47 protein-coding genes and 1 pseudogene (1 of these 48 cut by a window edge) are annotated in these 49111 nt (G+C 68.5%); 28 read left to right on the top strand and 20 right to left on the bottom strand.

Annotated features, from left to right (window positions below; all coding sequences use genetic code 11):
- Nucleotides 1–260 (top strand): HNH endonuclease (locus AC1DB1_RS11365; protein WP_477200844.1); only part of this gene is annotated, 260 nt, incomplete at its 5' end.
- A 262-nt stretch (nucleotides 261–522) separates the two neighbouring features.
- Here the strand turns inward: AC1DB1_RS11365 and AC1DB1_RS11360 are convergent.
- The gene (locus tag AC1DB1_RS11360; RefSeq protein WP_477200843.1) at nucleotides 523–1500 is read right to left on the bottom strand and encodes a sugar-binding transcriptional regulator; all 978 of its coding nucleotides are present in this window, start codon (nucleotides 1498–1500) and stop codon (nucleotides 523–525) included.
- A 247-nt stretch (nucleotides 1501–1747) separates the two neighbouring features.
- Here AC1DB1_RS11360 and AC1DB1_RS11355 point away from each other — a divergent pair, with 247 nt between their 5' ends.
- The 3 genes from AC1DB1_RS11355 to glpK all read left to right on the top strand — a co-directional run bounded on the left by AC1DB1_RS11355 (nucleotide 1748) and on the right by glpK (nucleotide 5998).
- Nucleotides 1748–3493, top strand: a complete 1746-nt coding sequence (locus AC1DB1_RS11355) for a glycerol-3-phosphate dehydrogenase/oxidase (RefSeq protein ID WP_477200842.1) — start codon at nucleotides 1748–1750, stop codon at nucleotides 3491–3493.
- Between the two features lie 180 nt (nucleotides 3494–3673).
- A complete protein-coding gene (locus AC1DB1_RS11350) occupies nucleotides 3674–4402 on the top strand; it encodes an MIP/aquaporin family protein (RefSeq protein ID WP_373877115.1) in 729 nt (242 codons plus the stop codon).
- 75 nt (nucleotides 4403–4477) lie between these two features.
- On the top strand, nucleotides 4478–5998 hold the full coding sequence (glpK, locus tag AC1DB1_RS11345; RefSeq protein WP_271176187.1) for a glycerol kinase GlpK: 1521 nt from the start codon (nucleotides 4478–4480) through the stop codon (nucleotides 5996–5998).
- 153 nt (nucleotides 5999–6151) lie between these two features.
- Here glpK and AC1DB1_RS11340 read toward each other — a convergent pair whose 3' ends face one another.
- From AC1DB1_RS11340 to AC1DB1_RS11295, 10 genes are all read right to left on the bottom strand, one after another.
- Nucleotides 6152–6883: an HAD family hydrolase gene (locus tag AC1DB1_RS11340; protein WP_477200841.1), complete on the bottom strand. Its 732-nt coding sequence runs from the start codon at nucleotides 6881–6883 to the stop codon at nucleotides 6152–6154.
- On the bottom strand, nucleotides 6880–7476 hold the full coding sequence (locus tag AC1DB1_RS11335) for a GNAT family N-acetyltransferase (protein ID WP_477200840.1): 597 nt from the start codon (nucleotides 7474–7476) through the stop codon (nucleotides 6880–6882). The genes AC1DB1_RS11340 and AC1DB1_RS11335 overlap by 4 nt, the downstream gene beginning before the upstream one ends.
- Nucleotides 7477–7502: 26 nt before the next feature.
- Nucleotides 7503–8513, bottom strand: coding sequence for a tryptophan--tRNA ligase (gene trpS, locus AC1DB1_RS11330; protein ID WP_477200839.1), 1011 nt, complete (start codon nucleotides 8511–8513; stop codon nucleotides 7503–7505).
- 30 nt (nucleotides 8514–8543) lie between these two features.
- Nucleotides 8544–9380, bottom strand: a complete 837-nt coding sequence (locus tag AC1DB1_RS11325; RefSeq protein WP_477200838.1) for an exodeoxyribonuclease III — start codon at nucleotides 9378–9380, stop codon at nucleotides 8544–8546.
- Between the two features lie 9 nt (nucleotides 9381–9389).
- Nucleotides 9390–10631 carry a YihY/virulence factor BrkB family protein gene (locus tag AC1DB1_RS11320; RefSeq protein ID WP_477200837.1) on the bottom strand — a complete coding sequence of 414 codons (1242 nt, stop codon included), beginning with the start codon at nucleotides 10629–10631 and terminating at the stop codon, nucleotides 9390–9392.
- A gap of 73 nt (nucleotides 10632–10704) precedes the next feature.
- Nucleotides 10705–11466: a succinate dehydrogenase iron-sulfur subunit gene (locus tag AC1DB1_RS11315; protein ID WP_271176193.1), complete on the bottom strand. Its 762-nt coding sequence runs from the start codon at nucleotides 11464–11466 to the stop codon at nucleotides 10705–10707.
- Nucleotides 11466–13265 (bottom strand): succinate dehydrogenase flavoprotein subunit, encoded by a 1800-nt coding sequence (sdhA, locus tag AC1DB1_RS11310; RefSeq protein WP_373877114.1) that lies wholly within the window; start codon nucleotides 13263–13265, stop codon nucleotides 11466–11468. The genes AC1DB1_RS11315 and sdhA overlap by 1 nt, the downstream gene beginning before the upstream one ends.
- Nucleotides 13266–13301: 36 nt before the next feature.
- A complete protein-coding gene (locus AC1DB1_RS11305; protein ID WP_271176195.1) occupies nucleotides 13302–13748 on the bottom strand; it encodes a succinate dehydrogenase hydrophobic membrane anchor subunit in 447 nt (148 codons plus the stop codon).
- 2 nt (nucleotides 13749–13750) lie between these two features.
- On the bottom strand, nucleotides 13751–14089 hold the full coding sequence (gene sdhC / locus AC1DB1_RS11300; RefSeq protein ID WP_373877116.1) for a succinate dehydrogenase, cytochrome b556 subunit: 339 nt from the start codon (nucleotides 14087–14089) through the stop codon (nucleotides 13751–13753).
- 126 nt (nucleotides 14090–14215) lie between these two features.
- Entirely contained in the window at nucleotides 14216–15580 is a 1365-nt protein-coding gene (locus AC1DB1_RS11295) for an alpha/beta hydrolase (RefSeq protein ID WP_477200836.1), read from the bottom strand.
- A 133-nt stretch (nucleotides 15581–15713) separates the two neighbouring features.
- On the opposite strand from AC1DB1_RS11295, the gene AC1DB1_RS11290 reads away from it, so the two are divergent.
- Nucleotides 15714–15938: a hypothetical protein gene (locus AC1DB1_RS11290; protein WP_477200835.1), complete on the top strand. Its 225-nt coding sequence runs from the start codon at nucleotides 15714–15716 to the stop codon at nucleotides 15936–15938.
- Nucleotides 15939–15962: 24 nt separating this feature from the next.
- Here AC1DB1_RS11290 and AC1DB1_RS11285 read toward each other — a convergent pair whose 3' ends face one another.
- Nucleotides 15963–17087, bottom strand: coding sequence for a mannose-1-phosphate guanylyltransferase (locus tag AC1DB1_RS11285; protein ID WP_477200834.1), 1125 nt, complete (start codon nucleotides 17085–17087; stop codon nucleotides 15963–15965).
- 74 nt (nucleotides 17088–17161) lie between these two features.
- Here AC1DB1_RS11285 and AC1DB1_RS11280 point away from each other — a divergent pair, with 74 nt between their 5' ends.
- The 11 genes and pseudogenes from AC1DB1_RS11280 (at nucleotide 17162) to AC1DB1_RS11230 (ending at nucleotide 28803) form a co-directional block, all read left to right on the top strand.
- Nucleotides 17162–18316 carry a glycosyltransferase family 4 protein gene (locus tag AC1DB1_RS11280; protein ID WP_477200833.1) on the top strand — a complete coding sequence of 385 codons (1155 nt, stop codon included), beginning with the start codon at nucleotides 17162–17164 and terminating at the stop codon, nucleotides 18314–18316.
- A gap of 48 nt (nucleotides 18317–18364) precedes the next feature.
- A complete protein-coding gene (locus AC1DB1_RS11275; RefSeq protein WP_477200832.1) occupies nucleotides 18365–19504 on the top strand; it encodes a magnesium and cobalt transport protein CorA in 1140 nt (379 codons plus the stop codon).
- A gap of 172 nt (nucleotides 19505–19676) precedes the next feature.
- Nucleotides 19677–20759, top strand: coding sequence for a BMP family lipoprotein (locus AC1DB1_RS11270; protein ID WP_477200831.1), 1083 nt, complete (start codon nucleotides 19677–19679; stop codon nucleotides 20757–20759).
- A 210-nt stretch (nucleotides 20760–20969) separates the two neighbouring features.
- Nucleotides 20970–22490, top strand: a complete 1521-nt coding sequence (locus tag AC1DB1_RS11265; RefSeq protein WP_477200830.1) for an ABC transporter ATP-binding protein — start codon at nucleotides 20970–20972, stop codon at nucleotides 22488–22490.
- Entirely contained in the window at nucleotides 22487–23752 is a 1266-nt protein-coding gene (locus AC1DB1_RS11260; protein WP_271176204.1) for an ABC transporter permease, read from the top strand. The genes AC1DB1_RS11265 and AC1DB1_RS11260 overlap by 4 nt, the downstream gene beginning before the upstream one ends.
- Nucleotides 23749–25038, top strand: coding sequence for an ABC transporter permease (locus AC1DB1_RS11255; protein ID WP_477200829.1), 1290 nt, complete (start codon nucleotides 23749–23751; stop codon nucleotides 25036–25038). Before AC1DB1_RS11260 ends, AC1DB1_RS11255 begins: the two co-directional genes overlap by 4 nt.
- Nucleotides 25039–25046: 8 nt before the next feature.
- Nucleotides 25047–25469: pseudogene (locus AC1DB1_RS11250) on the top strand (cytidine deaminase); the annotation flags it as partial.
- A 97-nt stretch (nucleotides 25470–25566) separates the two neighbouring features.
- A complete protein-coding gene (locus AC1DB1_RS11245; RefSeq protein ID WP_271176207.1) occupies nucleotides 25567–26877 on the top strand; it encodes a thymidine phosphorylase in 1311 nt (436 codons plus the stop codon).
- 52 nt (nucleotides 26878–26929) lie between these two features.
- Complete coding sequence (locus AC1DB1_RS11240) at nucleotides 26930–28048, top strand: adenosine deaminase (RefSeq protein ID WP_477200828.1); 1119 nt, start codon at nucleotides 26930–26932, stop codon at nucleotides 28046–28048.
- A 24-nt stretch (nucleotides 28049–28072) separates the two neighbouring features.
- Nucleotides 28073–28534, top strand: a complete 462-nt coding sequence (locus AC1DB1_RS11235) for a PTS sugar transporter subunit IIA (RefSeq protein WP_271176209.1) — start codon at nucleotides 28073–28075, stop codon at nucleotides 28532–28534.
- Nucleotides 28531–28803 (top strand): PTS sugar transporter subunit IIB, encoded by a 273-nt coding sequence (locus AC1DB1_RS11230; protein ID WP_477200827.1) that lies wholly within the window; start codon nucleotides 28531–28533, stop codon nucleotides 28801–28803. The genes AC1DB1_RS11235 and AC1DB1_RS11230 overlap by 4 nt, the downstream gene beginning before the upstream one ends.
- Before the next feature lie 280 nt (nucleotides 28804–29083).
- Here AC1DB1_RS11230 and AC1DB1_RS11225 read toward each other — a convergent pair whose 3' ends face one another.
- Nucleotides 29084–29407 (bottom strand): ArsR/SmtB family transcription factor, encoded by a 324-nt coding sequence (locus tag AC1DB1_RS11225; RefSeq protein ID WP_477200826.1) that lies wholly within the window; start codon nucleotides 29405–29407, stop codon nucleotides 29084–29086.
- Nucleotides 29408–29483: 76 nt separating this feature from the next.
- Here AC1DB1_RS11225 and AC1DB1_RS11220 point away from each other — a divergent pair, with 76 nt between their 5' ends.
- Complete coding sequence (locus AC1DB1_RS11220) at nucleotides 29484–30740, top strand: MFS transporter (RefSeq protein ID WP_477200825.1); 1257 nt, start codon at nucleotides 29484–29486, stop codon at nucleotides 30738–30740.
- Here AC1DB1_RS11220 and AC1DB1_RS11215 read toward each other — a convergent pair.
- The gene (locus AC1DB1_RS11215) at nucleotides 30635–32359 is read right to left on the bottom strand and encodes a phospho-sugar mutase (RefSeq protein WP_477200824.1); all 1725 of its coding nucleotides are present in this window, start codon (nucleotides 32357–32359) and stop codon (nucleotides 30635–30637) included. The two genes, AC1DB1_RS11220 and AC1DB1_RS11215, sit on opposite strands and share 106 nt — an antisense overlap.
- A complete protein-coding gene (locus tag AC1DB1_RS11210; protein ID WP_477200823.1) occupies nucleotides 32356–33189 on the bottom strand; it encodes a purine-nucleoside phosphorylase in 834 nt (277 codons plus the stop codon). Before AC1DB1_RS11210 ends, AC1DB1_RS11215 begins: the two co-directional genes overlap by 4 nt.
- A gap of 94 nt (nucleotides 33190–33283) precedes the next feature.
- On the opposite strand from AC1DB1_RS11210, the gene AC1DB1_RS11205 reads away from it, so the two are divergent.
- Together AC1DB1_RS11205 and AC1DB1_RS11200 are read left to right on the top strand one after the other, a co-directional pair.
- Complete coding sequence (locus tag AC1DB1_RS11205; protein WP_271176215.1) at nucleotides 33284–34720, top strand: NAD(P)H-quinone dehydrogenase; 1437 nt, start codon at nucleotides 33284–33286, stop codon at nucleotides 34718–34720.
- Between the two features lie 673 nt (nucleotides 34721–35393).
- Nucleotides 35394–36059 (top strand): endonuclease domain-containing protein, encoded by a 666-nt coding sequence (locus AC1DB1_RS11200; protein WP_477200822.1) that lies wholly within the window; start codon nucleotides 35394–35396, stop codon nucleotides 36057–36059.
- Here the strand turns inward: AC1DB1_RS11200 and AC1DB1_RS11195 are convergent.
- Both AC1DB1_RS11195 and AC1DB1_RS11190 read right to left on the bottom strand, forming a co-directional pair.
- The gene (locus tag AC1DB1_RS11195; protein ID WP_477200821.1) at nucleotides 36035–37801 is read right to left on the bottom strand and encodes an acetyl/propionyl/methylcrotonyl-CoA carboxylase subunit alpha; all 1767 of its coding nucleotides are present in this window, start codon (nucleotides 37799–37801) and stop codon (nucleotides 36035–36037) included. The two genes, AC1DB1_RS11200 and AC1DB1_RS11195, sit on opposite strands and share 25 nt — an antisense overlap.
- 79 nt (nucleotides 37802–37880) lie before the next feature.
- Nucleotides 37881–38519 carry a Maf family protein gene (locus AC1DB1_RS11190; RefSeq protein WP_477200820.1) on the bottom strand — a complete coding sequence of 213 codons (639 nt, stop codon included), beginning with the start codon at nucleotides 38517–38519 and terminating at the stop codon, nucleotides 37881–37883.
- 24 nt (nucleotides 38520–38543) lie between these two features.
- Between AC1DB1_RS11190 and AC1DB1_RS11185 the strand changes: the two genes are divergently transcribed.
- From AC1DB1_RS11185 to AC1DB1_RS11170, 4 genes are read left to right on the top strand one after another with little or no spacing between them, the layout of a single operon-like run.
- Entirely contained in the window at nucleotides 38544–39803 is a 1260-nt protein-coding gene (locus tag AC1DB1_RS11185; protein ID WP_477200819.1) for a class I SAM-dependent RNA methyltransferase, read from the top strand.
- A 38-nt stretch (nucleotides 39804–39841) separates the two neighbouring features.
- Complete coding sequence (locus AC1DB1_RS11180; RefSeq protein ID WP_477200818.1) at nucleotides 39842–40501, top strand: response regulator transcription factor; 660 nt, start codon at nucleotides 39842–39844, stop codon at nucleotides 40499–40501.
- Nucleotides 40488–41735 (top strand): sensor histidine kinase, encoded by a 1248-nt coding sequence (locus tag AC1DB1_RS11175; RefSeq protein ID WP_271176221.1) that lies wholly within the window; start codon nucleotides 40488–40490, stop codon nucleotides 41733–41735. Before AC1DB1_RS11180 ends, AC1DB1_RS11175 begins: the two co-directional genes overlap by 14 nt.
- On the top strand, nucleotides 41732–42760 hold the full coding sequence (locus AC1DB1_RS11170) for a hypothetical protein (protein WP_271176222.1): 1029 nt from the start codon (nucleotides 41732–41734) through the stop codon (nucleotides 42758–42760). Before AC1DB1_RS11175 ends, AC1DB1_RS11170 begins: the two co-directional genes overlap by 4 nt.
- 542 nt (nucleotides 42761–43302) lie before the next feature.
- On the opposite strand, the gene AC1DB1_RS11165 is transcribed toward AC1DB1_RS11170, so the two are convergent.
- Together AC1DB1_RS11165 and AC1DB1_RS11160 are read right to left on the bottom strand one after the other, a co-directional pair.
- Nucleotides 43303–43533, bottom strand: a complete 231-nt coding sequence (locus tag AC1DB1_RS11165) for an acyl-CoA carboxylase epsilon subunit (RefSeq protein ID WP_477200817.1) — start codon at nucleotides 43531–43533, stop codon at nucleotides 43303–43305.
- Complete coding sequence (locus tag AC1DB1_RS11160; RefSeq protein WP_477200816.1) at nucleotides 43530–45143, bottom strand: acyl-CoA carboxylase subunit beta; 1614 nt, start codon at nucleotides 45141–45143, stop codon at nucleotides 43530–43532. Before AC1DB1_RS11160 ends, AC1DB1_RS11165 begins: the two co-directional genes overlap by 4 nt.
- A 76-nt stretch (nucleotides 45144–45219) precedes the next feature.
- Between AC1DB1_RS11160 and AC1DB1_RS11155 the strand changes: the two genes are divergently transcribed.
- Nucleotides 45220–45984 (top strand): biotin--[acetyl-CoA-carboxylase] ligase, encoded by a 765-nt coding sequence (locus AC1DB1_RS11155; protein ID WP_477200815.1) that lies wholly within the window; start codon nucleotides 45220–45222, stop codon nucleotides 45982–45984.
- Between the two features lie 6 nt (nucleotides 45985–45990).
- Nucleotides 45991–46539, top strand: a complete 549-nt coding sequence (locus AC1DB1_RS11150; RefSeq protein WP_271176226.1) for a PH domain-containing protein — start codon at nucleotides 45991–45993, stop codon at nucleotides 46537–46539.
- Here the strand turns inward: AC1DB1_RS11150 and AC1DB1_RS11145 are convergent.
- Nucleotides 46501–47106, bottom strand: a complete 606-nt coding sequence (locus AC1DB1_RS11145) for a GtrA family protein (protein WP_477200814.1) — start codon at nucleotides 47104–47106, stop codon at nucleotides 46501–46503. The two genes, AC1DB1_RS11150 and AC1DB1_RS11145, sit on opposite strands and share 39 nt — an antisense overlap.
- A 122-nt stretch (nucleotides 47107–47228) precedes the next feature.
- Between AC1DB1_RS11145 and AC1DB1_RS11140 the strand changes: the two genes are divergently transcribed.
- The 3 genes in view from AC1DB1_RS11140 to AC1DB1_RS11130 are tightly spaced (at most 60 nt apart) and all read left to right on the top strand, a layout consistent with a single transcriptional unit that may run on beyond the window.
- Nucleotides 47229–48368, top strand: a complete 1140-nt coding sequence (locus tag AC1DB1_RS11140) for a 5-(carboxyamino)imidazole ribonucleotide synthase (RefSeq protein ID WP_477200813.1) — start codon at nucleotides 47229–47231, stop codon at nucleotides 48366–48368.
- Between the two features lie 60 nt (nucleotides 48369–48428).
- Nucleotides 48429–48935: a 5-(carboxyamino)imidazole ribonucleotide mutase gene (purE, locus tag AC1DB1_RS11135; RefSeq protein ID WP_271176229.1), complete on the top strand. Its 507-nt coding sequence runs from the start codon at nucleotides 48429–48431 to the stop codon at nucleotides 48933–48935.
- On the top strand, nucleotides 48932–49111 hold the beginning of the coding sequence (locus AC1DB1_RS11130; RefSeq protein ID WP_477200812.1) for an LCP family protein. The gene runs 1179 nt beyond the window's last position; the window shows 180 of its 1359 coding nt (coding positions 1–180); the start codon lies at nucleotides 48932–48934; the stop codon falls past the right edge of the window. Before purE ends, AC1DB1_RS11130 begins: the two co-directional genes overlap by 4 nt.

The following is a 49111-nucleotide window of genomic DNA, read 5'->3' as shown; positions in this document are numbered from 1 at the left end:
CACCCTCCTACACCGAAGCCCACCACATCCGCTGGTGGAACGCCCACCACGGCACCACCGACCTCGACAACGGCATCCTGCTCTGCACCAGCCACCACCACCGCGTCCACGACGACGGCTGGGACATCGACATCCGCGACCACGTCCCCCACTTCATCCCGCCACCACACATCGACCCCCACCGCCGACCCCGCCCCGGCGGACGCCCCACCACCGGCACCACCAGCACGCTCACCGACCCCAGCGAACGCGCCGCATGACGCCCCGTTTGCCGCGCGACCCCGCGGCGCCGCCCGACCCCGCAGCGCCACCCGACCCCGCAGCGCCGTTCGACCCGCAGCGCCGTTCGATGTGGCAGCGCCGTTCAATAGCTGGCAGCCTTGGGCAACGCGCAACGCGCAACGCGCAACGCGCAACGCGCAACGCGCAACGCGCAGCGCCAGCGTCATTCACGTCTCGCAACGCAGGACAGGGCCGTGCGCCGTTCACCGCCGCACAGCATCGTTCAATGCCGGGCGGGACTCATTCGGCCAGGGCGACGAGCGCCCGAGCGGTCCCTTCGTCGACGATGAGGTCGGTGATCAGATTCGCCGCGAGTGCACCGCGCAGGCTGTGCACCTTCGACGGCCCGGAGACGACGCACACGCGCCGCGGAACCCTCTTGATGAGGTCGATGTCCGGTCCGCTGGCGCGCTCGTTCAGTGGGATGCCGTGATGGCTGCCGTCCTCGCGGAAGAAGACGGTGGCGACGTCGCCCACGACGCCGGACTCGTCCAGCGAGGCGTAGTCCGCCTGGTCGAGGTATCCGCCGGCGTACACGTGCGAACGGACCTCGGAGAACGGCGACCCGAGTCCGAAGATCGCGGCGTCCATCCGCTCCTGGATGTCGAGGATGCGCCGGGTGCTCCGCTCGTGCCACATGGCGGCCTTGGTCTGCGGGTCGTCGAACAGGGCGGGCACGGGGAACTCCTGGATGGTGCCCGAGAAGGTGTCCCCGAAGCGGCGCAGGATCTCGCTCGCATAGAGCACACCGGTCGTATAGGTGTTGCCGGCGCCGTTGAGCTGGACGAACTCGACGTTGTGCAGATCTTTGGGGATGAGGTGTCGGCTGAGAGCGCTCATGGTAGAACCCCAGGCGAGCCCGACGGTCATGTTCGAGTCGATGAAACGGTCGAGAATTCGTGCAGCGGAGATGGCGACGCGCTCCAGGCGATCGACGTCGCTGATGGCGCTCGGCATGGGCACGATGTGGGCGGCGATGCCGTAGCGCTCGTGGATGTCCTGCTGGATGCGCGACGCGCCTTCATGCGGCGTGGCGATCTGGATGGTCACCAGTCCGGAGGCGCGCGCATAGCTCAACAAGCGGGAGACGCTGGAGCGCGAGGTGTGCATCTCGTGCGCGATGGCCTCCATGGTGAGGTCCTGCATGTAATAGAGGTGACCCGCCTTGAGGGCGTCGCGGGTCTTCTCGGGGAGGTTCTCGGTGTCGGGCTGAACCACGGGGTCTCCTTGCACGTATGTGCATACGGCTTGAACAAAAGGTCGGTACATCGAAAACTATAGCTGCACGAGAACGACACCAACAGAACGACCCGCAGACGCGCAGGCGCGAGCACGCGTAGCTACACGCAGAACACACGCAGCCGCCCTGCTTTGCAGGCAACGCCAGCATCAGCATCGGAACCTGCCGGCACCTGCACCAGCACAGCCGGAATCATCACAGAACGACAGAAACAGAGGAACTACCGTGACGACGAAGTCGAACGCCGCCGAGACTCGCAGCGAGGTCGCACGCCTGCAGGAACGTCCGAACGCTCAGGTGCTCATCATCGGCGGTGGCATCAACGGCCTCGGCACCTTCCGTGATCTCGCCCTCCAGGGCGTGGACGTGGTGCTCGTCGAGCGCAACGACTTCATCTCGGGCGCGTCGGCCGCATCGAGCCACATGATCCACGGCGGCGTCCGCTACCTCGAGAACGGCGAGTTCCGTCTTGTGAAGGAGTCGGTGACCGAGCGCAACGGTCTGCTCAAGGTCGCGCCGCACTACGTCAAGCCGTTGCAGACGACCATCCCGATCTTCTCGACGTTCTCGGGCATCCTGTCGGCCCCGCTCCGCTTCCTCACGCACAAGCAGGGCAAGCCGAAGGAGCGCGGCGCGTTCCTGATCAAGACCGGCCTCACCATCTACGACTCGTTCTCGCGCGACGGCGGCAGCGTCCCCCGCCACCAGTTCCACGGCCGCACGAAGTCGCTGAAGACCCAGCCCGAGCTGAACCCGGGCATCAAGTACACCGCGACGTACTTCGACGCGTCGGTGCACGACCCCGAGCGCCTCGCGCTCGACGTGCTCGCCGACGCTCTGGCAGCCGGCCCGCACGCCCGCGCCGTGAACTACGTCGAAGCAGTGGGCACGGCGGATGGCGGGGTGCTGGTGCGCGACCGCGAGACAGGTGTGCAGTTCCCGATCGTCGCCGATGTGGTGGTCAACGCATCCGGGCCGTGGACGGACCTCACCAACGAGGCTCTCGGGCGCGAGACGCAGTACATGGGCGGCACGAAGGGCTCGCACATCGTGCTCGACAACCCGGCGTTGCTGGAGGCGTGCATGGGCCGCGAGATGTTCTTCGAGAACAACGACGGCCGCATCGTGCTCATCTACCCGCTCAAGGGCCGCGTGATGGTCGGCACCACGGACCTCGAGGCGGACATGTCCGAGCGGGCGGTCATCACGGAAGACGAGATCGACTACTTCATCGAGCTGGTATCGCACGTATTCCCAGACATCCCGGTCACCCGTGCACAGATCGTCTACAGCTTCTCGGGAGTTCGGCCCCTTCCGCACCACGACGACACACAGCCCGGCTTCGTGTCCCGCGACTACCGCATCGTGCCGGGAACGATCGACGGCCTGGGCACGACGACGGTGCTGAGCCTGGTCGGCGGCAAGTGGACGACGTTCCGCGCGCTCAGCGAGCACCTCGCGAACGAGACGCTCCAGGCACTCGGGATGCAGCGCTCGGTGTCGACGGCGGGTCTGGCGATCGGCGGCGGTGCAGGATTCCCCACGACGTCACGTGCCGAACGCGACTGGGTCGCCCGCTACGGCGCCGACGTGGGGACGGAGCGCGCCGCCGCACTCCTTCACCGCTACGGCACGAAGGCGGCGTTCGTGATCGACGCGATCACCGGCGCGGATGCGGACCGACCTCTCGAGGCCGCGCCGGGATACTCCCGCTCGGAGGTCGAGTACCTGGTGCGCACGGAGCACGTGGTGCACCTCTCCGACATCTTCCTGCGCCGCACGAGCCTGGCCTTCACCGGCGGTATCTCGGGGTCGCTGGTGCGTGAGATCGGCGAAATCGCAGCCACGGCACTCGGATGGTCGCCAAATCGGCGGTCGGAGGAGGAAGATGCATTCATAGCGGAACTCGCCGACGCCCACCGGGTGCACCTCGAATCGGAGGACGGCAGCGAAGCCGCAGCGCTCCGATAATGCACAGACGTGCATAGCACGGTCCTTGTCCCGGTGGGCCGGACGCTAATAGCGTTCAATTGCCCACCCTGACGAGAACCATCGATAAACGCACAACAGGGTGCGGATCAACTGAACAACTGGAAGGTCAACGTGGACAATATCGGTGTAGATTTCCTGTCGGAGTTGGTGGGCACGGCATTGCTCGTCCTCCTCGGTACCGGCGTCGTGGCTAACGTCGCACTCATCAAAACCAAGGGCTTCAACGGCGGGTTCCTGATGGTGAACTTCGGCTGGGGCATCGCGGTCTTCTCGGGTGTGGTGGTCGCCTACAACTCGGGCGCGCACCTGAACCCGGCCGTGACGCTCGGCCTGGTCGCGAACGGGGCTCCAGCGTTCGGTTCGGCTGCCGCGCACACCCTGGTACCGGTGAACTTCGTCACGGTGCTGCTGTACATCCTCGCTCAGTTGATCGGTGCCTTCATCGGTGCCGTCTTCACCTGGCTCGCGTACAGGCAGCACTTCGACGAGGAGCCGGAGCCGGCCAACAAGCTCGGTGTGTTCTCGACCGGCCCTGCGATCCGCAGCTACGGCTGGAACCTGGTCACGGAGGTCATCGGCACGTTCGTGCTGGTGTTCGTCGTCATCGCGTTCGGCCACCAGCCCGGCCAGGCGGCCGGCCTCGCGGCACTCGGCGCGCTTCCCGTAGCGCTCCTGGTGACCGGCATCGGTGCCAGCCTCGGTGGTCCTACCGGGTACGCCATCAACCCTGCACGTGACCTCGGTCCGCGCATCGCGCACGCTGTCCTGCCCATCAAGGGCAAGGGCTCGAGCGACTGGTCGTACTCGTGGGTCCCCGTCGTCGGACCGATCATCGGTGGACTCATCGCCGGATGGCTCGCGCTCGTCCTGCTTCCCCTCATCAAGTAACACCCTGTACTGCGCGCCGGTCCCGATCGGCGGGACCGGCGCGCACAGCCCCACCCCAAAACAAAGGAGTTACCTATGGCCGACTACGTTGTCGCCATCGACCAGGGCACCACGAGTACCCGCGCGATCATCTTCGACAAGTCCGGATCGATCGTCTCCTCCGGCCAACTCGAGCACGAGCAGATCTTCCCGAAGGCGGGCTGGGTCGAGCACGACCCGATCGAGATCTGGAACAACACCCGCGAGGTGATCGGACAGGCGCTGTCGAAGGCAGACCTCACTCGCCACGACATCGCTGCCGTCGGCATCACCAACCAGCGTGAGACGGCCGTCGTCTGGGACAAGAACACCGGTCAGCCGGTGTACAACGCCATCGTCTGGCAGGACACCCGCACGCAGCCGATCGTCGACCGGCTGGCGGCCGACGGAGGTGTCGAGCGGTTCAAGCAGATCGTGGGTCTGCCCCTCGCGACGTACTTCTCCGGCACCAAGATCGTCTGGATCCTGGAGAACGTCGAGGGCGCGCGCGAGAAGGCGGAAGCGGGCGACCTGCTGTTCGGCACGACCGACTCCTGGGTCCTGTGGAACCTCACGGGTGGTCCGGACGGCGGCGTGCACGCGACGGATGTCACCAACGCATCGCGCACCCTGTTCATGGATCTCGAGACGCTGAGCTGGCGTGACGACATCCTGGAGGTCTTCGGGGTTCCGAAGTCGATGCTCCCCGAGATCAAGAGCTCGTCCGAGGTCTACGGTCAGGTGGAGGCGTCCAGCCTGCTGCGCGAGGTGCCGGTCGCCGGCATCCTCGGCGACCAGCAGGCCGCGACGTTCGGTCAGGCCGCGTTCGACACCGGCGAGTCCAAGAACACGTACGGCACCGGCAACTTCCTCATCTTCAACACGGGTGAGGAGATCGTCCACTCCAAGAACGGTCTGCTGACGACTCTGGGCTACAAGCTCGGCGACGCCGCCCCGCACTACGCGCTCGAGGGTTCGATCGCCGTCACCGGCTCGCTCGTGCAGTGGCTGCGTGACAACCTGGGCATCATCAAGAGCGCTCCGGAGATCGAGGACCTGGCCAAGACGGTCGACGACAACGGCGGCGCCTACTTCGTGCCGGCGTTCTCGGGTCTGTTCGCTCCGTACTGGCGGTCCGATGCGCGTGGTGCTCTCGTAGGCCTCACCCGCTACGTCAACAAGGGCCACATCGCCCGCGCGGTTCTGGAGGCCACGGCCTTCCAGACCCGTGAGGTGCTCGAGGCCGTCAACGCGGACTCGGGCGTCGACCTGACCGAACTCAAGGTGGACGGCGGCATGATCGCCAACAACACCCTGATGCAGTTCCAGGCCGACATCCTCGGTGTCCCCGTCGTTCGCCCGGTCGTCGCGGAGACGACCGCGCTGGGCGCCGCGTACGCCGCGGGTCTTGCGACGGGCTTCTGGGAGAACCTGGACGACCTGCGCAAGAACTGGCAGGAGGACAGCCGCTGGACCCCGCAGATGGACGAGGAGGAGCGCGACCGTCAGATCCGTCTCTGGAAGAAGGCCGTGACTCGGACCTTCGACTGGGTGGACGACGACGTGCGCAACGCCTGACCCCGATGCTCTGACGCATCACCACGAAGCGCCGCCCGGTTCGCCGGGCGGCGCTTCCACGTGCCGACGGAAACGCGCCGACCAACCGAGCAGCGCCGACGGACCGAGCAGCGTCGACGGACCGACCAGCGCCGACCAGCCGAGCAGCGCCGACTAGCCGAGCAGCGCCGCGAGTTCCTCGAGCGACGCGATCTCGAGCACACCCGCAGCACCCGCGTCCGCGGCGTCGTCGTCTGACGCGATTGCGCCCGTGCGGTTCAGCCAGATCCCGGTCAGCCCGGCCTGAGCGGCGCCGATCGCGTCGGTGCGGAGACGATCGCCGACGTACGCGGCCGCGCGGGGCTCCACACCGAACACGTCGCATGCATGGCGGAAGATCCGCGCATCCGGCTTGACGACACCGACCTCGCCCGAGGCGATGACGTGTTCGACGCGGGCGTCGAGGCCGACGGTGGTGATCTTGCGGGTCTGGAAGGCGAGGTCGCCGTTGGTGATCAATCCGAAGCGCACACCGGGGATGCGCCGGGCGAGCGCATCGAGACAGGGGAGCGCATCATCATGCAGCCGCCAGCTCTCGACGTAGCGCTCGAAGTAGGTGGCGAACCAGAGACTGGCCGCGTCGTCGTCGAGGGTCACGCCGTGCCGGGCGGCGAAGTCGCGGGCGCGCGCCTGCCGCTGTCCCTCGAAGTCGAGCCGGCCGGCCAGGTAGGAGTGGTAGTGGTGCTCCTCGAGGTCGTGCCAGAGCGAGACGACGGATGCAGTGTCGAGCGAACCATAGGGCTCACCGAGCGTCGCGACATGCGCCTCGATGCCGCGGGCGACGGCGGCCCGATGGGCGAAAAGGGTGTCGTCGAGGTCGAAGAGCACGACCTGGATGCCGGTCACCGCGGCTCCGGATCGCGCTGCACGAACGTCTCGTCCGGCCACCCCGCCGCCGGAACCCGTTGGTCGTCACGGAGCAGGCCGGCCTGCCAGTCGTCGAGGCGCCGACCGCGCTGGGTCCCGCCCCGGCGTCGCAGCCCCTCGAACCGGAATCCCGCCCGGCGCGCGACCGCCGCCGATGCGGCATTGCCGGTGAACGCGTGCCAGACGACGCGTTCGAGGCCGAGACCGTCCTGTTCAGCGGGGGCGAAGGCGTACTCGAGCACGGCGGCGACCGCCTCCGACATCAGGCCGGTGCCCCGGAGCTCGGGGGCCAGCCAGTAGCCGAGCTCCGCCTCGCCGTCGCGGATGCCGTCGAGCCCGACCATCCCGTTCAGTTCGCCGTCCGGCGAGAGGCGCAGTCCCCACGTGCACGACGTGGCGTTGGCCCATCCCTCCACGACGAGCCCGAGCACGAACGTCTCGGCGTCGGTGCGCGTGTACGGCGAGGGCACGGTGGTCCAGGCCGCCACCGCGTGTCCCTGGCACAATTCGGTGACGCGGTCGAGGTCGGACGCGACCGGAACCGAGAGCACCACGCGTGAGCCCGTCAGCACGACGGGCTCCCGCGGCACGGCCAGCGTCATCGCGCGCGGCGGAGGAAGCCGATGCGGTCGTAGGCCTTCTCCAGGGTCGCCTCGGCCACCTCGCTGGCACGGTCGGCGTTGCGTGCGAGGATGCGGTCGAGTTCGGCCGGGTCGGACAGCAGTTCGAGGGCACGCTCGCGCACGGGCGCGAAGGTCTCGACGACGACCTCGGCGAGACCCTTCTTGAAGTCGCCGTAGCCCTTGCCGTCGTACTCGAGCTCGATCGACTCGATCGAGCGGCCGGTCAGCGACGCGTAGATGGTGAGCAGGTTCGAGATGCCCGGCTTGCCGTCGCGGTCGAACGACACGACGCCGTCCGTGTCGGTCACGGCGCGCATGATCTTCTTGCGCGTCACCGACGGCTCGTCGAGCAGCCACACGACGCCGGCGTGCGACTCGGCCGACTTCGACATCTTCGACGTCGGGCTCTGCAGGTCGTAGACGCGGGCGCTCTCTTTGAGGATCATCGCCTGCGGCACCACGAAGGTGTCGCCGAACCGGCTGTTGAACCGCTCGGCGAGGTCGCGGGTGAGCTCGACGTGCTGCCGCTGGTCGTCGCCGACGGGGACGATCTCGGCGTCGTACAGCAGGATGTCGGCGGCCATCAGCACGGGATAGGCGAACAGGCCGACCGACGTCGCCTCGGTGCCCTGCTTGGCCGACTTGTCTTTGAACTGGGTCATGCGCGCGGCCTCACCGAAGCCGGTGATGGTGTTCAGCACCCAGGCGAGCTCGGCGTGCGCCGGGACGTGCGACTGCACGTAGAGCGTCGACGCGGACGGGTCGATGCCGGCGGCGATGTACTGCGCTGCCGTGCGGCGGGTCTTCTCGCGCAGCTCGTGCGGGTCTTGCGCGACGGTGATGGCGTGCATGTCGACGACGGAGAAGAACGCGTCGTGAGAGGCCTGCAGGTCTTTCCACTGCAGGAGCGCGCCGATGTAGTTGCCGAGCTGCAGCGAGTCGGCGGACGGCTGCATGCCCGAGTACAGGCGGGGGAGTTTCGTCATGGGTCTACCTCGAGGAAGTGTGCGGATGATTCAGACGGCGTAGTCGACGACCACTGGCGTGTGATCGGACCATCGCTCGTCGTAGGCCGAAGCCCGATCGACCGCGACATTCGTGACGGTCGCCGCGAGGGCAGGGGTGGCGAGCTGGTAGTCGATGCGCCAGCCCGTGTCGTTGTCGAAGGCCTGCCCGCGCCAGGACCACCACGTGTACGGCCCGTCGACGTCACCGGCCCACTTACGGCCCACGTCGACCCAGCCCAGGCCGCCGCCGGCGTTGTAGTCGGCGTCGCCTTCGGCACCCACGAACCGGTCGAAGTACGCCCGCTCGTCGGGCAGGAACCCGGCGCGCTTGACGTTGCCCTTCCAGTTACGGATGTCGAGCGTGCGGTGCCCGACGTTGAGGTCGCCCATCACCACGGCGTAGTCGCTGTGCTTCTGCAGTTCGGGCAACCGCGCCTCCACCGCGTCGAGGAACTTGTACTTCTCCACCTGCTTGGGGCTGTCGGCCTCGCCCGAGTGCACGTAGGCGCTGACCACCGTGACGATCGAACCGTTGACCTCGTAGTCGGCCTCGAGCCACCGGCCGGCGCTGTCGAAGTCGTCGGGGCCGAGGACGACCCGGTGGATGGACGCCTTGTCGCGGCTCGCGATGGCGACGCCCGCGCGTCCCTTGGCGGTCGCGGGGTCGTGCAGGATGTCCCACTCGTTGCCGAGCAATTGCTGAACGTCTTCGGTGCTGGCTCGCACCTCCTGGATCGCCAGGATGTCGATGTCACGCTCGTCGAGCCACGCGCCCATGCCTTTTCGATACGCGGCGCGGATGCCGTTGGTGTTGATCGTGGCGATTCGCAAGGGCTTTGCAGGCATGCATCAAGCCTACCGGGAGCGGCCGACGGTCCCCTCGTCGAGCACATCGTTCAACGCGTTCTGCGCGCGCTCCACGGCCCACTGGGCCTGCAGCCGGTTGTACCAGCGGGAGTGCGCCAACTGGCTCTTTGCCTCCTCCAGCTCGGAGCGCGCCACCAGCACGCGGGCGTCGTACTCTGCGGCTGCCTTCTCGGCGGCCGCCTGCTCGGCGGTGACCACGCGCGGCGAGAGCCCGCGGTCGAACATCCCGACCGCGATCCACGAGGCCGAGAGCAGCATCACCCGGGAGACCAGGTTGAACCAGAGCAGCAGACCGATGAAGACCGCGAAGGTGGCCAGCAGCGGGTTGTTGGTCGCGCTGCCCAGGAACAGGCCGGCGAGCGCACTCAGGCCGGCGAGGGCAGCGCTGCCGAGCAGGGCGCCGAAGAACAGGTTGCGCCACGGGATGGCGACGCGCGCGAGCACCCGGAACATCGCTCCGAGCGTCACGATGTTGAGCACGACAGAGACGAAGAGTCCGGAGATCCGGGTGACGACGGTCGTCAGCAGCGTGTCCTCGAGCCCGAACAGCTGCAGGAGGAAGGTGAGGGCCTCAGTGCTGAAGATCGTGAGGATGGCCGAGACCAGGAGGACCACTCCGAAGAGCAGGGCGAGGCCGAGATCGCGCACCTTCTGCAGCACGTAGTTGGTGGTGTCGCGCGTCAGCCCGAACACGGCTCGCACCGCCTGGCGGGTGTAGTACAGCCATCCGATTGCGGTCCAGAGCAGGCCGATGGCCGCGATGATCCCCGTCCAGCCGAACGAGGTCGCGTTCTCGAGCTGAGCGACGTCGATCGCGCCCGGCTCTCCGTCGACGGCGATCAGTCCCGGCACCGCCCGGTTGATGAGCTCGATGAGCGCCTGAAACACCTGGGGGTTGCCCGTCAGCCACAGGCCGGCGACGGAGAACGCGACCCAGAGGGCGGCGAATACGGCGAACAGGCTCTGATAACCCATGCCGGCCGCGCGGAGGTTGCCATCGCTGTAGGAGAAGTTCATGTAGACGCGGTACGGCCGCAGGGCCTTCACCCATTTCGCCCATCCGGTGACGGTGGCGACCGGCTTCTCGAACCGCTCGCGCAACGGCTCGGCGGCGTCGGTGACCCGCTCTTTCAGCGACTCCTTGTCGACGGGCTCCACCGTTCCCCCGGCGCGCTGAAGCGACGGATCAGGACGCACCGCGCGCACATCCTTCGACTTCTTGGCGGCCACGGCCTCAGCCTAGCGAGAGAAGAAATGCCCCCGGTCCTGCGACCGGGGGCATTTCACATCGAGTCGGCTGCGCTCAGCGCTTGCCGCGCATGATCGCCTGCTTGACCTCGGCGATCGCCTGGGTCACCTGGATGCCGCGAGGGCAGGCATCCGTGCAGTTGAAGGTGGTGCGGCAACGCCACACGCCCTCTTTGTCGTTGAGGATGTCGAGGCGCACCTGCGAGTTGTCGTCGCGCGAGTCGAAGATGAAGCGGTGCGCGTTGACGATCGCGGCCGGGCCGAAGTACTGCCCGTCGGTCCAGAACACCGGGCACGAGGAGGTGCAGGCGGCGCACAGGATGCACTTGGTCGTGTCGTCGAAGCGTGCGCGGTCGGCGACGGACTGGATGCGCTCCTTGTCCTTCGGCGGCGTCGAGTTGGCGACGAGGAAGGGCTGCACCTCGCGGTAGGAGGCGAAGAACGGCTCCATGTCGACGATGAGGTCCTTCTCGAGCGGCAGGCCCTTGATCGCCTCGACGTAGATCGGCTTGGTGATGTCGAGGTCTTTGATCAGGGTCTTGCAGGCGAGGCGGTTGCGGCCGTTGATGCGCATGGCGTCGGAGCCGCAGATGCCGTGCGCGCACGACCGGCGGAAGGTCAGCGAGCCGTCCTGCTCCCACTTGATCTTGTGGAGCGCATCGAGGATGCGGTCGGTCGGGAACATCTCCACGTCGAAGTCCTGCCAGCGCGGCTCGGTGTCGACGTCCGGGTCGAACCGGCGGATGATCAGGGTGACCGTGAACGACTGGATCGGCGCCTCAGGGGCGGGGGGAGTCTCGAGGACGGCGTTCGACATCAGTACTTCCTCTCCATCGGCTCGTAGCGGGTCATCACGACCGGCTTCCAGTCGAGACGAATGTGATCGGCCGCGTCGGACGAGTGCGGGTCGCCTGACAGGTAGGCCATGGTGTGCTTCATGTAATTCTCGTCGTCGCGCTTGGGGAAGTCGTCGCGCATGTGGCCGCCGCGGCTCTCCTTGCGATTGCGGGCCGAGAAGACGACGACCTCGGCGAGGTCGAGCAGGAAGCCGAGTTCGACGGCCTCGAGCAGATCGGTGTTGAACCGCTTGCCCTTGTCTTGCACCACGATGTTCTTGTAGCGCTCGCGCAGGCCGTGGATGGTCTCGGTCACCTGGGCGAGGGACTCGTCGGTGCGGAACACCTGGGCGTTCTTGTCCATCTCGTCCTGCAGCTCCTTGCGGATGGCCGCGATGCGCTCGGTGCCCGTACCGGTGCGGAGGTCGTCGATCAGTCCGCGGACGAACGCAGCCGGGTCTTCCGGCAGCGGAACGGCCGTGGCGGTCTTGACGAACTCGACGGCGTTGTTGCCCGCGCGCTTGCCGAACACGTTGATGTCGAGCAGCGAGTTGGTGCCGAGCCGGTTGGAGCCGTGCACCGAGACGCAGGCGCACTCGCCCGCGGCGTAGAGGCCGGGGACGACGGTCGTGTTGTCGCGCAGCACCTCGGCGTTGTTGTTGGTCGGGATGCCGCCCATCGCGTAGTGCGCGGTGGGCATGACCGGCACGGGCTCGACGACCGGGTCGACGCCGAGGTAGGTGCGGGCGAACTCCGTGATGTCGGGCAGCTTGGTCTCGAGCACCTCGGCGCCCAGATGGGTGCAGTCGAGCAGCACGTAGTCCTTGTGCGGCCCGGCGCCGCGACCTTCCGCCACCTCCTGCACCATGCACCTGGCGACGATGTCGCGTGGTGCGAGGTCCTTGATCGTCGGGGCGTAGCGCTCCATGAAGCGCTCACCGCTCGCGTTGCGGAGGATGGCGCCCTCACCGCGAGCGCCCTCGGTGAGCAGGATGCCCAGCCCGGCGAGGCCGGTCGGGTGGAACTGGAAGAACTCCATGTCTTCGAGCGGGAGCTTCTTGCGCCAGATGATGCCGACGCCGTCACCGGTGAGGGTGTGCGCGTTCGAGGTCGTCTTGAAGATCTTGCCGAAACCACCCGTGGCGAAGATGATCGCCTTCGAGTGGAAGACGTGCAGTTCGCCGGTCGCGAGCTCGTAGGCCACGACGCCCGCGGGCTGCTCGACGCCGTCGACCTCGTTCATGATCACGTCGAGCACGTAGAACTCGTTGAAGAAGTTGATGCCGAGCCGGACGCAGTTCTGGAACAGCGTCTGCAGGATCATGTGGCCGGTGCGGTCGGCCGCGTAGCAGGCACGGCGCACGGGCGCCTTGCCGTGATCGCGGGTGTGACCGCCGAACCGGCGCTGGTCGATCTTGCCTTCCGGCGTGCGGTTGAACGGCAGACCCATGTTCTCGAGGTCGATGACCGCGTCGATCGCCTCTTTCGCGAGGATCTCGGCCGCGTCCTGGTCGACGAGGTAGTCGCCGCCCTTGACCGTGTCGAAGGTGTGCCACTCCCAGTTGTCCTCCTCCACGTTGGCGAGCGCGGCGGCCATGCCGCCCTGCGCAGCGCCCGTGTGGGAACGCGTGGGGTAGAGCTTCGAGATGACGGCGGTCTTGGCGTGCGGCCCGGCCTCGATGGCCGCGCGCATGCCGGCGCCACCGGCGCCGACGATCACGATGTCGAACTCGTGGTAATGGACGCCGTCGATGACGGTGGATTCGTTGGATTCAGTCACAGGGATTTCCGTAGTCATTGGCTACTAGTCGGCGAATTACTTGACCGGGCAGAACGACGGCAGCAGATCGGCCGGGGCGCCTGCGGGGCACGGTTCGAAGGTGAAGATCACGAGGGTGCCGAGCACGACCAGCACGACGACGGCCGCCAGGATGGCCCACTTGAGGATGCGGTTGACCGTCTTGTTGTAGGCGTAGTCGTTCACGAGGGTGCGCATCCCGTTGCCGCCGTGGATGAGCGCCAGCCACAGCATCAGCAGATCCCAGACCTGCCAGAACGGGGTGGCGTACTTGCCGCCGATGAACGCGAAGTCGATCTGCTTCACGCCCTGGCCGAGGACCAGGTTCACGAAGAGGTGACCGAAGATCAGGATGACGAGCAGGACTCCGGAGACCCGCATGTAGATCCAGCCCCACTTCTCCCAGTTCGTGCCTTTGCGGCGAACGGGACGGGCCGGTGTGCGGGGAGCGTCGATGGTGGTCATGATCAGCCGGCCTCCCCGAAGATGTGGACGAGTTGCACCGGGACGAAGCCGGCCATCAGCACGACCCAGATCACGATGACGATCCAGAACATGATCTTCTGGTACTTGACGCCCTTGCTCCAGAAGTCGATCAGGATGATGCGCAGTCCGTTGAAGGCGTGGAAGGTGATGGCGCCGACGAGGGCGATCTCACCGAACCCCATGATCGGGTTCTTGTAGGTTCCGATCACCGCGTTGTACGCCTCAGGGCTCACCCGGATGAGTGAGGTGTCGAGAACGTGGACGAGGAGGAAGAAGAAGATGGCGACGCCGGTGATGCGGTGCAGCACCCACGACCACATTCCTTCTCGGCCCCGGTACAGTGTTCCGCCCGGCCTGTTCTTGGTCGGCTGCAGGGTTCCTGCCGCTTGGTCTGGCACGAACAACCCTCCCTGGTTGTGATCGCAAAGAACGCGCGAGAAGCGCTTTTACAGTCTATGCCGGTGAAACGTCCGGTGCTGGTTAGGTGCGCCTAACTGTCTCGATATCGAGACAGTTCGGCCGGCATCCGGGGCGCTGAGGCCGAGGGACGGGTACAGGTCGTGCAGGCCGACGGGAAGGCCGTCGATGACGGTCGCGGCGCTGTGATCGGCCCCGGGGACGACCTCGTCCCAGACGTGCATCCCGTGTGCGCGGGCGGCCTGGGCCATCCGGTGCGAGATCGGCGGGTAGTAAGGGTCGAACTGCCCGACGGCGAAGACCGCGTTGATCCGTGAGTAGCGCTTCCCCGCCATCATGTTCAGCGGTTTGATCCTGTCGTACGCCGACTGATCGCCGTGGAAGACGTTCGCCAGCACGGGCCCGGGCACTTCGGCGGCGGGGAAGGCCTCACCCGCCAGGTCGATGACGTTGCCGAACAGCGTCGGGTAGGTGACGGTGAGCGCGAGCGCGCACTCGCCGCCGTTCGAGAACCCGGCGACCGTCCACTCCCGGTGATCGCGGCTGATGTTGAGGTGCTTCAGCGCCCAGTCGGGCACGTCGCGGGCGAGGTAGGTCTGCGCGTCGCCGTAGCGCGCGGTGTTCAGGCAGAGCGGGTCCTGCGTCGGCTCGCCCAGCTGGTCCGGCATGACGACGATGGGCGCCAGTCCGTGATGGCGGGCGGCGATCGGGTCCAGGATGCTCGCGATCAGGCCGGGGTCCGGGTGTCCGGGCTGGCCCATCATCATGACCAGCAGCGGCAGGCGCGGCGGGTTCTCGACCAGCGCGGCCGGCGGCAGGTAGATGCCGGCCGGACGCGCGTGGAACCCGCTGCGGGTGTTCGGGATGACCTGCACTCCCGCGCGACCGGTAGCCGGCATGTCGGCGGGCGCCTTCCAGGTCTTCCAGAGGGTGGAGAGGTCACTGGCCGCGGTGGTGCCCGCGAGCTGGATGGTCGGATCGGTCGGCACTCCGACCAGACTGCCCAGGGTGCGATCGAGGCCGTAGTCGGCGTTGATCGCGACGGTTCCGGCAATCGCGAACAGGGGGATGCAGACGGCGGCCACCAGCGTGCGCCACCAGCGCGAGCGCCAGAGGCTCGCGACCGCCAGGAACACCCCGCAGAACGTGGCGGCGATCCAGACGTAGTTGCGCATCCCGAGACCCATGCCGAAAAGGTTGAGGGTGCGGATCGCCACGAACCACGTCACGACCGCCGCGACGAGCCCAGCACCGAGGGCGATCGCGACGGTCAGCAGCCACCTCGGCGTGGGACGGCGCAGCAGCAGGAACACCGCCCCGGCTGCGGCGAGTGAGAAGACCAGGAAGATGACGGGACCTTCGACGATGTCGGTCCTCCAGAGCGCGTCGAGCACTTGTCCCCTTTGCAGTTCATGAGCGGGCTGCTGCCGGAGGGAACGCTAGGGAACCAGCATGAGAGCCGGGCGAAGGTCGCTGTAGGAGTTCTCAGCGGTTGACCGCGCAGACAGGCGGGGTACCGTCCGCGGCATGACTCAAGACGAACCGGTGATGAGCGGAAGTGACGAGGCGGGCCGCGACGAGAAGGTGCGCGGCATCGTCGAGCAGCTGACGGCGGATATGCAGCTGCGGCCGCAGGAGGACAGTGAGAAGCTCCTCAAGCAGCGCTTGGACGACGCGGGCATCGCCTCTGACGACGCGGAGGTCTCGCGGCTCGCGCGCGATGTGCAGCAGCGGCCGTCGCAGGTGGACTGACCGGTCGGCAGCCGGCCGGGCCGGCTAGAGGACGTCGCTCGAGCCGGTGAGCTTGAGCGCGTCGACGACGGCCTTGACCCGCTGGGCGTTCTCGCTCGTCGTGACCAGCAGCGCATCCGGAGTGTCGACCACGACGATGTCCTTGACGCCGATCAGGCTGATCACCCGGCCGGACTGGCTGACGACGATGCCGCTCGACGCGTCGGAGAGCACGCGCGCGTTCTCGCCGAGGATGGCGAGGTCCGACTTGCGGCCGCCCGAGTTCAGCTTGGCGAGGGAGGCGAAGTCGCCGACGTCGTCCCAGTCGAAGTAGCCGGGGATGACGGCCAGCTTGCCGGCTGCGGCGGCGGGTTCGGCCACGGCGTAGTCGATCGCGATCTTGGTGAGGTTGGGCCAGATGCGGTCGACGGCCGGTCCGCGCGTCGCCGGGTCGTCCCACGCCTCGGCGAGCTCGAGCAGCCCGGCGAGCAGCTCGGGCTGCGAGCGGCCGATCTCCTCGAGCAGGCGATCGGCCCTGGTGATGAACATGCTGGCGTTCCAGAGGTAGTTGCCGCTGGCGACGTAACGCTCGGCCGTCTCGAGGTCGGGTTTCTCGACGAACTCGGTGACCGTCAGCGCGCTCGGCGCCCCGCCGATGTCGAGGGGACCGGCACTCCGGATGTAGCCGAAGCCGATCGCGGGCTCGGTCGGCGAGATGCCGATGGTCGTGATGTAGCCGGCGTCGGCGGCCGCGACCGCCTCGGTGACCGCCGAGAGGAACAGGGCGTGGTTCTTGATGACGTGGTCGGCGGCGAACGACCCGATGATCACGCCGGGCTCCCGGCGCTCCAGGATGGCGGCCGCGAGGCCGATCGCCGCGGTAGAGTCGCGCGGCTCCGACTCGAGCACGATGTTCTCGTCGCTGAGCGCCGGCAGCTGCGCTTCGACGGCCGCGCGGTGCGCCCGCCCGGTCACGACCATGATGCGCTGCTCGCCCGACAGGGGCACGAGCCGGTCCCAGGTGTCGCGCAGCAGCGTCTGCCCCGATCCGGTGAGGTCGTGCAGGAACTTGGGGGCGTCGGCGCGGGACAGCGGCCAGAGCCGGGAACCGATGCCGCCGGCCGGGATGACGCTGTAGAAGCGGTCGAGCGTTTTCGGTGTGCGAGCCATGTCGAAAGGATACAGAGCCGTGCTCGTCATCGGCCGTTCACGGTGCGGTCACTCCCGGCTCGTAGCGTCGGAGCATGCGGATCGCGGTCGTCAGCGAAAGCTTCCTCCCCACCGTCAACGGAGTGACAACGAGCGTGTGCCGGGTGCTGGAGCACCTCGCGGCATCCGGGCACGAGGCCATCGTGATCTGCCCCGATGCCGGCGCCCCGGCCACGTACGCGGGATTCCCCGTGCACCAGGTCCCGTCGTTCGCCTACCGGCAGTTCCCCGTCGGCCTGCCGAGTCCCCAGGTGCAGCGCATCCTCGCCCGGTTCGGGCCGGACGTGCTGCACGCGGCGTCCCCGTTCCTGCTGGGAGCGCAGGGGATCGCGGCGGCGAACCGGATGGGCATCCCGTCCGTCGCCGTCTATCAGACGGATGTCGCCGGCTATGCGCGCAGCAACGGGCTCGGCATCACGTCAGCCCTCGCCTGGAAGTACGTGCGCTGGGTGCACGACGGCGCCGACCTGACGCTCGTGCCGTCGTCGGCGTCGGAGTACGACCTCCGCACGGCCGGTGTGCAGCGTCTCACGCGCTGGGGACGCGGAGTCGACATCGAGCGCTATCACCCGAACCATCGCCGCAGCGCGCGCGCCAAGGAGTTGCGCGAGCAGCTGTCTCCCGACGGCGAGCTCGTCGTCGGCTACGTCGGCCGGGTGGCGCCGGAGAAGCAGGTGGAACGGTTGCGGGCGCTCCGCGGCCTTCCCGGGGTGAGCGTCGCGATCGTGGGCGACGGTCCCGCCCGGCCGGTCGTGGCCGGAGCGCTGCGGGGCATGCCGGTCACCTGGCTCGGTCGTCTCGGGGGAGAGGAGCTCGCTGCGGCGTATGCGGCGTTCGACATCTTCGCCCACACCGGAACCGAGGAGACGTTCGGCCAGACGATCCAGGAGGCGCATGCCTCCGGACTCCCGGTCGTCGCCCCGCGCGCGGGTGGGCCCATCGACCTCGTCGAGCACGGCGTCGACGGACTGCTCTACCCGCCCGGCGACGAGCGGGGCCTTCGTGCCGCGGTCGGGATGATCGCCGCCGACGTGCCGCTGCGGCTGCGGATGGGCGAGGCCGGCCGCCGCCGGGTGCTCGGCCGCTCCTGGTCCGTGCTCTGCGACGAGCTCGTGGGGCACTACGAAACGGTCATCGTCGACCGCGCAGAAGAAGTCCAGCGCATCGGCAGGGAGCGCGCGTACAGTTGAGTGGCCCTTCACGCGGCCACTCCTGACTCGGATCCACCGGAGGTGACCATGGCCCCCAACAGCAATCGACGCGGCATCTCGATGCCCTTCGTCTCTCGGACACGCCGGGTGGACCCGCCATCATCGGTCGCCACGGAGGTCACGGACGCACCGGTGCGCGAGCCGCGCCCGAGCATGGTCGACAGCGCCATCTACTCGGACGGCCACCGCGTCGCGTCGCCGCGCTCCCTGGCCGAGACCTATCGGGCACTGGATGCGACCCCCGGCGGTGTCGCGTGGATCGGCCTCTACCGGCCGAGCGAGCAGGAGCTCATGTCGCTCGCCGAGGAGTTCGAGCTGCACCAGCTGGCCATCGAAGACGCGATCGTCGCCCACCAGCGCCCCAAGCTGGAGCGCTACGACGGCGTGCTGTTCGTCGTGCTGAAGGCGGCCAACTACCTCGACGTGCCCGAGGAGGTCGACTTCGGCGAGCTGCACCTCTTCGTCGGTCCGAACTTCGTCATCACGGTGCGCCACAGCGAATCGCCCGACCTCTCCCATGTGCGGCAGCGCATGGAGCGCGAGCCGGAGCTGCTCGCCCTGGGGACCCAGGCCATCCTGTACGCCATCATCGACGCGGTCGTGGATGCCTACAGCCCCGTCGTCGCCGGCCTCGCCAATGACATCGACGAGATCGAGACGCAGGTCTTCGGCGGCGACGCCCTGGTCTCGCGCCGTATCTACGAGCTGTCGCGCGAGGTCATCGACTTCCAGCGCGCCACGCATCCGCTGACCGCGGTGATGGTGGCGCTCGAGCACGGCTCGGCGAAGTACGGAGTGACGCAGGAACTGCAGCGTGCGCTGCGCGACGTCTCCGACCACCTCATCCAGGTGAATGAGCGCGTCGACGCCTTCCGGCAGCTGCTGCGCGACATCCTCACCGTGAACTCCACGCTGGTGTCGGAACGCCAGAACGAGGAGATGACGAGGCTCGCGCACTCGACGCACGATCAGGGCGAGCAGGTCAAGAAGATCTCGTCGTGGGCGGCCATCCTCTTCGCGCCGTCGCTCGTCGCGGGCATCTACGGGATGAACTTCGTGCACATGCCCGAACTGGCATGGCCGCTCGGCTACCCGCTCGCGGTGCTGGCGATGGTCGGCCTGAGCAGTGCGCTGTACGTCATCTTCCGCAAGCGCGGCTGGCTCTGAGCCCAACGCACAGCTGAGCCCTGCTCAAATGAGCAGGTGCCAATCACGCGCGCGTTTGTAACGCTTACGTGAAGAAGCCGGGTTTTCGAACGGAGCGGTTCGTCACATTCGGTAACGTGAATCACAATCGGCCCCCCTTACCCGCGGGGCCTGCATCTTGGAGGACACCACCTTGACAATCACAGCCCGTAAGGCCGGCCTGCTCGGCCTGGCGGCGGTCGGCGTTATGTCGCTGCTCGCAGCCTGTTCGGCGGCTCCGTCGGACACCTCGACCAGCGGGGCCGCGAAGAGCGACTTCCTGCCCTGCATGGTCTCCGACTCCGGCGGATTCGACGACCACTCGTTCAACCAGCTCGGCTTCGAAGGCCTCAACCAGGCCGCCGACAAGCTCGGCGTCAAGCCGAAGTCGGCCGAGTCGAAGAGCGAGAACGACTTCGCTCCGAACATCCAGAGCATGGTCGACGCCAACTGCAACCTCGTCGTGACCGTCGGCTTCCTGCTCGCCGACGCCACCAAGAAGGCCGCAGCGGCGAACCCCGACGTCGACTTCGCGATCATCGATGACAGCTCGATCACCGCGAAGAACGTCAAGCCGATCATCTTCGACACCGCCCAGGCCGCGTTCCTCGCCGGCTACACCGCTGCGAGCTACTCGAAGACCGGCGTCGTCGGCACCTTCGGCGGCATGCAGATCCCGACCGTCACCATCTTCATGGACGGCTTCGCCGATGGCGTGAAGTACTTCAACGACCAGAAGAGCAAGTCGGTCAAGGTCGTCGGCTGGAACGTCGACAGCCAGAAGGGCGCGTTCACCGGTGGCTTCGACGCCAACGAGACCGCCAAGAACACGGCACAGGGCATCATCGACCAGAACGCCGATGTGATCATGCCCGTCGGTGGTCCGATCTACCAGAGCGCCGCAGCGGCGATCAAGGACTCGGGCAAGCCGATCGCGATGATCGGCGTCGACGCCGACGTCTACCTCTCCGACCCGAGCGTGAAGAGCCTGCTCCTCACCTCGGTGATGAAGGGCATGAAGCCGGCCACGAACGACGTCGTGACCGCTGCCGCCGCCGGCAAGTTCGACAGCACCCCGTACGTGGGCACGCTGAAGAACGACGGCGTCGGCCTGGCCCCGTTCCACGACTTCTCCTCGAAGGTCGACAGCGGCCTGCAGGGTGAGCTCGACAAGATCAAGGCCGGCATCATCGACGGGTCCATCACGGTCACGTCGCCGTCGTCGCCCAAGCAGTAACCAGCACCACCCATGAAATCGGGGAGGTCGGCTCGCGCCGGCCTCCCCGGTCTTTTGCCCCCGTCATCGCTTTCGCCCTTGTCTCGATTGCTCAAGTGAGCACACACTGACATATGTGCAAAAGGTAGTGTGAAGACGCGCATCGAGGCCCACCTGCCGTTCCGCGCGCGATCGCTCCACCCGGGCGAGTAGAGAAGGAACCCCACCCGAATGAAGCTCGAACTTCGCGGCATCACCAAACGGTTCGGTGCCCTGGTCGCGAACGACCACATCGACCTCACGGTCGAGCCAGGCGAGATCCACTGTCTCCTCGGAGAGAACGGCGCCGGCAAGTCCACCCTCATGAACGTCCTCTACGGCCTGTACCAGGCCGACGAGGGGGAGATCCTGCTCGACGACGTCGTCCAGCACTTCTCCGGCCCCGGTGATGCGATGAAGTCCGGCATCGGCATGGTCCACCAGCACTTCATGCTGATCCCCGTCTTCACCGTCGCCGAGAACGTGATGCTCGGTCACGAGCAGACCAAGTTCGGCGGCCGCCTCGACCTTCCCGCTGCCCGCAAGCGCGTGCGCGAGATCTCGGCACGGTTCGGCTTCGACGTCGACCCCGACGCGCTGGTCGAAGACCTGCCCGTCGGTGTGCAGCAGCGCGTGGAGATCATCAAGGCGCTCTCGCAGAACGCCAAGGTCCTCGTCTTCGACGAGCCGACGGCCGTGCTCACTCCGCAGGAGACCGACGAGCTGATGGAGATCATGCGCCAGCTCAAGGAGCAGGGCACCGCGATCGTCTTCATCACCCACAAGCTGCGCGAGGTGCGCGAGGTCGCCGACCGCATCACGGTCATCCGGCTCGGCAAGGTGGTCGGCGAGGTCGCCCCCACCGCCAGCAACCCCGAGATGGCCTCGATGATGGTCGGCCGCGCCGTCTCGCTCACGGTCGAGAAGCAGCCGGCCACCCCCGGAGCCCCCGCGCTCGTGGTGAACGATCTGTCGGTCATCGACCCGATCGGCCAGCTCGTCGTCAACCGCGTGAGCTTCGATGTGAAGGCGGGCGAGATCCTCGCCATCGCCGGTGTGCAGGGCAACGGCCAGACCGAGCTCACCGAGGCGATTCTCGGCCTGCAGCCGCGCGTCGAGGGCGAGATCGAACTCGACGGAACGAACATCGTCGGGAACAGCGTGCGCAAGGTGCTCGACGCCGGCGTCGGCTTCGTGCCGGAGGACCGGAACGAAGACGGTCTCGTCGGGGAGTTCAGCATCGCCGAGAACCTGATGCTCGACCGTTCCAGCGGAGCCCCGTTCGTCAAGGGCGCCAACCTGCAGCTCGGCTACCTCAACGAGTTCGCCGAAGAGAAGGTGCGCGAGTTCGATGTGCGCACCCAGAGCATCGAGACGAAGGTCGGCCGCCTCTCCGGCGGAAACGCCCAGAAGGTCGTGCTCGCCCGTGAGCTGAGCCGCGAGCTGCGCCTCTTCGTCGCGGCCCAGCCGACGCGCGGACTCGACGTCGGCTCGATCGAGTTCGTGCACAAGCGCATCGTCGAGACGCGCGATTCGGGCATCCCGGTGATCGTGGTCTCGACCGAGCTCGACGAGGTGGCGGCGCTCGCCGACCGCATCGCCGTGATGTACCGGGGGAAGATCGTAGGAATCGTGCCGGGAGACACGTCGCGCGACGTGCTCGGCCTCATGATGGCCGGCGAGCTGCCGGCGGATGCAGGAGCAGCAGCATGACCGGCACCGAGACGGCGCCTGGCCTGGCCAAGCAGGAGACCCCCGGCGAGGAGCCATCGCGCTGGAACAAGGCAGTGCGCGACATCATGGGCGGCAGTGTCGTCATCTCGATCCTCGCGGTCGTGCTCGCCCTCATCGTCGGCGCCATCCTGATCGCGGTCACCGACCCGGATGTGCAGAAGGCCGCCGGCTATTTCTTCGCCCGCCCAGGTGACACCATCGCGGCGGTGTGGAACTCGGTGTCGAGCGCCTACGTCTCGATGTTCCAGGGCGCGATCTACAACTTCCGCCGCCCGAGCTTCGAGGCGGGCATCCGGCCGCTGACCGAGACGCTCACGTTCGCGACGCCGCTCATCGTCGGCGGTCTCGGCGTCGGCCTCGCGTTCCGCGTCGGCATGTTCAACATCGGTGGCCAGGGGCAGATCCTCATCGCCGCCGCCTGCTCGGCGTGGGTGGGCTTCTCCTTCAACCTGCCGCCGGTCCTGCACCTGGTCGTGGCGGTCGTCGCAGGCATCGCCGGCGGAGCGATCTGGGCCGGCATCGTCGGTCTGCTCAAGGCGAGGACGGGCGCGCACGAGGTGATCGTCACGATCATGCTCAACTACATCGCGTTCTACCTGATCTCGTACATGCTGCGCACCCAGGGCCTGCTGCAGGCGCCGGGCTCGAACAACCCGAAGGCCCCCGCGATCCACGGCAACGCGGTCTTCCCGCCGCTGTTCGGGGTGCAGTACAACCTCACCTGGGCGTTCGTGGTCGTCATCGCGGCCACCTTCTTCGTCTGGTGGCTCATCAACCGCTCGAACCTCGGCTTCCGGTTCCGTGCGGTCGGCGAGAACCCCAACGCCGCACGCGTCGCCGGCATCAACGTCAAGAACATGTACTTCTACGCGATGCTCATCGCCGGTGGGCTCATCGGCATCGCCGGTGCCAGCCAGGCGCTCGGCGTCTTCCCGCAGGGCATCAGCTCGGGCGTGGATGCCGGCATCGGGTTCGACGCGATCACCGTCGCCCTGCTCGGCCGATCCAAGCCGTGGGGCATCTTCATCGCCGGCCTCCTGTTCGGTGCCCTGAAGGCGGGCGGTTACACGATCCAGGCCGCCAACGACATCCCGATCGACATCGTGCTCGTCGTGCAGTCCCTCATCGTGCTCTTCGTCGCGGCGCCGCCGCTCGTGCGGGCCATCTTCCGTCTGCCCACCCCGGGGTCGACGCCCCGGAGACCGGGTCCCATCGTCACGAAGGAGGTGGAGGCCAAGTGAGCACCGCGACACCCGTCATCCCCGACTCGTCCCCGATCGTCCTCGAGAAGGCGACCATCCGCAGCTGGAAGATGCCCATCGCGTTCGGCGTCTTCGTCGTCCTCAGCATCATCCTGTTCTTCGGCTTCCCCCGTCACGGCCAGAGCACCTTCCGGTTCAGCGAGGGCACCGACAAGGTCAAGCTCGGCAACCTCACGGTCGACACGTTCAGCACCACCATCATCGTCACGATCCTGCTGATCATCCTGACGGCGATCAGCGTGTGGATGGCCTACCAGGCGCGCAAGGCCAACCTCTGGCTGGTCATCGCGTTCGCCCTGATCTTCATGTTCGGCTTCCTCGCCTGGGCGGGTTCCGGCGAGCTGCCGGTGCCGGTCACCGGCCTGCTGCTCGGAACGGTGAGCCTCTCGGTCCCGCTCGTCTTCGGCGCGCTCGGCGGCGTGATCTCGGAGCGCGGTGGCGTCGTGAACGTCGCGATCGAGGGTCAGCTGCTCGGTGGCGCCTTCGTCTCGGCGATGGTCGCGACCCTCACCGGCAGCTGGGCGCTCGGCCTCATCTCGGCGCTTGTGGCCGGCGTGCTCGTGTCGTTCGTGCTGGCTGCGTTCTCGATCAAGTACCTCGTCGACCAGGTCATCGTCGGTGTCGTGCTGAACGTTCTCGTCACCGGCCTCACGAGCTTCCTCTACTCCAAGGTGCTCGCCGGCAACCCGACGCTGCTCAACCACCCGCCGCGTCTGCCCGAGTGGCCGATCCCGCTGCTCAGCGACATCCCGATCATCGGCCCGGTGCTGTTCCGCCAGTCGATCATCGAATACCTGATGTACATCGCGATCTTCGCCGTCTGGTTCGGGCTGTTCCACACCCGCTGGGGCCTGCGCCTGCGGTCGGTCGGTGAGCATCCGGAGGCCGCCGACACGGTCGGCATCAACGTCAACGGCACGCGGTTCTGGAACGTCTCGCTCGCCGGCGCCGTCGCCGGCCTGGGCGGCGCGTACTTCACCCTCGGCTCGGTCGGCGCCTTCTCGAAGGAGATGACGGCCGGTCAGGGCTTCATCGCCCTCGCCGCGGTGATCTTCGGACGCTGGGACCCGATCCGCGCCACCCTGGCAGCGCTGCTGTTCGGCTTCGCGTCGAACCTGCAGAACGTGCTCGGCATCATCGGCTCGCCGGTTCCGAGCGAGTTCATGCTGATGCTGCCCTACGTCGTCACGATCTTCGCGGTGGCCGGTCTGGTGGGGCTCTCGCGTGCTCCCGCCGCCGACGGCAAGCCGTACATCAAATCGTGAGCGCCGGGATGACGAACGGCACCGCCGGCTCCGACGCCGCCTCCATCGATTGGGACGGCCTTCGCGAGGCCGCCCGGGAGGCGATGACGCACGCCTACGCCCCGTACTCGAACTTCCCGGTGGGAGCGGCGGCGCTCGTCGACGACGGCCGCGTGATCACGGGATGCAACGTGGAGAACGCCAGCTACGGCGTCACCCTCTGCGCCGAGTGCGGCCTGGTGTCCGCGCTGCACCTGTCGGGTGGCGGCCACCTTGTGGCGTTCACCTGCGTGGACGGGCACGGCAACATCCTGATGCCGTGCGGCCGCTGCCGTCAGCTGCTCTACGAGCACTCGGCCGAGGGGATGCTGCTGGAGACCGTCTCCGGCATCCGCACCATCGACCAGGTGCTCCCGGATGCGTTCGGCCCGCGCCAGCTCGCCGACTACGCGGGTGACACCGCCGCGAGCGGCACCGCCGCTGGCGGCACCGCCGCAGGCGGCACCGCCGCTGGCGGCACCGCTCAGAACAACGATTGAGGATTCTCCCGTGACCAGCACCTCCGGCGCGATCGAGGCGTTCGACGCCGTCGATCTCATCCACACCAAGCGCGACCGCGGCGAGCTCACCACCGCCGAGATCGACTGGCTGATCGATGCGTACACCCGCGGCTACGTCGGCGACGAGCAGATGTCCGCGATGACCATGGCGATCTTCCTCAACGGGATGACCCGCCGCGAGATCCGCGACCTCACGATGGCGATGATCGCCAGCGGCGAGCGGATGAGCTTCGAGGGCCTCGGCAAACCGACCACGGACAAGCACTCCACCGGAGGCGTCGGCGACAAGATCACCCTGCCGCTCATGCCGCTGGTCGCCACATTCGGCGTCGCAGTGCCGCAGCTCTCCGGGCGCGGTCTCGGCCACACCGGAGGAACGCTCGACAAGCTCGAGAGCATCCCAGGCTGGCGCGCGAACCTCACGAACCAGGAGATGTTCGACCAGCTGCGCGATGTCGGCGGTGTGATCTGCGCTGCCGGCTCCGGGCTCGCGCCCGCTGACGGCAAGCTGTACGCCCTGCGCGACATCAGCGGAACCGTCGAGGCCATCCCGCTCATCGCGTCGTCGATCATGAGCAAGAAGATCGCGGAGGGCACCGGCGCTCTGGTGCTCGACGTGAAGTTCGGCTCCGGCGCCTTCCTGAAAGACATCGAGAAGTCGCGCGAGCTGGCCCGCACGATGGTCGAGCTGGGCACGGATGCGGGCGTCGCCACCTCTGCGCTGCTCACCAACATGAATGTGCCGCTCGGCCTCGCCATCGGCAACGCCAACGAGGTGCGCGAATCGGTCGAGGTCCTCGCCGGCGGCGGTCCCGCCGACGTGGTCGAGCTGACGATCGCGCTCGCGCGCGAGATGCTCGCCCTCGCCGGGCAGCCGGACGCCGACGTGGAGGGCGCCCTGAAGGACGGCCGCGCGATGGACACCTGGCGTGCCGTCATCCGGGCCCAGGGCGGCGACCCGGATGCGCCGCTGCCGGTCGCGAAGGAGACGCACACCGTGGTCGCGGAGCGCGACGGCGTGCTCGTGGAGCAGCAGGCGCTGCCGTTCGGGATCGGGGCGTGGCGTCTCGGCGCCGGACGCGCCCGCAAGCAGGATCCGGTGCAGCACGCTGCCGGCATCGACCTGCACGCCAAGCCGGGCGACACCGTGCGCGAGGGACAGCCGCTGTTCACCCTGTCGGCCGACGAGCCCGCTCGCTTCGAGCGCGCCCTCGACGCCGTCGCCGGCGCGTACCGCATCGGCGACCCGGGCGAGCCCGTGCTCGACGGCGGCCCGCTCATCGCCGATCGCATCGGATGAGCCCCGCCCGTCCCCACGCGCGCGACTGAGCGCGACCGATAGATTGAGAGCCATGAGCGAGAACAACCACGCGTACACGCTGAGCGACGGCACGAGCATCCTGGATCTGCCCAAGGTGTCGCTGCACGACCACCTCGACGGCGGTCTGCGCCCGGCCACGATCATCGAGCTGGGGTCGGAGATCGGCCTCGAACTGCCGGCCTCCGATGCCGACGCTCTCGGCGCCTGGTTCGCGGAGAAGTCCAACTCGGGCTCGCTGGTCGAGTACCTCAAGACGTTCGACCTGACCACGGCGGTCATGCAGACCAGCGCGGGCCTCGAGCGCGTCGCCCGCGAGTTCGTGCAGGACCTCGGCGCCGACGGCGTCGTCTACGGCGAGATCCGCTGGGCGCCCGAGCAGCACCTGGGGTCCGGTCTGAGCCTCGACCAGACCGTCGAGGCCGTGCAGAGCGGCATCGAGCAGGGCATCGCCGATGTGCGCGCAGCCGGTCGCCCCATCCGGGTCGGTCAGCTCGTCACGGCCATGCGCCACAACGACCGCGGCCTCGAGATCGCCGAACTCGCCGTGCGCCACCGTGACAACGGGGTCGTCGGCTTCGACATCGCCGGGCCGGAGGCGGGCTTCCTGCCGTCGAAGCACCGCGCCGCGTTCGACTACCTTGCCAGCGAGTTCTTCCCGGCGACCGTCCACGCCGGTGAGGCCGACGGGCTCGACAGCATCCGGAGCGCTCTGCTCGACGGCCGCGCACTGCGTCTCGGCCACGGTGTGCGCATCGCCGAAGACATCGTGATCGAGCGGCAGGACGACGAGAACACCTACGTCACGCTCGGCACGCTCGCGCAGTGGGTCAAGGATCGCGAGATCGCCCTCGAGACCAGCCCGACGTCGAACCTGCAGACCGGCGCGATCGCCGCGTGGGGCGACGAGCTCATCGACCACCCGTTCGATCTGCTCTACCAGCTCGGCTTCCGCGTCACGGTGAACACCGACAACCGCCTGATGAGCGGCACCACCCTCACCCGCGAACTCTCGATCCTGGCGGACGCGTTCGCGTACGACCGCACCGACCTCGAGGTCTTCCAGCTCAACGCCGCCGCTTCCGCCTTCCTCCCGCTGGAGGAACGCGAAGAGTTGGCCGACATCATCTCAGCAGGTTTCGAGGGTTCGTAGACCCCCGGACGATACGCTGGAACCATGCCACTGCCACCGCTGCCCGATTCCGCCATCACCGTCGGCGCCCACGCGTCCGACTGGCGCGAGGCGGTCGAACTGGCCGGTGCCGCCCTCGCCCGCTCCGGCGCGGTCGAGGCGGGCTACGGTGCACGCATGATCCAGGTGATCGACGAATTCGGCGCCTACATCGTGATCGCACCCGGTCTGGCGCTCGCGCACGCCCGCCCCGGGCCGGATGTGCTGACGGACGGTCTCTCCGTCGTGACGCTCGCTGAGCCGGTGGTTTTCGGGCACCCGCACAACGATCCGGTGGCCGTTGTGATCGGCCTGGCCGTCGCGACCCCGGATGCGCATGTCACCTCGGTCGCTGAGCTCGCCAACATCTTCAACGATCCGGGCGCCATCCCCTCGCTCGCCGCCGCGAGCGACGTCGCAGAGGTGCAGCGCATCATGGCCGCCAGCGAAGAAGGGGCCCCGCGATGAAGATCGTCGCCATCTGCGGCGCCGGCGTCGGCACGTCCGGCATCCTGAAGGTCAACGCGGAGCGCGTGCTCAACCGGCTCGACATCGCCGCCGACGTCACGGCATCGGATGTCGCCAATGTCGAGACCGCCGCGGCCGACGCGCAGGTCATCCTGACGTCGCCGGAGCTGGTCGAGGCGATCGGCCGCACGAACGCCGACGTGGTCGTCGTCGACAACTTCTTCGACCTCGACGAACTCGAGCGCAAGCTCGAAGAAGCGCTGGGCTGAGCTCCGGGCTGTGCCTCGTCGCGTGAGGCGCCACGCCCCGCGTGTGCCGCCACGCCCCGCGTGTGCCGCCACGCCCGCGCGTGCCGCCACGCCCGCGCGTGCCGCCACGCCCGCGCGTGGTGAGAAGTCACGAATTGTCGCCTGAGAGCCGGATTCGGTGTTCCGGGCGACAGTTGGCGACCACTCACCCGGGCGACCACTCACTCGGGCGACCACTCACCCGGGCGACCACTCACTCGGGCGACCGCCTGGCTGGGGAGGAAGCGACCGGTGGGGAAGGTCAGTCCGCCGAGGACGGCGTCGGCGCGATGAGCGCCTCGATGAGACCGGGGAAGCGCTCGTCGAGTTCGCGACGGCGCAGTTGGATCGCGTGCGTGCGCCCGCTCACGATGGTCAACGTCACCCCGGCCTCGCGAAGGGCCTTGAAGTGGTGCGACAGCGTGGACTTCTGAACGTCGAAGCCCCACTGCGACTCGCTCTTCGAGTGCGGCTCGCCGTCGGCCAGCACGCGGACGATCTGCAACCGGATCGGGTCGGCCACCGCGCGCAGCACGTCGACGAGCTGCACGTCGGCCATTTCGGGCGCCGGGAACTCGGCCGACATGATTCCTCCGTGAGTCTGGGGACGGGTGAGCGAAAAATAGTTTGACAATGATCGAACTATTCTCTAGCTTGATCGTATGACTTCCGTCGAACAATCATATCGCAGGCCGACTCTGAGTCTGCTCGTACTGGCACTCGCCATGTTCGTCGTCGGCACGAACGCCTTCGTCATCGCAGGTCTCCTTCCCGACATCGCCGACACCCTGCATGCAACACCCACGGGCGTGAGCTACTCCATCACCTCGTACTCGCTGGTCGTCGCGGTCGCTGCGCCCCTCATCTCGGTGCTGCTCCCGCGCGTGCCGCGGGCGATCCTGATGGCGGCCGGCCTCGCGGTGTTCGCCATCGGCGGCGCGATAGCAGTCTCCGCGACCGGCCTCCCCGTCTTCCTCATCGGGCGCACGCTCTCCGGCATCGGGGGAGCGGCGCTCGTGCCGACGGCCACGGCGGCCGCCGCCGCCTTGGCGCGGCCGCCCCAGCGCGGCCGGGCGCTGGCGATCGTCGGTGCCGGTTTCACGCTCGCCACGGCGGTCGGTTCCCCCTTCGGCACTGCTCTCGGCGGGATCGCCGGGTGGCGTCTGCCTCTCTGGAGCCTCGTCGGCATCGCGGTCGTGCTCGCGGTCGCCATCCCGTTCGTGGTGCGCGACGTTCCCCTGGCCCCGGCCGCGTCCATCCGGCAGCGATTGGCGCCGCTCGCCGACCTGCGCGTGCTCGCTCCACTGGGCACGACGCTGCTGATGATCGCCGGCTTCAACATCGTGTACATCTTCAGCGCATCCGTCACCCACGCGTCGACGGGCGGCTCGGGAACCCTGCTCGCGACCCTGCTGCTCGCCTACGGCGTGGCCGGCGTCGTCGGCAACATCGTCGCGGGTCCCCTCACCGACCGCTTCGGCAGCAGGTTGACCGCGATCGTGGCGCTCGGCGGTCAGATCGTGGCGCTGGCGGTCCTGCCGTTCGTGGAGTCGTCGTTCGTCGCGTCGCTGATCGTGTTCGCCGTCTGGGGTGTCGCGGCGTTCGCGATCGCGATCCCGGTGCAGCACCGCCTCGTCACGGTCGATCCGGAGGCGGCGGCACTGTCGCTGTCGTGGTACTCGACCGCGATGTACGTCGGAATCGCGATCGCCCCTCCGATCGGGTCCGCCGCACTCTCGCTGGGCGGAGCCGAGGCGGTGCCCGCCGTCGGAGCGGCGGTCACCGCACTCGCCCTGGTGCTGTTCCTGCTCGGCTACGCCGTGAGCGCCCGCATGGCGTCCGCCAGCGCACGCACACGGGCGACGGCGGTCGCCTCGCGCTCGGCCACCGAGCCTTCGTCGCTCGACGCGTCGATGTAGATCTTGAGCTTCGGCTCCGTGCCGCTGGGCCGCACCATCACGCGCGATCCGTCCTCGAGCAGGATGCGCAGCACGTCGCTCGGCGGCAGGTGGCCGAACCCGTCGCGAAGGTCGTCGATCTGGGAGACGGCGACCTCACCGAGCCTGCTCGGCGGCGTCGAGCGAAGGGCCGCCATGACCCGATCGATCTCGCTCAGGTCGGTGACCCGGATCGAGATCTGGTCGGACGCGAAGTAGCCGAACGTCTCGGCGAACTCGTCGAGGTGCGTGCGGATGGTCTTCCCCTCCGCCGCCAGCGAGGCCGCCAGATCGAGGAAGGCGGTCGCTGCGGAGATGCCGTCTTTGTCGCGCACCGTGTCCGGGTTCACCAGATAGCCGAGAGCCTCCTCGAATCCGTAGAGGAGCCCGGGGGCGCGTGAGACCCACTTGAAGCCGGTGAGGGTGTCCTCGAAGTCGAGGCGGTAGCGGTGGGCGACGGCGGCGAGGGCCGGGGACGACACGATCGAGCAGGCGAGGGTTCCGAACGGGGCCTCGTCGGGGCCGGCGGATTCGTCGGCCAGTCGCGCTGCGCGCCAGCCGAGCAACGCGCCGACCTCATTGCCGGAGAGCCGTCGGTAGCCATCGGCGCTCCCGTCGTCCGGAATCGCGACGGCGAGACGGTCGGCATCCGGATCGTTGGCGATGATCAGGTCGGACCCGGCCGTGCGCGCCGTCGAGAACGAGAGGTCCATCGCGCCCGGCTCCTCCGGGTTGGGGAAGGCCACCGTCGGGAAGGCGGCGTCGGGGTCGATCTGCTCGACGACGACGGTGGGCTCGGCGAAGCCGGCCTGCGCGAAGACCGCGGCGGCCGTGCGCCAGCCGACGCCGTGCATGGCCGTGTACGTGAACGAGACCGCGTCGCGCGGCGCTGAGGTGCCCGCCACGGAGGCGGTCGCCGCGATGTACTCCGCTTCGAGACTCTCAGGCGCGACCTCGTAGGCCTCGGACCGCGGCAGGTCGCTGACGCTGCCTTTCGCCGCCTCGAGGATGCGCGCGGCGATGTCGGAGTCGGCGGGAGCGACGATCTGCGAACCGTGGTTCTCGCCGCCGAGGTAGACCTTGTAGCCGTTGTCGTTCGGCGGGTTGTGGCTGGCCGTGACCATCACGCCGGCGCTGACGTCGAGGTGGCGCACGGCGAACGCGAGCACGGGCGTCGGCATCATCCGCGGCAGCAGCACGGCGCGCACCCCGGCGCCCGCCATCAGCTCGGCGGTGTCGCGCGCGAAGACGTCGGAGTTCTTTCGTCCGTCGTAGCCGATCACGACCGAGGGCGTCTCGCCGTGGGCGTGGTCGAGGAGATAGCGGGCGAAACCGGCGGCGGCCTGCGCCACCAGGACCCGGTTCATCCGGTTGGGGCCGGCGGCGATCTCGCCGCGCAGCCCGGCGGTGCCGAAGGCGAGACGGGTGTCGAAGCGCGCGTGCAGGTCCCTGATGGCCACGGCTGAGCCGGCCTCGGCGGCGACGATGAGCGCGTTCAGCTCGTCGCGGGTCTCGGGATCCGGATCCTGCGCGACCCACGCCCGCGCCTGCTCGAGGAGCTCGGCGTCGTCGAGCACCCGGTCGCCCTCGGCGGCGCTCACAGCGCGCCCACGATCTTGGCGAGGAGCGCGCTGATCACCGGCTCGGCTTCGCGACCGGCGTCGATGACCTCCTGATGACTCAGCGGGGTCTTCTGGATGCCGGCGGCCAGGTTGGTGATCAGGGACATGCCGAGGATCTCCATGCCGGCCTGTCGTGCGGCGATGGCCTCGAGAGCGGTGGACATGCCGACGATGTGGCCGCCGATCGTCTTCGCCATCTGCACCTCGGCCGGTGTCTCGTAGTGGGGTCCGCGGAACTGCGTGTACACGCCCTCGTCGAGGCTCGGCTCGATGCTCTTCGCCAGCTCGCGCAGGCGGCTCGAGTACAGGTCGGTGAGGTCGATGAACGTCGCGCCCTCGAGCGGGGAGTCGGCGGTGAGGTTGATGTGGTCGCTGATCAGCACGGGCGTTCCCGGCTTCCAGCTCTCCTTGATGCCGCCGGCCCCGTTGGTCAGCACCATCGTCGTCGCGCCGGCAGCAGCGGCGGTGCGCACACTGTGCACGACCCGCCGGACGCCGTGGCCTTCGTAGTAGTGGGTGCGGGCGCCGATCACGAGGGCGCGCTTGCCCGACGGGAGCAGCACCGAGCGCAGGGTGCCGACGTGGCCCGCCAGGGCGGGAGCGCCGAAGCCGACGATCTCTGTCGCCGGAACGGTCGCGGTCGTCTCGCCGATGAGATCGGCCGCGCGGCCCCATCCGCTGCCCAGCGTGAGGGCGATGTCGTGCCGGTCGACGCCGGTCTTCTCTGCGAGCTGTTCGGCCGCCTGCTTCGCGACCGCGAACGGGTCGGTGGCCGGGTCGTCGAGCGGGTTCTGGAAGGAATCTGGCATGGACCAACTCTAGTGAGAGCGCCCTGCGCGCGGGCCGACCGGCGGATGCGCATCGGTGCACCGACGAGCGATCAAGGTGCGAGAGAATAGGAGCATGGCCTATGAATTCGAGCGCAAGCAGAGGATCGCTGTACTCGGAGGTGGGCCAGGTGGATACGAGGCCGCCCTCGCGGGTGCCCAGCTGGGGGCGGATGTCACCCTGGTGGAACGCACCGGGGTCGGCGGCTCGGCCGTCATCACCGACGTGGTGCCGTCGAAGAGCCTCATCGCCACCGCGGAGGCAGCCAACGCCATCGGCGAAGCGGCCGACCTGGGCGTGCAGTTCTTCACCCGCGGCGAGTCGGGGAAGCCGGTCCGTCCCGACATCGCAGTGAACCTCGCGGCCGTCAACAAGCGGCTGATGGGCCTCGCCCGGCAGCAGTCGGAGGACATGAAGGCCGAGCTCATGCGGGCCGGCGTGCGCATCGTCACCGGCGAGGGACGGCTCGACGGCTCAAACGCGATCATCGTGTCGACGGCCCAGGGCGACACCGGCACCGACTTCGACCGCATCGAGGCCGACACGTTCGTGGTCTCGGTCGGCGCCCGGCCGCGCATCCTGCCCTCGGCGGTACCGGATGGCGAGCGCATCCTGACCTGGACGCAGCTGTACGACCTCGGCCACGTGCCGGAGCACCTCATCGTGGTCGGATCCGGCGTGACCGGCGCCGAATTCGCCTCGGCCTACACCGCACTCGGCTCGAAGGTGACGTTGATCTCCAGCCGCGACCAGGTGCTCCCCGGCGAAGACGCCGACGCGGCCCGGGTCATCGAGAACGTGTTCAAGCGCAACGGCATGCAGGTGCTATCCAAGTCTCGCGCGCAGTCGGTGGTGCGCACCGACACGGGCGTCGTGGCGACGCTGTCCGACGGCCGCACGGTCGAGGGCAGCCACTGCCTCATGGCGGTCGGCTCGGTGCCGAACACGTCCGGCATCGGCCTCGAGGAGGCGGGTGTGCAGCTGACGGAGTCGGGCCACATCCGGGTGAACCGCGTCGCGCGCACCTCGATCCCCAACATCTACGCGGCAGGCGACTGCTCGGATCTGCTCCCGCTCGCCTCGGTGGCGGCGATGCAGGGCCGCACGGCGGTGTTCCACGCGATGGGCGACGCGGTGAACCCGTTCGAGCTCCGCAATGTGACGTCGAACATCTTCACGCAGCCCGAGATCGCGACGGTCGGCTGGAACCAGAAGCAGATCGAGGACGGCATCGCCCAGGGCGACATCTACAAGCTTCCGCTGAAGTCCAATCCGCGCGCCAAGATGCTCGGCATCAAAGACGGTTTCGTCAAGCTGTTCGCGCGCACCGGCTCCGGCACCGTGATCGGCGGCGTGATCGTGGCGCCGCGCGCGTCGGAACTGATCTTCCCGCTCGCGCTCGCCGTGGAGCACCGCCTCACGGTCGACCAGGTGGCGCGGGCGTTCACGGTGTACCCGTCGCTGTCCGGGTCGATCTCGGACGCGGCGAGGGCGATGCACATCGTGCTGTAGGGCGCTGCTGTAGGCGCTGGTTCTGCGTGCCGGCGTAACTCCGGAACCCTGAGCCGCATCTGCGGCTGCGTTCCGGAGTTGTGCGGCCGGCGGCGGCGTGTCGGCTCGGGGTTCCGGAGTTGTGCGGGTGGCCGTCGCTGGGCGCAGCTCGGTTGCTCGCCGGTCGCGCGTCCGCAATTCCGGATGTTCGGCCGGATCCGGCGCGGAGTTCCGGAGTTGTACGGCCGGCGTCGGCGTGTCGGCTCGGGGTTCCGGAGTTGTGCCGCCCGCAACAGGGGTTGCGTATTCTCCACAGGCCGCTGTTCTCCACAGATGGCGCTGGTCGGGCCCGAGCACGCCCGGGCGCCGGAAGACTCGTCCCATGCACTGGATGGAACAGCTCACAGCACTGGGCGGCGTCGCTTCGCGGCGTCAGCTCCTCGCGGCCGGCGCCACGTCGGACGCATTGACGGAGGCGGTCCGGGCCGGCCTTCTCTTCCGGCCACGTCGTGGCAGCTACGCCTCGCTCGCCGCGTCGGATGCAGCGTTGGAGGCGGCGCGATCGGGCGGACGCCTGTGCTGCGTGAGTGCTGCGCGAAGCTACGGACTCTGGGCGGGGACCGATCAGCGCACGCACATCCGGGTCGCGCGTCATGCGACTCGCCTGCCGTACACCCTCGCTGTCCGGCACTGGATGCCCGCGGAACGCCCCGGCCGCGAGATCTGGCGCGATTCGATCGACGACTGCCTGGTCTCGGTCGTGCACTGCGCCGACGAGGAGACGGCGGTCGCCGTGCTCGATACGGCGATCTCGGCCGGCCTGACGTCGCTTCGGGTGATCGGTGAACTGTTCGCGGGCGAATCCGTGCGCGCACGCGCCGTCTCGGCCAAGGCTCGTCCCGGATCGGATTCGGGTGTCGAGTCGATCGTGCGTCAGCGGCTGACCAAGGCGGGTCATCTGGTGGAGCAGCAGATCGGCGTCGCGGGCGTCGGAAGGGTCGACCTGCGGGTCGACGGCCGGTTGTACATCGAGATCGACGGCTATGCCTGGCACAGCGACCGCGGAGCATTCGAGCGGGATCGTGCGCGAGACACCGGCCTGGCGATGTACGGATTTCTCCAGTTGCGTTTTCCTGCGCGCGACGTGCTCGAGCACTGGCCCGACGTCGCCCGGATCATCGAAACCGTGCTCGCGGCACCGGACGTGACCGGTCCGCGGGCCGGCCAGTCATTCGTGCAGCCGGACCTTGCGGACCCCCCACAGAAAGAATGCGCGCGATTGAGAAGCCCGACGCGAAGCAGCCTGGCGACCCCGCGGTTTCGCGCCTCGGGGGATCAGACGATGTTGAGCAGCAGATGACCGGACGAGACGGTCTCGCCGACGTTCGCGTTGATCCCCGCGATGGTTCCGTCCTTGTGAGCCGTGAGCGGCTGCTCCATCTTCATGGCCTCGAGCACGAGCACCAGGTCACCCTTCACGACCTCGTCGCCGTCCGCGACCGCGAGCTTGACGATGGTCGCCTGCATAGGCGCCGTGACCGAGTTGCCCGTCGCGGTGTCCACGGCGTGGGCGCCACCGCGCCGTCGCGGCGCCGGGCTGGTCGCGGCGCCGGTATCGGCTCCGCCGGAGAGGAGTTTGGAAGGAAGGGAGACCTCGATGCGCTTGCCCTCGACCTCGACCACGACGCTGTTGCGGCGCTCGGCGGGGGAGGCGTCGCCGAGCTCGCCCGACCACGGCTCGATCTCGTTGATCCACTCGGTCTCGATCCAGCGCGTGTAGATGGAGAACGGCTCGCCGTCCTGCGGCGCGAAAGCGGAGTCGCGAACGATGGCGCGGTGGAAGGGGAGCACGGTGGGGAGACCGGCCACCTCGAATTCGTCCAGCGCGCGACGGGAGCGCTCGAGCGCCTCCTCGCGGCTGGCGCCGGTGACGATGAGCTTGGCCAGCATGGAGTCGAACGATCCGCTGATGACGTCGCCGGCCTGGATGCCGCTGTCGACGCGCACGCCGGGGCCGCCGGCGGGCTTGAACACGTGCACCGGTCCGGGGGAGGGGATGAACCCGCGCCCGGCGTCTTCGCCGTTGATCCGGAACTCGAACGAGTGACCCCGGGCGATCGGGTCGTCGTAGTCGAGCTCGCCACCCTCGGCGAGGCGGAACTGTTCGCGCACGAGATCGATGCCGGTGACCTCCTCCGAGACGGGGTGCTCCACCTGCAGGCGGGTGTTCACCTCGAGGAAGGAGACGGTGCCGTCTTTGCCGATCAGGAACTCGCAGGTTCCGGCGCCCTGGTAGCCGACCTCCTTGAGGATGGCCTTGGACGCGCTGTAGAGCGCATCGGTCTGGGCGGGGGAGAGGAACGGTGCCGGCGCCTCTTCCACGAGCTTCTGGTGGCGACGCTGCAGCGAGCAGTCGCGGGTGGAGACGACGACGACGTTGCCGTAGGCGTCGGCCAGGCACTGCGTCTCGACGTGGCGGGGCTGGTCGAGGTACTTCTCGACGAAGCACTCGCCGCGGCCGAACGCCGCGATGGCCTCGCGGGTGGCCGATTCGAAGAGTTCGGGGACCTCGTCGCGGGTGCGGGCCACCTTGAGGCCGCGGCCGCCGCCGCCGAACGCCGCCTTGATGGCGACCGGGAGGCCGTACTGGTCGACGAACTCGAGCACTTCGGACGCGTCGGCGACGGGGTTGAGGGTGCCCGGGGCGAGCGGAGCGCCCACCTTCTCGGCGACATGACGGGCGGAGACCTTGTCGCCGAGGCGCTCGATGGCCTCGGGCGACGGGCCGATCCACGTCAGCCCGGCCCCGATCACGGCGCGCGCGAAGTCGGCGTTCTCGGCGAGGAACCCGTAGCCGGGGTGCACGGCGTCGGCACCCGAACGGCGCGCGACGGAGAGCAGCTTGTCGATGACGAGGTACGTCTCGGCGCTCGTGGTGCCGCCGAGGGCGTACGCCTCGTCGGCGAGTCTCACGTGAACGGCGTCGCGATCCTGGTCTGCATAGACGGCGACGGATGCGATTCCGCTGTCCTTCGCTGCACGGATGACCCGGACGGCGATCTCGCCCCGGTTTGCGATGAGGACCTTGGTGATACGTGGCACAGTTCTCTAGCCTATTGCTCGGTGGGGACGGCCTTTTGGGCGAACCCCACAAAAATGGATGGTCGGCGGAACGGGATGCCTACAAAGCACGGTTCCAGAGACTCGGCCACTCGACGCCGAGTTCACCGAACAGTACACGCAGTGTCGCGAGCGAGAGGCCCACCACGGTGCTCGGATCCCCGTCGACACGCGTGATGAACGGACCGCCGAGACTGTCGATCGTGAACGCGCCGGCGACCTCGAGCGGCTCGCCCGTTGCGATGTAGGCGTCGATCTCCGCGTCCGTGACGTCGGCGAATGTGACGGCGGCGACAGCGGTGCGGCCGACGGCCTGGTTCTCGACGCCGTTCCGGTGGTCGATCAGCCAGTGCCCCGAGTGCAGGTGGCCGGTGCGGCCGCGCTGCGCGAGCCAGCGCTCGCGTGCGACCTCCGGCTCGTGGGGTTTTCCGTAGATCGCACCGTCGAGTTCGAAGGCGGAGTCGCCACCGAAGATGAAGCCGTCGAGCGGCTCCCCGTCGAGGGTGCCGCGCACGGCCTCGGCCTTGAGGCGCGCCAGCAGCTGCACCATGGCATCCGCCGACAGCGGGCCGTGCTCGGCCTCGGCGGCGAGCACGGCGGCGGTCTCATCGACGTGGGAGGGGACGACGATCGGCTCGATGCCGGCGGCACGCAGGAGCGCGAGCCGAGCGGGCGAGGTTGACGCTAAGTAGAGGCGCATGAATTCCTGTGGGATGCTCGACGGATGCCCCAGAACGATGAGGTCGACCTCGACATTACCAACGTCGCCCACGGCGGTGTCTTCGTCGCACGTCACGAGGGCCGCGTGGTCTTCGTGCCCGACACGATGCCGGGGGAGCGCATCCGCGCCCGCATCACCGACCGCACGCACGACAGCTTCTGGCGAGCGGACGCTCTCGAGGTGCTCGATGCCGCCCCCGAGCGGCAGGAGCACGTCTGGTCGGCCGCGTCCATCGACCGCGAGCCCGGCCGCCGCGCCGGCGGTGCGGAGTTCGGGCACATCCGGCTCGAACACCAGCGTGAGCTGAAACGCCAGGTGATCGTCGACGCCCTGCAGCGCATGGCCAAGCTGGAAAGGGATGTCGTCGTCGAGGCGGGCGACGGCGAGACCGCCGACGGCACCGGATGGCGCACGCGGGTGCGTCTCCAGGTCGGGCGCGACGGCACTATCGGCCCGTTCGCGCCGCGCTCGCACACCGTCGTCCCCGTGACCGACCTTCCGCTCGCGACCGAGCTGGTCAACGAGTCGACGCCGTTCGGGCAGACGTTCCCCGGCGCCGAGTCGATCGACGTCGTCGCGACGGGCACCGGCGCCGGACATGTGCTCGTCAACGAGGCGCCGGTGAAGCGCGGGCGGCGCACCATCCGTCCGCGCCAGCGTCCCGTGCCGATCCGCGAAGTGGTCGGCGGCCGCGAGTTCCGGCTGGATGCGCGCGGCTTCTGGCAGGTGCACCGCCAGGCGGCGGCGACGCTGACCCAGGCGGTGCAGTCGGCCGTCGACGAGGCGCTCTTCGACCCGCGAGCGGCGAACCTCGACCTGTACGGCGGCGTCGGCCTGCTCGCGGCCGCGCTCGGCGATCGCTTCGGAAGCACGCTGCGCATCACCTCGGTGGAGAGCGACGAGGGGGCGACGGACAACGCCGCAGAGAACCTGGCGGAGTGGCTCGGCGCTTCTGCGGTCACGGAGCGCGTCGAGCGGTACGTGCGCACGCTGGCGGCGGAGTCGTCCGCGGTCGAGCGTGCCCGCCTCCGGGCGGCGACCGTGATCCTCGACCCGCCGCGATCGGGGGCTGGCCGGCAGGTCGTCGAGGCGATCGCCTCGCTCGCACCGGCTCAGATCGTCTACGTCGCCTGCGATCCGGTGGCGCTCGCCCGCGACCTCGCCCTGTTCGCCGAGCGCGGTTACCCGCTCCGGACCCTCCGCGCCTTCGACCTCTTCCCGAACACTCACCACGTCGAGGCCGTCGCCACGCTGGCGCCGTGAACTCCGTGACGAATCCGCGCCCCACTACGATGGGGAACATGGTGAGGGTGGCAATCGTCGACGATCACGAGTCCGTTCGTCTCGGGCTGAAGGCAGCCTGCCAGGACGCGGGCTACGAGGTGCTCGTCACCGCGGCCACGGTGGACGAATTCGTGACGCTGCTCGGCAGCCAGGAATGCGACGTGGTGGTGCTCGATCTGTCGCTCGGCGACGGCTCCCGCGTGACGGACAACGTCAAGCGCGCGCAGGCGACGGGCGCGGCCGTGCTGGTGCATAGCATCGCCGACCGGGTGGCCAGCGTGCGCGAGGCCCTCGCGGCCGGCGCGGCGGGAGTGATCCCGAAATCGTCGCCGACCACGACGGTCATGAACGCGATCAAGACGGTCGCGAGCGGCGACGTGCTCAACAACCTCGAGTGGGCGACCGCGATCGACGCCGACAGCGACTTCGCGAAGGCGCAGCTCGGCCGCCGGGAGCGCGACGTGCTCCATCTCTACGCTTCCGGCCTCCCGCTGAAGGCCGTCGCGGCACAGCTCGGCATCGCCAACTCGACCGCCCGCGAATACCTCGACCGCATCCGGGTGAAGTATGTGGAGGTCGGACGCCCGGCGCCCACGAAGGTCGACCTGCTGCGCCGCGCTGTGGAGGACGGGATCCTTCCGGGTCTCGACCCGGAAACGGGCAATGAGCGCAACTAGCGCGAGCATCCGGCCGCCCCATCCCGGGACGTCCCAGCCGCGCAACCCCATCAGCCGGGCGCGCTTCGAGAGGATCGCCGGCCGCAGTGTGTCGGCCTTCGGGCTGGTGTTCGGTCTGCAGACCCTCCCCGCCGCGCTCGCGCAGTTGTCGGGGGTGAAGGAGCCGTGGGGCCTGATCACCGTGCTGGTGATCTTCGTCGGGCTCGCGGTGATCGTGCTGCTGGCCATCATCCAGAAGTTCGTGCGGCCCGCGATGGGGTTCCTGGCCGTGGCGTTCTTCTTCGCCATCGTCACGTGGCCTCTGCTGGCGATCGACCCGGACGCCATCGGACCGAAGCCGTGGGTGTGGTTCCTCTGCTCCGTCTTCACCGCGTTCGCCGCAGTCGCGTTCCCGCTCTGGCTCGCGACGGCATACACGTTCCTGGTCCCGATCGCCTACGGCGTGATCCGCGCCCTGCCGTCCGGTGGCGGGGTCGGCGCCGAGATCGCCGGCCTGGATGCCCTCTATGCGATCATCCTGGGCGGGGTGATCCTCGTGATCATCGCCATGCTGCGCCAGGCCGCGTCCGCGGTGGACGCGGCGCAGAGCCAGGCCCTGGCCAAGTACGCGAACGCGGTACGCCAGCACGCAACCGAGGTGGAGCGTGTGCAGGTCGACGCGATCGTGCACGACAGCGTCCTCACCACCCTGCTCTCCGCCGCCAGCGCCCGCACGCCGGAGGCCAAAGAGCTCGCCGCGCGCATGGCCTCCGATGCGATCGGCCACCTGCACGCGGCCGAGGCCTCGAGCCCGGAGGATCAGAGCCTGGTCGGGCTCGACCGCCTCAGCGAGCGGATCACCACCGCGGCCAACGCCTTCTCGTCGCCGTTCGAACTCGACGTGCGCGACATCGAGGTGCACACCCTTCCCGTCAACGTCGCCGAGGCCGTCTATTCGGCCACGGTGCAGGCGATGGTCAACAGCATGCAGCACGCGGGCGGCGTCGAGGTCGCCCGGTCGCTCTCGATCCGAGGCGGCAGCCCGCTGGCGACGGTGCACATCGTCGTGCGCGATGAAGGTCGCGGTTTCGATGCGGCCGAGGTGCCGGCGGAGCGGCTCGGGCTGCGGGTGAGCATCCGGGAACGCCTGGCCAAGGTCGGCGGCCACGCCCGTATCGAGTCGGAGATCGGACACGGAACCACCGTGACGATCCTCTGGCCGTCGTCGGAGACCGACCCGGAGGTGCTCACGTGATCACCCTTCCGCGGTTCCTCTTCCTCGGCCTCGGAGCCCTGTTCTCGGCGTACCACCTCTTCCTCGGGCTTTCGTCGCTCTCCATCCCGCAGAACCCCGGACCGGCCATCGCGGCGATGATCCTCTACGCGGTGGCGACCGTGATCAGCCTCTGGCCGACCAGTCCCACCAAGATGCCGCTCTGGCTGGCGGCCTTCGACCTCGCGGTCTGCGTCGCCATTCCGATCCTCGTGACCAGTCAGCTCGACCCGGCCAAGGACAACGGCTACGCCACCTGGTACGTCGCGGCCGTCGGAACACTGATGACCATCGTCGCCGTTCGCCGTCAGCAGTTCGCCGCCTGGGTGGGCGTCGGCTACCTCGCCGTGCAGACGATCGTCTGGGCCGGCGTGGCCGCTCTCGCCGGGCTCGGCGTGATCGGGTCGGTCGTCTGGGTCGGGGTCGCCGTCGTGATCTCGGGCTCGCTGGCCAAGGCCGGTCGGGATGCGCTCCAATTCGCCCGCGCCGAACGCGAGGCGACCGAGTGGCAGGCCGCTCAGGAGGCGCACGTGATGGAGCGCCAGATGCGGCTACGGCAGACCTACCGCGTCGCGGCCCCGATGCTCGCCGAGATCGTGCGTCGTGGCGGAGACCTGACCGAGGCGGAGCGGCGCGAGTGCCGGTACCTCGAGGGCGCGATCCGGGATGAGATCCGCGGTCGCCGGCTGCTCAACGACGATGTGCGCCGCCAGGTGATGGATGCGCGGCGCCGCGGCGTCGTCGTCAGCCTGCTCGACGAGGGCGGCATCGACGACCTCGACGAGCGGTCGCTGACGGTCGTGCTCAAGCGCCTCGCCGACGCCATCCGGGGGACGACCACCGACAAGCTCATCGTCCGCACGGTTCCCCGATCGTCGAAGACCGCTGTGACGGTCGTGGGGCTCCGGATGTCGGACGACGGCAGCGCGAACGCGCTCGGCGCGGACACGGAGGACGACGAGGTCGACCTCTGGCTGGAGATCCCGCGCCCCATCCGCGAGCTCTGACGCGCGGGCACTGACGCGCGGGCACTGACGCGCGGGCACTGACGCGCAAGCCCTGACACGCGGGCACTGACGCGGCACGCGCTCGCGTCGATTACGCCGTTCGCCCGTCGACCGAGCCCCGACGTCCCCCGGACATGCAGAAGGGGCCGGCACCCGAATGGCCGGCCCCTGTCTGAAACCCCGAGTCAGGGCGACAACCCGAATATCGCCCTGACTCGCCCCCAAAACACTCGCCCGCTTACCCTAGTCGGCGAGTGATTGGCGGTGTAACTCACGAGGAGAGACACCTAGCAATAACAATATTGGCGTCGGGCTTTCGAATTGCAAAGTCGTCATTTTGGAGGACACGTGGGGGACAATCGCGGGAATCCCTGTCGTACACTGCCGCGAATTGACGCGCCCCCCGCTTTCGGGGTACAGCGCAGCCGGGGTACAACACCCATCCGGGGCACATCGCGAAGGCCACGGACGAACCGCAGCATCCACCGCAGCGCCCACCGCACCGCTCACCGCAGCATCCACCGCAGCATCCGCCGCGGAGCTCACGCCGAGAACGACCGCCAGGCGCCGCTGCCGGCATCGAGCGGCCCGCGGAGGGCGCGCTGGCTGCGAGCCCAGCCATCCGGGTCGCTGGTCGTGCGCGCCGACCGGGCGGCCTCTTCGTGCTCCGCCATCGCCGCGGTCAACACCGCGGTCAGCGCCGCGACTTCCTCCGGCGTCACGCCTGGCGTGACGATGCGCAGCTGCGCCGGATCGAACGAGGCCTCGGTCACAGCGGGATGTTCCCGTGCTTCTTGGGCGGCATCGACGCGCGCTTGGTACGCAGCGCCCGCAGCGACTTGATGACGGAGACACGCGTGGCGGCCGGCTCGATCACGCCGTCGAGCTCTCCGCGCTCCGCGGCCAGGAACGGGCTCGCGACGTTGTAGGTGTACTCGTTGGCCAGCTTCGTGCGAACGGCGGCCACATCCTCGCCCGCCTCCTCGGCGCGCTTGATCTCGCCGCGATACAGGATGTTGACCGCGCCCTGGCCGCCCATCACCGCGATCTCGGCCGTCGGCCACGCGAGGTTGATGTCGGCGCCCAGCTGCTTGGAGCCCATCACGATGTAGGCGCCGCCGTAGGCCTTGCGCGTGATGATCGTGACGAGCGGCACAGTGGCCTCCGCGTACGCGTACAGCAGCTTCGCGCCGCGGCGGATGACGCCCGTCCACTCCTGGTCGGTGCCGGGCAGGTAGCCGGGGACGTCGACGAGGGTCAGGATCGGGATGCTGAACGCGTCGCAGAAGCGCACGAACCGCGACGCCTTCTCGCCCGCGTCGATGTTGAGCGTGCCGGCCATCGCGTTCGGCTGGTTGGCGACGATGCCGACGCTGCGGCCCTCGACGCGCGCGAAGCCGATCACGATGTTGGGGGCGAACAGCGGCTGCACCTCGAGGAACTCACCGTCGTCGACGATGCCCTCGATGATCGACTTCACGTCGTACGGCTGGTTGGGCGAGTCCGGGATGATCGTGTTGAGCTTGCGGTCAGCATCCGTGGTCTCGAGCTCCGGCTCCGCCTCGTAGACGGGCAGCTCGGCCAGGTTGTTCTGGGGGAGGTAGCTGAGGAGCGCGCGCGCGTAGTCGAGGGCGTCCTCTTCGTCGCTGGCGAGGTAGTGCGAGACACCGGAGATCTTGTTGTGCGTCAGTGCGCCGCCGAGCTCCTCCATGCCGACGTCTTCGCCGGTGACGGTCTTGATGACGTCGGGGCCGGTCACGAACATCTGGCTCGACTTGTCGACCATGATGACGAAGTCGGTGAGAGCGGGGGAGTACACCGCTCCACCGGCCGCCGGACCCATCACGATCGAGAGCTGGGGGATGACGCCGGACGCGGCCGTGTTGCGTCGGAAGATCTCGCCGTACTTGCCGAGCGCGACGACACCCTCCTGGATGCGCGCTCCACCCGAGTCGAGGATGCCGATGATCGGCACGCCGGTCTTGAGGGCGTGGTCCATGACCTTGATGATCTTCTCGCCGGCGACCTCGCCGAGCGAACCGCCGAAGATGGTGAAGTCCTGGCTGTAGACCGCGACGTTGCGCCCGTGGATGGTGCCGACGCCGGTCACAACGGCGTCGCCGTAGGGACGCTTGTTCTCCATGCCGAACGCATGCGTGCGGTGGCGGACGAACTCGTCGAACTCGACGAACGAGCCCTGGTCGAGCAGCAGCTCGATGCGTTCGCGGGCGGTGAGCTTGCCCTTCGCGTGCTGCTTCTCGATGGCGGCCTGTCCGCTCGCCGTCACGGCCTCGTGAAAGCGGTCCTTCAGGTCGGCCAGTTTGCCGGCGGTCGTGTGCAGATCGGGGGTCTGGCATGGTTCAGTGTCGGTCACGCCGTTCACTCTACCGGCCAGAAGTTGGGGCGTGCCGTTGAGGAATCCCTACAAAAACGACGGCCGGCGCTGGCAGACTGAGGCAATGGAGTTCCGTCGCAGTCGAGCCGTCGTCCCCGTCCTCGAATACCTCGAGGAGGCCGGATCGACCAATGACGTGCTGGTCGCACGCGCATCCGGGCTCCCCGATCTCTCGGTCATCGTCACGGGGCATCAGACCGGCGGCCGTGGGCGACTCGGCCGCTCCTGGGTGTCGCCCGCCGGCAAGTCCCTCGCGATCTCGATCCTGCTGAAGCCCGTCGGCCTCCCTCTCGAGCGCTACAGCTGGTTCCCGCTGCTCGCCGGCCTCGCGATGAGCAGGGCCCTCGCCACGGTCGTCCCGGTCGGCGTCGAGGTGAAATGGCCGAACGACGTGCTCATCGACGGCGCCAAGGTGAGCGGTACGCTCGCCGAGCTGCTGCCCGACCTCTCCGGCGTCGTGATCGGTGCGGGCCTCAACCTGACGCTCAGCCGCGACGAGCTCCCGACGGAGACGTCGACCTCGCTGCTACTCGCCGGAGCTCCCGCCGACCTCGATCCGGATGCCGTGCTCGCCGGCTATCTCACCGCCTTCACGCTGCTCTACCGCGAGTTCCTGACCGCGGGGGGCGATCCTCTGGGCAGCGCGCTGCGCGACGAGGTGGTCGAGGCGTGCCACACGGTCGGGCGAGCGGTGCGCGTCGAGCTGCCCTCCGGGGAGACGCTTCTCGGCGAGGCGACGGGGATCGACGAGGACGGCCGGCTGATCGTGCGGTCGGATGCCGGCATCACGGCTGTCGCGGCCGGCGACGTGACGCACCTGCGGTATTAATGGGTCATGAGCAACACGCCTGAGGGAGTGCCGGCCCCACCTCCCGAGCGGATCGTCGCGCGTCTGCGCCCGAACGCCCGCGCGCTGTTCTGGCCGAGCATCGTGCTCATCGCGACGTGCGGTGCCCTCGGATACTTCGTCGGCCAGTTCGACGAGGTCTGGGAGAACGTGCTGCTCTGGTCGTCGGCGGCCGCACTCGTGCTGCTCCTCTTCCTGCTGCCGCTCGCCTTCTGGCTCAGCACGCGCTACACGATCACGACGCGCCGCATCATCCTGCGTCACGGCTTCTTCATCCGGGTGCGTCAGGAGCTGCTGCACAGCCGCGGTTACGACATCTCGCTCAAGCGCAACTGGCTGCAGAGTGCATTCCGCTCGGGGGATGTGCGCATCAATTCGGGCCTCGAACGCCCAGTGGTGCTGAAGGACGTGCCGAAGGCCGACCTCGTTCAGCGCGCGCTGAACGACCTGATGGAGAATTCGCAGACGGTCGTCGGGGTGCGACGGCAGCAGACCGAGTCAGTCTCCGATGAGACCACGGTCTGGGGTTCGCGGTAGCGACTGCGCGACCGCCTGAACGGGCGACGTGGATGTCGTTGTGGCCATGATCGGCTCCGAGTCGATGGACGTGGTGGTCGTCGTGGTCGCACGCGCCTGGCGGGCGAGCCGGATGCGCTCCGCACGCTCCGGCGAGAACACCCACCAGCGGTAGAACGCGAAACGGAAGAGCGTTCCGAGCGCCAGCCCGATCACATTGTTGGCGATGTTGTCGGCCAGAAGCGAGGTGAACCCGAGGAGGTAGTGGGACACCCACACGCAGAGCAGCGGGATACCCATTCCGGCCAGGCTCACGATGAGGAACTCGATGCCTTCGCGCGCCGTGTTGCTCTGCCGCTGGGCCGCGAACGCCCAATAGCGGTTGCCGACCCAGTTTGTGGCGATGGCCACGACCGTGGCGATGATCGTCGCGAAGATCGTGCCGTGGTGCAGCTTGGCGAACACGGTGAGCATCAATCCGTTGAACACGGCGAAGTTGACGACGAACCCCACGGCGCCGACGGCGCCGAACTTCACCAGCTGCGGCAGGAGCCGCGAGCGGTGAGCGGCAGGGGTGTCGATGCTCATGCTTCCAATCGGATCGAATGCGCGAAGATAGAGAATGCGCTCGTGAGCTTACGCGAGAAAAAGAGCCCCAGTCTGGGAGTTGTCCCGGCCTAACCTGAAGAACATCGAGGAGTGGACGGTAGATGGCAAAGAACACGGTGGGCGTCATCGGCGGGGGCCAGCTGGCACGGATGATGATCCCCCCGGCGATCGAGCTCGGCGTGGACATCCGGGTGCTGGAGGAGGCCGAGGGCATGAGCGCGGAGCTCGCGGCCACGGCCGTCGGCGACTACCGCGACCTCGATACTGTTCTCGCCTTCGCCGAGACGGTCGACGTGATCACCTTCGACCACGAGCACGTTCCGCCGGCCATCCTGCGCGAGCTGGTGAACCGGGGGGTGCAGGTCCACCCCGGCCCGGATGCGCTGCTCTACGCCCAGGACAAGCTGCAGATGCGCGCCAAGCTCACCGAGCTGGGCCTCCCGGTTCCGGATTGGGCCGCTGTCGAATCGGCCGAGGAGCTCGGCGCCTTCCTCGCGGATCACGGCGGCCGCGCGGTCGTGAAGACGGCGCGTGGCGGCTACGACGGCAAAGGGGTGCGCGTCGTGAGCGATGCGGCCGGCGCCGACGACTGGTTCCTCGCGCTCGCCGAAGACGGTCGCGGCGGGGCCCTGCTGGTGGAGGAACTCGTCTCGTTCCAGCGCGAGCTCGCCCAGCTCATCGCGCGGCGGCCCTCCGGTCAGACCGCGGTCTGGCCGGTCGTCGAGACGGTGCAGCGCGACGGTGTGTGCGCCGAGGTCATCGCCCCGGCGCCGGGCTCCAGCGAGCGTGTCGTCGAGGTAGCCGCGGAGATCGCCCGTCGCATCGCGGACGGACTCGGCGTCACCGGCGTGCTCGCGGTCGAGATGTTCGAGACGACGGACGGGCGCGTGCTCGTCAACGAGCTGGCCATGCGCCCGCACAACAGCGGCCACTGGTCGATCGAGGGTGCTGTGACGAGTCAGTTCGAGCAGCACCTGCGCGCCGTGCTCGATCTGCCCCTCGGGGCGCCGGATGCCCGCGACGACTGGTCCGTGATGGTGAACATCCTGGGGGGACCGAGCGAGGGCACCCTGCAGGACCGGTATCCGGCCGCGCTCGCCGCGCATCCGGAGGCGAAGTTCCACGGCTACGGCAAGGATCCGCGACCCGGTCGCAAGGTCGGGCACGTCACTGTCACTGGCGACGACCTCGACGACGTGGTCTACCGGGCCAGGGCGGCCGCGGCGTTCTTCGAAGGCTGATCCCCGTCCGGCGCGTGCCGCAGCCGGGTTCCCCGCCGGCTGCGCCCTACCATTGAGGCCATGCCCGCCACCCCCGAACAGCCACGCGTCGCCGTCGTCATGGGGTCGGACTCGGACTGGAACGTGATGCAGGACGCGTCGCAGATCCTCACCGAGTTCGGCGTCGCCCATGAGGTCGAGGTCGTCTCCGCCCACCGCACGCCGGAGAAGATGATCGCATTCGGCAAGCAGGCGGCCGCGCGGGGGATCAAGGTCATCATCGCCGGCGCCGGGGGAGCGGCGCACCTGCCGGGGATGCTCGCGTCGGTCACCACGCTCCCTGTGGTCGGCGTGCCCGTACCCCTCTCGCGCCTCGACGGGCTCGACTCGCTGCTGTCGATCGTGCAGATGCCCGCCGGAGTCCCCGTGGCGACGGTCTCGATCGGCGGCGCCACGAACGCCGGGCTGATCGCCATCAAGATCCTGGCGACGGCCGATGACGAGCTCACGGCCGCCCTCGCCCGGTACGCCACCGACCTCGAGGCGACCGTCGAACAGAAGAACGCCGCACTCAAAGCCCGCCTATGACCATCGCTCGCCCCCTTCGTCATCCCGACACCGCCTCCGCGCACACCATGACCAAGCGCGGCTGGTGGCTCGTCGTCTGCAACGTGCTCCTTCCCGGTTCGGCGCAGGTGCTCGCCGGCGACCGCCGCCTCGGCCGGGTCGGCATCGTGGCGACCCTGCTCCTGTGGCTCGCCGCG

The organism is Leifsonia sp. 10N434 (assembly GCF_056394405.1).
Note: the sequence above shows the minus strand (reverse complement) of the source record. Positions and strands in the feature narration are given on the sequence as shown.

Excerpts from the sequence above, each read along its gene's own strand:
- glpK (WP_271176187.1), top strand. The coding sequence starts at position 4,478 with ATGGCCGACTACGTTGTCGCCATCGACCAGGGCACCACGAGTACCCGC.
- trpS (WP_477200839.1), bottom strand. The coding sequence starts at position 8,513 with ATGACGAAACTCCCCCGCCTGTACTCGGGCATGCAGCCGTCCGCCGAC.
- AC1DB1_RS11325 (WP_477200838.1), bottom strand. The coding sequence starts at position 9,380 with ATGCCTGCAAAGCCCTTGCGAATCGCCACGATCAACACCAACGGCATC.
- AC1DB1_RS11315 (WP_271176193.1), bottom strand. The coding sequence starts at position 11,466 with ATGTCGAACGCCGTCCTCGAGACTCCCCCCGCCCCTGAGGCGCCGATC.
- AC1DB1_RS11305 (WP_271176195.1), bottom strand. The coding sequence starts at position 13,748 with ATGACCACCATCGACGCTCCCCGCACACCGGCCCGTCCCGTTCGCCGC.
- sdhC (WP_373877116.1), bottom strand. The coding sequence starts at position 14,089 with ATGTGGTCGTGGGTGCTGCACCGCATCACCGGCGTCGCCATCTTCTTC.
- AC1DB1_RS11290 (WP_477200835.1), top strand. The coding sequence starts at position 15,714 with ATGACTCAAGACGAACCGGTGATGAGCGGAAGTGACGAGGCGGGCCGC.
- AC1DB1_RS11285 (WP_477200834.1), bottom strand. The coding sequence starts at position 17,087 with ATGGCTCGCACACCGAAAACGCTCGACCGCTTCTACAGCGTCATCCCG.
- AC1DB1_RS11280 (WP_477200833.1), top strand. The coding sequence starts at position 17,162 with ATGCGGATCGCGGTCGTCAGCGAAAGCTTCCTCCCCACCGTCAACGGA.
- AC1DB1_RS11275 (WP_477200832.1), top strand. The coding sequence starts at position 18,365 with ATGGCCCCCAACAGCAATCGACGCGGCATCTCGATGCCCTTCGTCTCT.
- AC1DB1_RS11265 (WP_477200830.1), top strand. The coding sequence starts at position 20,970 with ATGAAGCTCGAACTTCGCGGCATCACCAAACGGTTCGGTGCCCTGGTC.
- AC1DB1_RS11260 (WP_271176204.1), top strand. The coding sequence starts at position 22,487 with ATGACCGGCACCGAGACGGCGCCTGGCCTGGCCAAGCAGGAGACCCCC.
- AC1DB1_RS11240 (WP_477200828.1), top strand. The coding sequence starts at position 26,930 with ATGAGCGAGAACAACCACGCGTACACGCTGAGCGACGGCACGAGCATC.
- AC1DB1_RS11235 (WP_271176209.1), top strand. The coding sequence starts at position 28,073 with ATGCCACTGCCACCGCTGCCCGATTCCGCCATCACCGTCGGCGCCCAC.
- AC1DB1_RS11230 (WP_477200827.1), top strand. The coding sequence starts at position 28,531 with ATGAAGATCGTCGCCATCTGCGGCGCCGGCGTCGGCACGTCCGGCATC.
- AC1DB1_RS11225 (WP_477200826.1), bottom strand. The coding sequence starts at position 29,407 with ATGTCGGCCGAGTTCCCGGCGCCCGAAATGGCCGACGTGCAGCTCGTC.
- AC1DB1_RS11220 (WP_477200825.1), top strand. The coding sequence starts at position 29,484 with ATGACTTCCGTCGAACAATCATATCGCAGGCCGACTCTGAGTCTGCTC.
- AC1DB1_RS11210 (WP_477200823.1), bottom strand. The coding sequence starts at position 33,189 with ATGCCAGATTCCTTCCAGAACCCGCTCGACGACCCGGCCACCGACCCG.
- AC1DB1_RS11205 (WP_271176215.1), top strand. The coding sequence starts at position 33,284 with ATGGCCTATGAATTCGAGCGCAAGCAGAGGATCGCTGTACTCGGAGGT.
- AC1DB1_RS11200 (WP_477200822.1), top strand. The coding sequence starts at position 35,394 with ATGCCCGCGGAACGCCCCGGCCGCGAGATCTGGCGCGATTCGATCGAC.
- AC1DB1_RS11190 (WP_477200820.1), bottom strand. The coding sequence starts at position 38,519 with ATGCGCCTCTACTTAGCGTCAACCTCGCCCGCTCGGCTCGCGCTCCTG.
- AC1DB1_RS11185 (WP_477200819.1), top strand. The coding sequence starts at position 38,544 with ATGCCCCAGAACGATGAGGTCGACCTCGACATTACCAACGTCGCCCAC.
- AC1DB1_RS11180 (WP_477200818.1), top strand. The coding sequence starts at position 39,842 with ATGGTGAGGGTGGCAATCGTCGACGATCACGAGTCCGTTCGTCTCGGG.
- AC1DB1_RS11175 (WP_271176221.1), top strand. The coding sequence starts at position 40,488 with ATGAGCGCAACTAGCGCGAGCATCCGGCCGCCCCATCCCGGGACGTCC.
- AC1DB1_RS11155 (WP_477200815.1), top strand. The coding sequence starts at position 45,220 with ATGGAGTTCCGTCGCAGTCGAGCCGTCGTCCCCGTCCTCGAATACCTC.
- AC1DB1_RS11150 (WP_271176226.1), top strand. The coding sequence starts at position 45,991 with ATGAGCAACACGCCTGAGGGAGTGCCGGCCCCACCTCCCGAGCGGATC.
- AC1DB1_RS11145 (WP_477200814.1), bottom strand. The coding sequence starts at position 47,106 with ATGAGCATCGACACCCCTGCCGCTCACCGCTCGCGGCTCCTGCCGCAG.
- AC1DB1_RS11140 (WP_477200813.1), top strand. The coding sequence starts at position 47,229 with ATGGCAAAGAACACGGTGGGCGTCATCGGCGGGGGCCAGCTGGCACGG.
- purE (WP_271176229.1), top strand. The coding sequence starts at position 48,429 with ATGCCCGCCACCCCCGAACAGCCACGCGTCGCCGTCGTCATGGGGTCG.